The following is a 57,504-nucleotide window of genomic DNA, read 5'->3' on the forward strand; positions in this document are numbered from 1 at the left end:
TCTTGCGGCCAGCCGAGTCCGTCGTGAGGCTGGAGGAAAGCGAGCCAAGCGCGGTTACCTGATCGACGACAGTCTGTGTCAGCGCGCCACTGGCGTTGAGGTCGATCTTGGTCAGCGTGATCGAGCCATCGGCATGTGTCACCGCGTTTTCTGTATGATCGACGGTGCCGTTGTTGTCGGTATCCTTCGACAGCGTGGTGATCAGGCCATCGGCACTGGTTGCGATCGTGCCCCTTGCGTTGACGGCTCCGCTGGCGTTGGTCTCGGTCACTGTCGTAACGACCGAGCCGTCGACCTGGATGGTCGACTGCATGACGGTCTCGTAGGCACCGTTGCCATCATAGTCGTATTTGGCGACCTTGACGCGGCCATCTGCCGATGTGGTGGTCTCGATCTTCGCGGCGATCGCCTGGCTCCAATAGACGACGCCCGGCGTCAGGTTGGAGATGTTGCGCGCCGCCGCGTAATTGGTGACCACCGAGACCGAGGAACCGGTGGTATCGACGGTGACGGTATCGACCTGATCGGGTGTACCGTCGCCGTTGATATCCTTCGAGGTCGTCCTCACCCTGCCGTCGGCCGAGGTTTGGATCGTGGTCTTCGCGGCCAACGTCCCGGCCGGAAAGTCTGTGTCGGAGATGACGGTGGTGCTGCTTCCATCGGCATTGGCGGTGAAATTTGTCACCCGCTGGCGATCGTTCGTGCCATTGCCATCGAGATCCCAGGTGGTCGTCGTCATGCGGCCGTCGGCGGAGACGACGATGGTCGACTTGTCCTTGACCGTTGTTCCGTCGGCCTTGAAGTTGGTGGTGACCGATGTCTGAATGCCGGAAGGCGCGGTGACCGTCTCCTGATGCTGGTCGACGATGCCGTCCCCGTTGCCGTCACGGTCAATGGTGACGGTCAACTTGTCGGCGCTGGTCAGGGTGACCACCTTGCCGATCCGGGTTCCGCCGCTGTCCTTCGTCTCGACGGTCTCGCGAATGGCGCCGTCCGCCAGGACCGTGGTCGAGTCGGTGGCGGTCTGGTTGGCAAAGCCCGGACGCTCCTCGCTTGATGCAACGATCAGGCCGTTGGCGCTAATCGTGGCGGTCGTCCTGGAGATCAGCGAACCATCGGCCTTCTTGCTTTCCACCGTCCTCGTCTTGGTGCCATTGGCATTCAAGACGGTGACATCGGTGGCCGTCTGACTGTAGGTGCCGGCACCGGTCGGATCGATCTGGGTGGTGATCGACAGGCCGTTGGCACTGGTGGTGACGAGGTAGCGGCTGGTCAGCGTCGTGCCGGTCAGATTGCTGATCGTCTGCGTCTTCGAGCCGTTGGCATTGAGCACGGTGACGTCGGTCCGGCTCTTGTCGAAGGTCTTGCCGTCACCGGTGCCTGTCGTATCCCACTTGGTGGTCACGGTCAGGCCGTCGCCCGAAACATCGGTCAGGGTGATGCTCTTGGTGACGCCGGCGACGATATCGTCCGTCCTGGTCGTCTTGCTGCCGTTGGCGTTCAGAACCGTCGTGCTGGTGGTCTTCTTGTCGACCGTGGTGTTGCCGTCGCTGTCGTATTCGATGGTCTGCGTCAGGCCGTCGGCAGAGGTCGTGACCGTCTTCGTATCCTTGAGCGCATTGCTGGCGCCGAAGTCGCTGAGGATCTGGACCGTCGAGCCATCGGCCTGCTTTGTGGTGACCGACTTCTTGTCGACAGTATTGTTGCCATCGACATCGGTGGTGACGGTGGTCGAGAGGCCATGAGCCGCAACCGTGGTAACGGTCTTGCTTTCGAGCGTCGTTCCATCCGGCTTGAAGTAGGACAGCGTCTCCGTCTTGCCGCCATCGGCGTTGAGTACGGTGACGTCGCTCATAGAGCGGACCACGTTGCCGCTGGCATCGGCCCAGCTCGTCGTCTTGCTCAAACCGCTGGCACTGACATTGGTCGTCGTGCGGGAAATCAGCACATCGCCGATGCCCTTCTTCGAGATCGTCTCCGTGCGGCTACCGTCGGCATTCAATACGGTGTTATCGGTGGTCACGAGTTCGAAATTGTTGTTCCCATCGAGGTCGGAACTAGACGTCTTCAACAGCCCGTCATCCGAGATGGTGACGACCAACTGGCTTTCGAGAGTGCCAGCAGCATTGTACTGCTTGATCTCGTCCTTCTGCGTTCCTGTGACGTCGATCGTTATCGTTTCCAGGCGATCGACAACGGCGTCGCTGTCGATCTTGGAGCTGATCGTCGTGGTTTTCTGGTCGGCGCTGACCGTGGTGATCTTCTGCGAGATCAGCGTGGCATCGGCGTCGGTCGCCTTGATCGTCTCCGTCGTGGTGACTGATCCGAGCGGATCGAGCGGCGTTTTCTTCCAGGACAAAGTCCTGTTGACCGTACCGTCGCCATCCAGATCATAATCCGTCGACCCATCGAGGCCGTTGAGATTGGTCGTGACTTTGGTTGTGCCGAGGAGCGTCGTGCCCCGGTAATTCGAGACGGTCTGGAATTGCTTGCCGTAGGTATCGAATGTCGTGACATCGGTCGTCTTGGCGTCGACCACCTCGTCGCCGTTGATGTACTCGCTGGTGGTGATCGACTTGCCGTTGCCGGTGGTGAGGATGGTCTTCTTGTTGAGACGCGTGGTATCGCTGCTCGTCAGAGAGATGGTCTCTGTCTTGCTTCCATCGACACTCAGCACGGTCTGGTCGCTGGTCATCCGATCAGCGACACTATCGCGGTTCAGATCGACGGACGTTGTCGTCGTCAAGCCGTTGCCGCTGACGGTGACCGTGCTCCTGGTCGTGCCGGTGACGGTATCATTCGGCGTGTAGGCCGTCTCCGTTGTCGTGGTCGAGCCGTCGGCTGCGATGAGCTTGACCTGGCGCGTATCGATCTTGCCGTCGCCATCGGCATCCGTCCAGATGGTGGTCGTCCGGCGATCGGCGCTGACTTCGGTGATGGTCTGCGTATTCAGCGTTCCGTCGGCGCTCGTGCTCCTTACCGTTTCCGTGCGCTTGCCCGCACCATCCAGAACGATGACATCGCTCGTCGTCTCCTCGAAGACACCGTCGCCGTTGGCATCGGTCTTGACGGTCTGGGTCAGGCTATCGGCCGTTGTGTTAGTGATCGTCGTGGCGATCGTTGCGCCATTGGCGTTCTTTGTCGTCACGGTTTCCGTGCGGCTGCCATTGGTCCCATTGGTGATAACGTCCTCAACCACGAGGTCGTAAACACCATCGCCGTTCGCATCAGTGCTCGTCTTCTTCGACAAGCCGTCGGCCGTTGTGATCGCTTCGATCTTGTTGACCATTGAGTCGTCGGAGTTCAGCGTGCTGACGGTATTGGTCGTCTGCCCATCGGCGCCGACGACGATCTTGGTGAATTTATCGTTCTTCCCGTCGCCATTGGCATCCTCGGCGATGGTGATCGACTTGCCGTCGAGGCTGGTCGTTGTGACCGTCCGTGACAGGAGCGTTCCGGCCGTGCCGGTCTTGGTGCGACGCTGGACCGTCTGCGTTCGGTTGTTGGCGTCGATCACCGTCATATCTGTATCGGTGAAGTCGACGATATTATCGGCGTTCACATCGATCGCAACGGTCTTCTTCAATCCGTCGGCTGTGGTGATCGTCGTCGTCTTCGAGCGTTTAATGAAGGATGCGTTGGTGTTGTAGACGATCGTGTCCAGCGTCACATCGCCTGATGTCGCGACCGTCGATGTGGTATCGGTGCGGGTTTCGGATGGGCCGTTGCCGTCCGAATCGACATAGGTCGAAATCGTGCGGCCATCGGCGCTGGTCGTCGCACTGGAGGCGGAGAGGGTTTTGCCGTTGGCGCTTGTCTCCTTGGTCGTTTTCTTGCGCGTGCCGTCCGCTGCGATCGTCGTGGTCTCGGTGACGATATCGTCGTAAGTGCCGTTGCCGTCGCGATCGAGGCTGGTCGTCTTGGTTAGGCCGTCGACGGACGAAGAGACCATCGTCTTCGTCAGGAGCGTGCCGTTAACGCTGAGCTGTTCCGTGGTCGTCGCGGTCGAACCATCGGCGTTTCGGACATAGATCTGGCGCTGATTGATGATGCCGTCGCCATCCTGGTCGAGCGTCGTCGTCACGGTCAAATGATCGGCGCTGGTGACCGTCGTGGTGCGATCCTTCAGCGATCCATCGGCATTGAAATTGGAAACGGTCTTCGTCTGGACGCCTGATGCATCAACGGTCAGCACGTTGGTCTGCGAGCGGTCGAACGTGCCGTTGCCGTCGTCGTCGAACTGGGTCTGAATGTTCCGGCCATCGGCACTTGTGGTGACGATGTTGCGGAAGGCAAGGCTGCCGTCGGCATTATAGGCAAGGATCGTCTTCTCGACCGAACTGTCAGCCTTCGTGACGCTGGTCGTCTTGATGATGTATGAGTCATCGTCATTTGCCAGCTTGGCGTCACCAACCGTTCCAGTCGTGCCGTCGGCGCGGGTGAAGGTGGTAGTTCCGGTGATCGCGGAGCCGTCGTCGTAAGTCTGGCCGCTGCCCTTCGGTGTCAGGTCGATCGAAGTGATGCCGAGGCTGTCGAGCGTCACCAGCTGCCCGTTGACCTCAACCCGGAACTTCGACCATTGGACATCGCCGGCATCCAATTTGCCGTTGCCGTTGGTATCGAAGACATGCTTCAGCGCCTCGAGATCGCTCGTCGCCGAAGAATCCCATTCGGTGAAGGCGAATTCGTTCGACTGGCTGATCTGGCCGTCGCCATTTGCGTCGATGATAAGGACACCAGTGCCGGCTGCTGCCCAGGCAGTGCGATGCTGATAGCCGTCACCATCGAGATCCAGGAATTTGAAGGAGGTTGATAAGGTCTCGACGCTCAAGCCGTTGCCGCTCAAATCTAGAAGAACCGGCCTCGTGGAGGAGCTCCAGTTGCCGCTGGGGCTTGGTCCGTAATCACTGCTACTCCTGCTTCCAAGAGACTTTGAACTGCTGCTGGATGCCGACTTCGAGCTGCTGGAGGAGTCTGAAGAGCCAGCTAACCTAGCTGTGTTTTGGGCGCGATGCTTATCCAGGGCGTGGTAGACTTCTGGGGAATAAGGAGAAAGTCCGGCCATAGCCGAATACGCTTCCAGAAAACTATAGCCAGCCGCAAAAGCGCGATCGGCGACATGTTCGGGGGAGCCGATTTTCTCGCCGTATCTGGCGGGACCAAGAGATTCGTAGAAGGCTTGCTTGGAAATGTTCCCGTGAGCCGCCTCTACAGTTTGTACATAGTGTACGGCGCTATATCCAAGGTAACGTTCGGTAGCGGGATTATCATACTTCCCGGCCTTCTCCGCGTAGGCCACGCTGAAGATAGCTTGAGCTAGAGCGCTGCTGGCGCCGCTGAAGTTAGCCGTAGCCGCTGCGGTCAGGCCCCAGCCGAGTGCTGTGCCCGCAAATCCCTTCGCGCCACCCAGAGAGTTGTAGTAGTGGTCTAGAGCATCCCCGTTGAGGAGTTGACTTCCGTAGCCTGGCACATTGTTTGCTACGGCGACGCTTCCCCAATCATCGACGCCCTTCCCGTCGTGGGCAATCTGATCAGATATGTTGTGAACTCTGACACCGCCCGCAACATAGGTATGCAGATCTTCAACTTCGAAATTGTATGTCTGCCATCCTTCGATTTCGATAGGCTGAAGTGCTGCGCCGCCGGCGCTCCTCCCGGTAACAATCGCTCGTTCGAACAAGTGCGACGTCTCGACGGAATAGACAATCCTCTCTGCCGTAACTTCGACCAATTGCCCCGATTCTAAAACGACCATTGCTTTACCGGCGTTGATCATTTGCTCGATCGGAGGGAAGGTGCCAAACCGGTCTAGGAAATGGTGACCAGGAGTGCAAACGAGTTCATATGGTTGGCCGTGATCATGCCAGCTTAGCCGAATCCATTCCATTGTGACGTTTCGGAAGATCCGCGTCACTCTCCTAGGGACAAGGTCACTCCGGCCATTCGATTCAGCTTGGTCGAAGGCGAGCACTGTGTCGCCCACACGAATTTCGTCGATTCGCTTGCTCTCCGCCCGGCTGGTTCGAATCTGCGTTGAGCCGGCGAAACACTTAGGGCCTGCTGGAACCATAGTATAGGTGGCGAAAGCACCAAATTGATGGAGCTGAAACGCCCCAGAGACAGGCACGCCCTGGCCAACAAACTCAATTTTGTAAGGCGTGCCCCGCCCAGACAAAATAGAACCGATAGCTCGAAGGGTTTCAAGTATCGGATTCCAAGTATTGTGTGAGAAATCGAACTGCTCGTCGAATGGTCTTATTTCTCCAGCGACGGCTATCCGGCCGTTGCCAAGCACCGTTACATCGCCGCGAAATCCAGCCGATGTATTACCCCAAACAAACGAACGATCGCTTACGAAGCCGGTGTTCGGATAATAGCTATATGTTGCCGTTGCGCTACTCGCTCCCGACGCGGCTCTTATCGTCGCATTCGTTTCGAAATGGACAACCGTTCCTGGCGCCAAACCCTGAGTCGCTCGACCAAACGAAGACGCGAAGCTTTCGATCGAGAAGACCGAGCCTGCACCGCGAGTCATATGGGAATTCATGTCAACGTAGACAGTGCCTCCGTTGCCGATTTCCCACTGCACCTGCGCGTCTTCTCGTCCAAAACTGGTCAGAGGATTTTTTTTCGAACCTGGTCCCATTATTTCTCGCCCCTCGATATATCCATAAATTCAACCTGCCCGCGAGCGCCGAACGCCACTGACAAAGCAATGGGGTCTGCTGAAAGCGGCTTCTTAACCTCGCACCCAATAAAGAAGCTCACATCTGGAAGCCGATCGGTTTCCGACGGCTCAATTTTGGAGCAATTCGCAAACCGCATACGGTCGACTTCTCCGGATTCAGCAAGGTATTTTTTTAATATATCTCTCGCCTGCTCGTCCGGATTTTTATGTGACTGGAGAGTTTCTCCATATATATAGATGACCAGCATACAAAGTACGAAGGACATTACTAGCCAGAGATATTTACTAGACGGAAGCTTCATTCTGCGCCTGTAGATGCAATTTGCGATAGCGTGTATTTTCACAAAACTCTGATTTAATCATCAAATCAACTTGCCTAGAGCCGCCAAGCAACAATAACTCGTCGCCACAAGGAGATCTCATGCCGACCACGGCACGCTGTGGGTCAAAATGACCGCGCACTCACTTACCTTCGTCCAAAAGCAGTAGGATCATTGGTGACACACCGAGAAACGAGTGACCCGCGCCTGACGCGAGAGGCGGCACCCGGCGTAAAGGATTATAACCTTGTTGATGACCCGAACCGCGTTGCGCATCGGATATTATAAGTAAAAAGGAAAATTCTGGAAATAAGAACATCGTCCCTTGATCAAAATTGGAAAATTCTTAGCAATTTAAGCTCTTAAACAATTATTGCCGCCGAACAAGGGGTCAGCATAAAATTTCTACATAGACGTGCAATTTTAACCACGCTGTGGACTTTCAGTCTTCGGTGGCTGTGAGGGGGAGCGCGAGGGGAAGCGTGCGTTTCGTCATCCGGCTTAGCGCATGGGTTGGGGATGCGCATTACGGCCGAAGGCGTCGAAACAGTCGGTCAGGCAACGTGGCTTAGAAAATAAAAATGCGATCGACTGCAAGGACGGCTCTTGGGCGCCCCCATGTCCCGCGATGCAATCGGCAATTTCCTTAGTCACGGCTTTGGTGCAGCGATCGCAGTGTAAGTGGATTTCTGTCTTTGAAGTCCTGGCTATTCGGTAGCGTTTCTGCATCGGACGGATTTCGGGCGGGCGCATGCGAGCATCCGGTTCAGGACGCCGAAGCCAATAGCCACTTCGGTCCGCTGTGCTGCGAACGAGCGTGCCCTCAGCCGGGTGCCGATGATCGATTTGTACCGGCCGATCGCGTTCTCCACCAGCGATCGCTTGCCATAGCTGGTATCGACTTGCCACTTCATCCGGCCATCGGCGTTGATGGCCGCGATATGTTGGTTTCGTTGATCGGTGGGATCGCTGGCTGGCTGTTCCACCGCATTGGCACGTGGCGGAATTACCACCGTAGCGCCGGGGCTGTGCCTGATAACAGCCTCATAGGTGGGATTGCCATCATAAGCGCCATCGGCCGTGAACTGCCCGATCGGCATCTCTATCTGGTCAAGCAGCGGTTCCACCTGAGAAGCGTCGCCGGCATCCTGATCCGTCATGACCTGTGCGATGATCCCGCCGCTGTCGGCATCCAGCGCCAGATGCAGTTTACGCCAGTTGCGACGGGATCTGGCACCGTGCTTTTCCTCCAGCCATTGGCCCGCACCGTAGATCTGCAACCCTGAACTATCGATGAGGACGTGGACGGGCCCCTTGTCGGGGACACGAGAAAACTGCCGCTTGTTCGGCGCTCTTGGTTTGCTTGCCCTTCGGCTCAACGTCGTATGATCGGGAACGGCCAGATCCAGCCCCATCAGCTTGAGCACCGAAGCCATAAAGCCTTCCGTCTGTCGCAGCCTCAGGCCAAACACCAATCCCAGCGTCAAAGCAGTCTCTATCGCCAGATCGGAATAGCGCGGCTGACCGCCGCGTGTTGTTCGCTTCGGCGCCTGCCAGGACGATACTACTTGCGGCGAGATCCAAAGCGTCAGGCTGCCTCGCCGACGAAGACCGGCCTCATATTCCGGCCAGTTCGTCAGCTTGAACTTCATCTTCTCGATGCGATGGCGGCGAGAGGCGTTGTGTTTGAAGGGCATCGTCGGACAGACCAGTTATGAGACTGTAACAGCACCTAACCCGCTGCCATTAACGATCCCTGCACCAACGCCTAATTGAATGAGAAAATGCAACGGATCCAGGTTTCATTGAGGGTCGTCGACACCGGGATGGCGCAAGAGTTCCAATTGAGCAGCAGCGGATACGCGCTGCGCCTCAGTTGGAACCTTTTTTCTCATCCTTGATCCGCCTGAAAGCTGGTTGAAAGCTTGGGCCAGCTATCTTCCCCAAATCGCAGAGGAGCGCGTGGCCGTCGTGGCAACGTAAGTGCGATACGAAAACCCAGGAGGAGATCCAATGCGTTCTACGCGCACGTTATTCAATTCAGCCGCACTGTCCGTCGTCATGCTCGCGTCGATGCTTGCAGCAAATTCTGCTCATGCAGCCGGCAAGATCACGCTGATGGTCGGCGGCTACGAAAAGCAGATCTATCTGCCCGCAAAACTCGCTGAAGGCCTCGGCTATTTCAAGGATGAAGGCCTCGATGTCGAGCTTCTGAACGAACCGGCCGGCGTCGATGCCGAGAACCAGCTTCTGGCCGGCGCGGTCCAGGGCGTTGTCGGCTTCTATGACCATTGCGTCGATCTGCAGGCGAAGGGGAAATTTGTCGAATCGGTCGTCCAGTTCAGCCAAGCTCCAGGCGAAGTCGAACTCGTCTCGGCCAAGCATCCGGAAATCAAGTCGATCGCGGACTTCAAGGGTCATAGCGCTGGGGTCACCGGTCTTGGTTCCTCGACCAACTTTCTGACCCAATACATGGCCAACAAGGCTGGTCTGAAGTCCGGCGACGTCACCTCCGTTCCGGTCGGCGCAGGCGCGACCTTTATCGCCGCCATGCAGCAGGATGCGATCCAGGTGGGCATGACGACAGAACCGACGATCTCCCGTCTGCTGAAGACCAAGGAAGCAACCGTCCTCGTCGACATGCGCACGATGGAAGGCGCACGCCAGGCACTCGGCGGTACTTATCCCGCAGCCTCGCTCTACATGGAAACCTCATGGGTCGATGCCCACAAGGACGATACCCAGAAGCTTGCCAATGCTTTCGTGAAGACGTTGCGCTTCATCAATACGCATTCCGGCGCCGAAATCGCCGACAAGATGCCGAAGGAATATTATGTCGGCGACAAGGAAGGTTACGTCAAAGCGCTCGACGAAGGTAAGGCGATGTTTACCGCCGATGGCGTGATGCCGGAAGATGGTCCGAAGACCGTTCTCTCGGTTCTTTCTTCCTTCTCGAAAAATATGCAGGGCAAGCAGATCGATCTTTCGAAGACCTACACCACGGAATTCGTCAAAAAGGTCATGTAAGCGGCTTTCAGATCCGCCTCCGGCACGTTCGCCGGCGGCGGACATGTCCTCGGCTTCGCGTGCGAGCCTAACCAGCGCGCGTCAGGAAAAACCAATGTCAGACATCAGCATTCGCAAGCCGGCAATCGAGCTTCTCAATGTCAGCAGGCGCTTTGTTTCTCCGACAGGCAAGTCGCTGACGGCATTGCGCGATTTCACCATGTCCGTGGAAGAAGGCGAGTTCGTCGCTGTCGTTGGCCCGACCGGCTGCGGCAAATCCACCACGCTTAACCTGGTAACGGGTCTTGCGCGGCCGAGCGCCGGCGAGGTCAGGCTGATGGGCGGACCCGTCGACGGTATCGATCCGCGCGTCGGCTTCGTCTTCCAGACGGACGCGCTCTTTCCCTGGAGCAATGTCATCGACAACGTTATGGCCGGCCCCCTGTTTCGCGGCAAGGGGAGGAAGGAAGCAGAAGATAGCGCCAAACGTTGGCTTCAGCGCGTCGGCCTTTCAAAGTTTCTGCATCACTATCCGCATCAGCTTTCGGGCGGTATGCGCAAGCGCGTATCGCTGGCCCAGACCTTCATCAACGAGCCGGAAATCCTGCTGATGGATGAACCCTTCTCGGCGCTCGACGTGCAGACCCGCACCGTCATGCACGAGGAATTGCTGAGACTATGGGCGGAACGGAAGGCTTCGGTCGTTTTCGTGACCCATGATCTGGAGGAAGCCGTCGCGCTTGCCGACAAGGTCTATGTGCTCACAGCCGGCCCAGCCACGGTCAAGTCCGTCTACACGATCGATCTTCCACGCCCGCGTATCGTGTCGGAAATTCGCTACGAGCAGCGCTTCATCGACTATTGCAAGAAGATCTGGGAGGATCTCCGCCAGGAGGTCGAGGCCAGCTATCGCCGTTCCAGCGAAGCTGCGTAAGGAGACAAGCATGGCAAACATCATCGCAGACAACGTGCCGGCCGTCGTATTTCGCCCCGGCACATCGGATTCCGAAATCGAGGCCGCAGCGCTCCGCGCGATCAAGAGACGTAAGCAGCAGGTTCTGTCGCTGCAGATCGGGATCTTCGTCGCGGTTGTGGCACTCTGGCAGCTGTCATCCAACCTGCTGTGGATCGACCCGTTTTTCTACTCCAGCCCGAGCGACATTATCTTTCGTCTCTACGATTGGGCGGTCAACGGGACCAGTGAAGGTTCACTTTGGTACAACCTCTGGGTGACGATGGAAGAGGCTCTGATTGGCTTTTTCTGCGGCTCCATCACCGGCGTCATCGTCGGTGTAAGCCTCGGTCGCAACCGTTTTCTGTCGGATGTTCTGTCGGTCTATATCAAGGCGATCAATTCCATTCCGCGTGTGGTTCTGGCACCGATCTTCATCATGATCCTCGGCCTTGGCCTGCCATCGAAAGTGGCGCTTGCCTTCATCATGGTATTCTTTGTCGTGTTCGCCAATGCGTTCCAGGGGGTTCGTGAAGCCGACCGCAACATGATCGCCAATGCGAGGATCCTCGGTGCTTCTGATTGGCAGGTCACGCGGGCCGTGATCGTTCCTTCGGCCATGAGTTGGATTTTTGCGAGCCTTCACGTCTCCTTCGGCTTTGCTATCATCGGCGCTATCGTTGGAGAGTTCGTCGGCGCCCGCTTCGGCATCGGCCAGCTGATTTCAATCGCCAAGGGCACCTTCGACGCTGCAGGCATGTATGCCGCGATCGTCCTTGTGATGATCGTAACGCTGATCGCGGAATTCATCATGACGCAGATCGAAAACCGCTTGGCGAAGTGGCGCCCGCAGCAGAGCCTCGACATTCAATGATCCGCCATGGACGGCACCATAGAACACCGGCGCTCTCCGGCGCCGGTGTTTTTATATTGGCAGGATAAGTTCGATCAGTGTGTGACGGTCGGAATTCTGACCGTCAGCAGTGGCCTTCCGGCGATCTGCGCTGCTCCGCGCTTCATCGACGGTGACATCATCGGCAGTGACCCGCGCCGAAGCCATCAATGTCTGGTCGAAGATAAGGTTGGCGGTCGTATTGGCTGTGAGGAAACTGCGGTAGAGATTGATGCAGATCGCGCCGATGAGGGTCAGAAAGATCCATGCCTACAGCTGGATGCGCAGACTTGCGCCGAGCAGCCGGATGGCTTGCAAGGCGCCTTTCCGAGACTTTTGACCTTTTCACCCAGCATGGCGCAACATGTAGCCAAGGCCGCGGAGAGTTGCAATCTGGGCCGAGCTGCCCTCGAGCTTCTTGCGCACCCGATGGACGTAGATTTCGATCGCGCTTGCGTCCGCTGCGTCGTCGAAGCCGAAGACGCTTTCCGACAATATTGCCTTGCGACCGTCGTACCGACCTTTAGGGCAAGGTGTTCGAGGACCGCATGTTCTCGCGGCGTTAGAACCAGCGTCTCGCCCGCCAGGGTGAACTGGCGCGTGCCGCCGTCGAAAATTAGATCTCCGATGGCTATCTCGGGCGCTGCCCGGTCATGGCCGCGCCGGACAAGCGCACGGATGCGGGCTTCCAGCTCCGCTATTTCGAAAGGTTTGGCAAGATAATCGTCCGCGCCGCCATCCAGTCCGGCGACCCTGCCATCGAGGCTGGCATTGGCCGTGAGGATGATAACCGGGACGTTGTTGCCGGCTTGTCGGAGCCCCTTGAGCAGCGTCATTCCGTCAATTTTCGGAAGCGACAGATCGAGAATGACGACGGCATACACCGCTACGTTCAGGAGATGTCCCGCGTCTTCGCCGTCGTGTGCGATATCGACCGCATAATTCGCCTGCTTGAGCGCCTTGCCAAGCCACGCTGCTAACTCATGATTGTCTTCGACAAGCAGGACTTTCATAGGAGGACACTACTACAAATCATCCGGAAATGTCGCGACGTTAGAGGTGCTACTCCTAGCATAGCGCAACTAAGAAAAGACGGCACTATCGATGACTTCTCGGACAAGGGAATTCATAGAGTCCTTCAAAAATTCATAAGGCCATCACCTGTGCATGAATTTCCGCCTCGCAGCTCGCGCGACGCTCTCGGCCAAGATCAGCAGGCATCCGACGATCGGTATGCCGGCGCCGATTGAACCGCCGAGTAGCCCCCATTTCACCGAAAAGCCGACGGCGATGATCAGGGCTAGAGCCAAAAGGGCAAGTGCGCCGTCGTCTATGAACATGCCGACGAGTTCGTTGGTTGCGATTTTGAGAATGTTCATTGGGCAGGCTCCATGTGCGCGTTGTAGTGCCGGCGAAGCATATGGCCGCTCAGGAAGGAATATGCACTCCAGCCGGAATAGAGCAGCCCATCGGGTCTTGCTCTGTGAAGAGTCACCTTGATGATGGTGTTGAGAGCCGACGCCCCTGCGACAGCAACCAGCCAGAAAACAGCCGTGCGCCACGCACGTTTCCACAGGAGCCATAGCAACACGATAGCCGTGACCGCCATCACACAATGTCCGCATTGCGAGATGAATCAGGGCTCCTTGACCGGAATGAGGAAATGCAGCGCGCGGTGGCGTAAGAGCGAGAAGGCTCGGAGGTTTGCGCCACACTGTATCCATTTCATACGGATTGGTGAAGTTACTGTCACACGAGCGGAATATCGGGGTGCTAGCGTCGGCATCGCTGTTCAAAAGGAGTTACCATGCGCAATCTAGCCCTGTCGCTCGCCCTCGTCATCGGCCTTGCTTCTTCCGTTTTAGCGGAAGATGCCAAGCCATTTTCCGATGCCAAGGAAATCGACCTCGTTTCGCTGTTGCCGACACCGCCCGCCAATAATTCGCCGCAGATGCAGGCCGAACTCGCTGAAATACTAACGATCCAGGTTACCCGCACACCTGAGATGGCCACACGTGCCGTCGCCGATGCGGATGAAGATGTCTGGCGCTTCGCCGATGTGATCGATAATCCCAAGTTCACCAAGGAAAACCTGCCGAAGTTCGCCGCCTTCTTCGACCGCGTCGTCGCCACAGAAGGCGCTGTAGTCGATCCGGCCAAAGATTTCTGGAAGCGTCCGCGGCCTCACCTCTACAGCGACCTGGTCAAGCCGATTGTTCCCCTCTCGAAGTCGGGTGCTTATCCGTCGGGTCACACCACCGTCGGCACGCTGATGGGCATCGTCCTTTCCAACATGGTGCCGGAGAAAAGGACCGAGCTGATGGCACGCGCGTGGGAATATGGTCATAACCGTATTGTCGGCGGCATTCACTATGCTTCGGACGTCGAGGCTGGCCGCATCGCCGGCACCGTCATTGCCGAAACGATCCGCACCCATGACGACTACAAAGCTGAATTTGAAGCCGCCAAGGAGGAACTTCGATCCGTCCTTGGTCTGTCCCACGTCTGAGCCGATTGACCAAACATCCATTTGAACCGCCGGCGAGAAATCCGGCGGTTCTATGCTTTCAGGCATGGTCGCCCTTGGATGACCTCGCGTTAGAGTTTACTGCCTTCAATTAACGTTTCCGGCAATTTATGCCGAACGGCAGCTAGACCCCGCGGAGGTTACCTTTGGTGGCTTCAGCGCAGTCGTCGTTGAGTACATAACGACTTGATACATTTCAGTCGCTGCCGACCATTGTCGCCATCCCTCGCCTTGAAGAGATCTGAACCAACGCCCGCTTTGACGCCGAAGGTCGGCCTTGAAGCGGCCGCGGCGGTTGCGTCATATCCGTGGGTGGTGGGCCCGGGGGATCTTGAAGATCCGTTTGCTCAGCCGGATGCATTCCCGCCAGCCCGGCGTGTATCCATCGGGGGTGAGACATATTGTTATGACAGCGACTTTGCCCTCAGGATGGGATTGACGCGTCTTCAACGCATGAGTGTTTGGAACCGTCATAACGAGCGCCAGTCAGGCCTGACGATCTCTCATGGTACGGGTTGTCCGAAGAGCTTGGCCAATTGCAGGACCAAGGCGGCCGCCCGACTAAGTTGGTCCGTCGTCTTCAGACCTTGTCCTTCGTCAAAGCTGTTGAGAGACAGCTGCTCCAGTTTGAAAAACTCTTTGGTGTACTGGCCCTTTTCGCTGTCTGTCGGATTGAAAAATACAACGAGCTTCTTTTCATCCATCCCAGCGTCGAAACGCGTCAGATGGTCTCCCCATCGGTCATAGTTCGGATGGATGAACCGGTAGTTTTCGCTGGTCTGAAATGCGACTTGGTCAACCTTGCTCACTACGAATCCATCCGCGGCACCTTTGAACTGCATGTTACATCGCTTGCACGCCACGCCGAGATTCCAGATAGCGTAGCTAAATGCCTTGAACTGCGCCTTGCTCTTTGGCAGAACATGTTCTCGGTCGGTCATGAAGGGCCCGGCTGCCTTCAGACCCGTTTTGCAATAGCAACACGTGTGATTATGCCGTTGAAGGTGGAATGCGAGGATCTTGTCCTTCGCACTCTTCAGCGAAGCCTTTTTGACCGGACAAGCGGGTTTCCAGTCCCATGGTTTGCTGGCCTTGAGTGCTTCCGTGACGACCGTTGTTTCATCATCATTTAGAGCAAATGTGGTTAGCTCGGGCAGATAGGGGTCAGGCATTCTCCGCCCCATCAACGCGGCCGGTGATCTTCTCAATCAACTCACCAACGGCATTCAAAAATCCCTGTTGCTGGTCATCGAAGCTTTCAGCACGCATGGTCTGCACGATGTTCAGCGCCGTGTGCCTGCTCACCTGGCCGCTCTCGACTTTCGAAACCAACTCCATCAATTCTGTGCTCACGAAGTGGTTTGCCGGTGTAATGACCTCAAATGCGCGCCAGAGCACCTCCTCGATACTGGAGCCTCCCTCTGACGCTACCGAAAGGCTGAGCGGCTGAGGAAGTGCATTCCTCATCTGAAACACCGAAACGATGTTCTTAAAAGCCGCTAGAGCACCGGTGACGATCAACGGTGCATGCGTCGCGACGACGATGGAGGCGTTTCGATATTCCAGTGCCGTCAGAACACGTGAAATATAGTCTCGCTGCCAGACTGGATGTAGGCTGTTTTCTGGCTCATCGATCAGGACGAGGGGCTTCGGACGGTTACTGGTAATCAGGAACACCAACGACGAGATGAGAGCGAGCTCGCCCGAGCTTGCGTTCTTCAGCTCGATGATTTCACCATCTTTATCTAAGAACACGTCGGTCGGCTTTGATATCATGCGGGTCCGAACAAGTTTTTCCTCGTTGCGCAACACGGCTGTAAATTCCCGGCCGAGCGAGAAATCTAGATGCGATCCGAATTGGTCGATCCAGATTATCTCTCGGCTTGGATACCGTTCGAGGAAGGCCAGAGCGATTTGAAGTTCCGCGGAGTCCGCTGGCAAATCCTCCTCCTGGCCAAGGGGCCTTAGCCACCGAGGATGGACGCGGAATCCGAAACGCGGTGCATAGCCGCAATATTCGAGGATCGAGCCAATCTGGTAGAATAGCGAGCTGCCGTCATCGATCGTCCTCGCAACCGAAGTCTTGATAATCGATTTCGGTGACTGTCCTCCTCTTCCCGCTGACAGCCGATCAATACCACGCATTCCCGCAAACCGGTCATGAGTGGTATTTGATACGACAACGACGTCGCGATACTGCCGCGCTTCGGTCGCTATTGATTTGAGGAGATTGCTCTTTCCAGAGCCGTTAGGCCCAACCAAAATGGCAACTCGCTCCTCGCCATGCGAAAGCCCAAGTTTCTCAAGATCCAAAGCAGTCTCCCTTGCTGCAATGAGTCATGGATTACTGCTCCTCGTAGAACAAGTGCAATATCAACGCGATTGAAAGGATCCGAACCATCGACCCGCGGAGCCCTAAATGCGAGAGGCCGCACCGACCCATAGGCTCACTATAGTTCTGGATGGAAGTAGGCCATTGCTACACAATCGCTTGCCGCAATTTTTCCGTTGGATCCGAAGATTGAAAATAAGAACAAAGAGTAGACAGAAATTCATCTGTATAGGATAGGTAAGCGGCAAGAGAGCGAACCCATGCGTGCACGATTCGGGAGCTAGCCGTGACTTTCGTTACCCATCGCGACCCTATCGACACTCCCGTCCTCCGCAAGGAGAGAGGTGCGTTCTTCACGCCTCCAGCGATTACCCGTTTCATTTCGCACTGGGCCATTCGCGAGCCCGAGGAGCGCGTGCTCGAACCCGCCGCCGGCGACGCTGCATTCCTGGTTTCCGCGGTCGATCGCCTTCGTGAACTCGCTCCCCGCAGGCGATCGTGCCCTATGGTTCATGGCGTGGAGATACACGCCCACAGCGCAGATGTTGCTCGCAAGCGGGTCTCTGATGCCGGGGGCAAGGCCGATATCCTACTGTCCGACTTCTTTGCCGTCACGCCGGATCCCGCCTTCAACGCCGTCATCGGAAATCCTCCCTATATCCGATACCAGGACTTTACCGGGGAAGCCCGTGCACGTGCCCGGGAGGCTGCCATCAGGGGCGGCATTTCGCTGACCGGGCTTGCGTCGAGTTGGGCTGCGTTCACCGTGCACTCGGCGTTGTTCCTTAAGAAAGGCGGCCGCCTGGCCTTCGTCTTGCCCGCCGAACTGCTCTCGGTGAATTATGCCGCGCCCGTCCGCAAGTTCCTGTTCAGTCGATTCCGCGACGTGCAGCTCGTATTGTTCGATGAGCAAGTGTTCCCGGAGGCGGAAGCGGATGTCGTGCTTCTTCTTGCTGACGGCTACCTGGAGGGGCCGGCGGATTTTGCAACGATCCGGCAAACCAAGAACGCTGCAACGCTCGACACTTTGGGCCCGGGACTGAGCTGGACACCGGCCGACCCAGCGGGCAAGTGGACCAGCAGTCTCGTCGATATCGACGCAGTGCATCTTTTGCACGCTCTTTCGACAGCTGGCCTCTACACGAACCTGGAAACCTGGGGCGACACAACGCTCGGAATGGTAACCGGAAACAACAAATACTTCACGCTTTCCCCCCAGCGCGTAGCCGAGCTCGGACTGCGCCCAGACGAGTTGCTCAGCCTTTCGCCACCCGGAAGCTCGCATTTGCGAGGCCTCTCGCTTTCGAGTGCCCAGCTGAAGAAACTTGGTGAAGAGGGCAACGCGATTCACCTGTTCTATCCAAATGACCCGCCTTCCAAGGCTGCCGCGGCCTATATTGCCGACGGCCATAGGACAGGCGTCGACACCGCCTATAAATGCCGGGTCCGCAAGACCTGGTACCGGGTACCACTCGTTTCACCCGCGGACCTTTTGCTGACATGCATGAATGCCGACACCCCCCGGATCACCGAAAACGCGGCCAAGGCCCGTCACCTTAATTCGGTGCATGGGGTTTATCTCGACGACGCGCATAGGGCCCTCGGCCGCGAGCTCCTCCCTGTTGCCAGCTTGAACTCTATAACCTTGTTGCATGCCGAAATGGTCGGCCGCGCCTACGGAGGCGGAATCCTGAAGATCGAGCCAAAGGAGGCCGACGTCTGGGCCATGCCCTCGCCTACCTTTGTTGCCTCTCGTGCCGATGAGCTTCGCAAGATAAAGCGAAACGTTGGAAAGCTCCTAGACAAAGGGCGGCTGCTCGATGCCGTCAAGCTCGTTGACGAGGTACTGCTGGTCGACGGCGAGGTTTCGGCGACGCAAATGGCAGCCGTCCGGAATGCACGCGCGGAACTGGCGAACCGTCGCAATTTGAGGGCAGCAAGTGGCCGCTAGACCAAGTTCGAAAGCAGAAGCCTGGGAAATATTCGATCACATCGTCGAAGCCGCCGCACCTGGCGGGGAACACAGCAATCCATGGGTTCCTGGATCAGACGGCCAGCCGTTCTTCCATCCCGATTACGACACCCTTGCGCTGTTGCTCGGCGTTCCGCTGCACCTGAAAGTGGGGACGCAAACGGGGGTGCCTGCCCTCGCCCTCGATGTGTGGCTCAGCTATGAGCTTCGCAGGGCTGGTTTCGGGACGGACCAGGTTTGGCCGAGGCCTGCTAATCCGCGGGTTCTTCCCGCGCCTGTCTCAGCTTTCGTCAAGTCGCTTCCCACCGCGATACGAGCCAAGGCCCAATCCCATTTGACGTCGAACACGTCCATCCCCGGCGTCACCTCCTCCTCGGCTTCCATCCTAGGCAAGAACTACCTGAAACAGGTGGATGTCATCATCACCGATTGGGTGACCGGTCCGGAATTGTTGATTTCGACGAAGCGAATGGATTCCTCTTACGGGAAGAATGCGCCGAACCGCATCGAGGAATCCTACGGCGATGCCAAAAATCTTCGTTTGCGCCACCCGATTGCGGCTCTCGGGTTCTTGTTCGGCCTACGGTCTGACATCCTGGAAAAGGAACCCAAGACGGCCGAGTGGTTGTTCGACCTCCTGGCCAAGCTTGGCCGAGAGGACGATGCGTATCACTCCACCTGCCTGGTCTTGATGGATTATTCAAGCGATCAAGCACTGCCGGTAGCCGTCGAGGAAGAACCTAGCGAGGGCATACTGGAGCCGGGCCCGCAGCCGATAACGGATCCAGCCGAGGATGAGATCGCCCATCTTGCCGACAGCACGGTCGAGAACATTGTCAAGACCCTGCCCAAGGTATCGATCCTCGAAAACCAAACCCCGGATGACCTTTCGCCGGCCCGTTTTTTAACGTCGTTGGTTACGCGCGTTCTCGCGGCAACGCCCGTCAACATGCATGAGGAGGCGAGAAGGCGCCGCGCTTCTATCTTACCTAGGAAATAGAAGCCCAAGCTGATTTTCAAAGTTGCCTAATCGCATGCAGAAGGACAACAACCTCAAGATAATCGGCACAGCAACGACAGAGAATGTCCCCTCGGCTATTCGCCGGCTCTCAATCCCTTCTCTTGTTGGCGTCTCTCTCATGCAGACTTCACCCCTGTTCATCGCTTACGGTTGCAAGATATGGCGTGCCGCTCGATTGCCCGCCACCGTGATTTGGCCGGAAGTTCAAAAGGACGAAAGACGCCACGGAGTTGCTAACCAGCTATTTGTATAATGAATCCTCTCTCAGTTGCGCCGCAGAAGCAGAAGCCTGCTAGACCTGTGTGCCTATAGAGGCCAATTAAAGAGCGGCTTTTTGGACCTCGAGGGTCTTTATCTCACCGTCGAAGTCACGCGAGCCGAGAGCTTTGACTTCCCTTATTTTGTCAACTAATTCATTAATGCCGGGCGCAAGGTAATTAACCCCAGATCCGCTATAAACTTCGTCATATTCTCGTTCTGCGTTGTCGATCGCATCCACTCGATACACTCCCATGCCAATGTAGTATCCGGCAACAGCACGTATAAAGTCCGTGCGGGCTTGCTGACGAGCAGTAGTTAAATCTGTCTGCTTCAGCCGTTTCAGCTCCTCAATCTGCTCGTCGATGGCGGCAATAGTATCGCGTCGTTTTTGCTCTGCTGTTCGCAGATCGGGGGGGTTCTTGATCGTTTCGAGATCTCCGGCGCAAGCCTGGACAAAGACAGTTTCGATCTCACGCGTGCTTGGAATGGAGACCACTGGCCCGAAGACCGAAAGCTCGGATGTCCCGGTGGCTGCCGATATATTCACCGAAATACCTGGGACCGTCGACACACGGGCAAGCATTCCGAAATGCGCCTTGAGGACTGTTTCGATAGCCGGGCAAATTCGCCGAGCGGACCCTGTAGGTGACATCGTCCCCGTTGTCAGTCCGGTGGCAATTGGTTCGAAAACCTCCTCCAGCCGGCCGATATGTTTACTCCATTGCGCAGCGAGGGGAGACCAGAAGCCGTTGTCTCTCGTGTTTCGGATGCTGGCCTGCAAATTCGCCAATGAATTGACGGATGACATATATCCGTCTCCCTGCTGACTGAATACGCGCTCAACAGCAGCATCGAAGGCCGCACGTCTTACCACATAGTCGGAGCCAGCCTTGGCAAGGATCGCGATAACTGCGACCATAATGACAATTCTCAGCCAGTAGGGAACAGCGTTGATGACATTCTGAACCACGCTGACGCTATTGGCTCGCATGCGACCAACTTGGACCATGGGACCTGAAGTTGCCCCCGAGTGGCCTTTTTGTATATTCCTCTCCACACGAAACGCGCCATCCGTACGAACGGTTTTCGCTTTGAGCAGCAACGCCTGCGTCTCGTTGTCGAGAAATACGATGTCCTTTTTTGCGACAAGTTCTTCGACCTCGACAAGCCAGGTTTTGTCCATCGGCACTCGCTGCTTTATGGAGGCCTCTATCAGTCGTTTGGCAGTGCCAACTACATCTGCGTCATTCAGATTGGCCGCCTCCACCTGGCTCTCAAGTTGTTCTCTCGCTTTAATGTCATGCGGGCGTTCCTCAATCCCAGTGAGATCCAATTTGGCGAATTCTGCGATCTCTGATTTCAACGCCTGATATAAATCGGAGACGATATCGCCTCCCACCTTTGTTAGTCCGGCAGTAGCACCGGCGATAATGGCAGCGACGATGACTGACATGGATCCCTCCTTCCACGCGCAACTGCGGGTCAATTCAATGAGCGAAATAAAGTCTTTCCCTTGCAAGCCGAGCCAGTACGACCCTGGTTTGGCCTGGCTCCTCAGGATCGCAGCGGCTCTGCCGAACCTCGACCGAGACTAAACGCTCCCTTAAATTCAAGCCTGCTTTCAAATGCGGCTCAGAAGGTTTTGTTAACTGTCATTGGCCCGAGTTTGGGGTGCAACCACAGCTTCCGCCGTGGCCGACGTCGGAAGTCCATTGATCATTCCAATTGGACGCGTAGGAACCACAGACTGCGGGGCAGAACTCATTTGCGGAACTTTCATTGATGACAAGCGGTGTTGGTGCCTGGAAGCTATCGGGAATATGGATCAGGACGACGGCAGACCCCGTCGCAGGCGCTTCCACGGGTTCGCCTGACGGTGTCGCATAGCCGCTATCGCCGCAATACACGGATGGAAGGAAGCGACCGTAGTGCCGTTCTCCTGTCGCGTTGGCGCCTACGACGAAGGCCGATTTCAGATAGCTAGCGGCCTCGGACGCGTAGCCGGTCGCATTGAAATCTTTCGCACCACATTGATTTTGCGCAGCGGCTGTGATGCCCCAAGGCACTATTACCAAATCGGGCGAAAGATTCTTCAGTTGCTGAAGCGCTACCGCTGGCGGATATGTATACGCATCCGCGCAGACGAGGATCGCGGTCCGGCCAAACGGGGTTTTGGTGATTTTGATATCTTCTTTCTCGCCGGGAGAGTATGAGCATTGCGGCTGGTTCAGAATGGATTGGCACGCCGCGGGATCGAATGCGTTTTGCACAACATTGAACTGTCTATGATGGATGACAATTTGGCCTTTTGGATCGATGAGAATGCCCGCATCATAAGCCTCAAACGAGTTCGCTTGTGAACCCGGCCCAGCTTTGGGCCCGCGCTCTGTAAGTCCTGCAGCTACCCACACACCAAGCTCAGAAGCAATGGCGGCGAACGCAGTGCTATAACGACCGGGTATCGGTTCGGCCTCTGTAAATGCTGACGGATTGAGCCAACCCAAATCCGACGCTTCCGGATAAACTACCAGGCTTGCTCCTTGCTTTTTTGCCTCGACTGCCAGCGCCTTCATTACCTGGAAATTGCCTGCATCAGCAGTTCGCAATTGCACGAGGCCTACTGTCAACTCCGCCGCTTGCGACGTCGGCGATGCCAAAACGGCAAAAGCCGCGACAAGTAATGTTGAAATACCCGACCAGCCGATGAACAAGAGCCCCCCAATGACAGCAAATGCTCGTCTCAACAGACCCGCTAAGCTGGCCGAAGCTTATGCTTATCGACCATCGGAGTCCCCTCTACCATCCTGATCTTAAATTCACCGGAAAGCAACCATGGCTTGCACATGATTTTGCTTCACCAATCTTTGCCGTATCGAAAGCTAACGATAGTTCCAAAGATCGGGAGCCGGCGCCCTTGCCTGTTTCGCGATCGGGTGAAAATGCCCATTTTCGAAATATCTATGACGAGATACCACGCCGGCAGGCCGTCGTAGGCGTCTGAAAAAAGGATCTGAAGTCGAAGCTCTCTTCCAAATCGCCATCCGGGTCTCGATAGTGGTCCGGGATCGTCCCGAAATGGAACCTAAACCCCGAGGAGGAGATGTCGAAAAACCGATTATTGCCCACCCTTGCCGAACTCTGGCAGATCAGTTTTCCAGGGCCGGAAAATATTCTCAAGGAGCCGTCCTTCCTGCGGCTGCAGGAACTCTGTAGCAGTGGATACGATGCGGGCTCGCCGGGTTTCTCACTATCCAACGCGCTTGGCGCACCGTTTGCCCTTCCCGAAAAGGCGGCCCGCTTTTCACTTCCCGTCGATTGCGCGGCAGAGCGTCTTGATCCGGCGCTCCGATCGGCACAGCCCGAAATGCGTCACCTCGTTCCGCTCGACATGGCTGATGATCTTCCCGAATTGCGCTTCGGCAACTGCGAAGTTCGGCGGTTCACCGAGACCGAACTCGCGGAGATTTTCGATGCGCCGAGAATTGCCCGTACGACGCGCGGACACCAGATCGATTTGGCGGGGTTCAGCGATTTTCAAAGGCTCTTGATAAGGGAAGCCGTTGATTTGAAGGACGAACCGGAAAAACGCGCCATGCCTTGGATGTACGGCAGCCTCGACAGGGACTTCGGCCAGATCGACCCGCACAAGCCCACGTTTCCCGGCCGCGGTCGAAACCGCCCTCGCCTTCCCCATGACCGCGCCCTGGGAGGAATGGGTGGGCATGCCCGAAGTCGATCTATTCGCGTTCCGGGTGCCGTGGGTGCATACGGTCAGCGATGACCTTTTTGTTCGCATTGAGGCGCCGCCGCTTTCATCGACGCTCTCCTTCACGCAGGATTACTACGCCCATCATGACGGATCGACGGAGGAATATACCCGCCGGCTGACGCTGCCGATCGACGACCAAGCCACTCTCAAACTGAACGATTGGCAGAACTCCCGCTGGGCCGCATTTGAAAGGGCACGCCTCTCGGTGCTTTTTGAAACGCCGATCGAGCATTTTCTCGTCCGCGGCTTCGCAACCGAAGGAATTGATTCCTTTCTCGCCCATATGACTGCAGAGGCGGCCCTTGGCATGCGTGGCGATTTCCGTGGCCAAGGAGCGCCGTCGGTACCTCCCAAGAAATCCGCCGGGCGAAATGCAGGCGCTCATCGCCTCGCTTGTCGGTCCCGCCGAATCGAAGGATTTTGACCATCTCTACAATCTGCGCAGCTTTTTCCTGCACGGCCGGAAAATGCAAGCAATCTCCACGTCCGAACAGATCAAGGCCCGCAGCCTTGCGCGTCTTATCGTCGAGGCACTGATCGATGCTGCAAACCGACAGGCGATTTCCGATCGCAGTGCCTTTCTCGACAACCACACGCTGGCCGGCCTTTCGCTAATTCCGCTCTGACCGTCGAGACCGCCGGTCTATCGAGTTCCGCGGGGGGGCAGGGTGATTGCTAGCACGCCCCATGCCCGAAACCTCCCCCTCAGGTCATCTCCCTCAGGCCGAGCTTCAAAATGATCCCGCCGCGCCGCCTGCGGCGTGACGTCGAGCGTCTTGAGATCAATTTCAAGAAATCGTCAAGCGCCACGCAATATTGCTGATGACAATCGTAGGTTTAGCGTTAGTCTAAAAATCGATTGCGAGGGGGCCGCGTGAGTTCGCCGGGAAAACCACTGGAAAAAAAGCCGGGCCTGCTAGCGTGGCTTAGCAGTGTGCATCCCCTTTGGTATCTTGCGATCTACTTTTTCCTAATTCCCAGCTTTGCTGGCCTGTATTTTCTGATCTCTCCAGATGGATTTTATGCACCATACGCTTCGAAGGAGTCCAGTTGGGTGGACCGACAAGACGAAGCTACTCTTATTTTGGGCAAAGCTATATTTCTTCGTGTTCGCGCGAATCTCTGCGATCCTCCCGGTCTATTCGTGAAGATCGGTACCACCTGGAAACTTCACCAAGCTCTCGGTTCCAAGCGGTTCTGGGCTTTACCTACCCGTTCGCTCTTCTCGAGATACTACGCCAACTGCGAATCGTTGGCGCTAAGCCGGTCGATTACCGACGGGCAGACGATACACGTCACCCTTGGAATTGAAGTGAAAGAATACCAGCGGGCGAGATTGTCTTACAATAAGAGGGACGCCCCACTCAGCTATTTTCGTTTCGACGCCGAATGCACCTACACGGAGCGCACTCATCCGCATAGGGGAATCTTAGATTGTGGGCTTATCGGTGAGAAAGGTGCTGACCTTTCAAAACCTGAATTTCGGAGCGCAAGCCAAGCCCGTAAGTGGGTCGCTGCCGCGGTTTCCGGAAAATTTATAGTATGGGGCGATGAAGTATCAACACTAACGGACTTCCAAAACGAGTTTGTGGGGATTTCCACGGCTATTGGAAAAGACATTGGTCGCATGCTTTATCTGAGCGTCGTGATCCTGACGACGCTCGGTCTCGGCGACATCGTTCCCGTAGCGAATGCCTCGCGTCTTTTAGTCGGCCTAGAGGCCACCTCGGGAATATTTATTGCGGGCCTGTTTCTCAATGCACTGGCTTGGCGAGCGTCCCAAAAAGCCGACCAGGACAAGGGCTCCAAGCGCCCTCATGTCGCGAACCCACAACCGCAACCAGCTGAAGGCCAGCCTCAACCGGCTTTGAAGCCCCCTGAAGATGAAGGTCGGAAATGAAAGCCTTGCGCGTCACGCGGCGACGTCGCCCGGACGCGTTCAATGGAGAGCGCACTCAAGGCCGTGGCTCCTGTCACCGCGGCATTCGCCGCAGTCTGAGGCACATCCGAAATCAAAAACTCCACCTTGATCGTCCGGCCTTGAGCCATCGTTCAGCAGCTGTGAACCGTCGCGATCAATCCCTCCGGAGGCCATCGCCGACCATCTCGACAGCCACCGTGCATGGTTGATCGGACACACGAAGGCGGGCCGGATTATTGCCTCTGGACCGATGAATCCAGCCACTGGCGGAATCGTTCTGGCGAGCTGCGCCGATAAAGGGGAGCCGGATGCCATGCTTCATGCTGACTCCGTCTATGACAAACTCGTAGACCGAGATACAGGAGTTCAATCCCGCCTTCGCGCGGATCTCTTCCCTGTCCGCTGGGCGCCGGAAGCCAAAGGAGTGCCCGTCGCCAGCGAGTAACTTCGCGGCGGATCAGCTCGGCCGATGCAAAGATCACCGCCTCGACCCGCAGCATCCATTCCCGCCAGCGCAGTTCAGGCGGCAGCTCTTCGTTGCAATGGGCTACGATGCTTGCAGGGGCATCGACTCGGACTTTGTGTCCAGTTCACTGAGATCTCGATCAGGGCCATACGTCGCCCAACAGCACGATGGCCGGCGCGACCGCTTCTGCAGTCAATCCCACCAAAACGTCAGCACTTCGAGCGGGCTCCTCCTCCGCCGTGTGGCTGTTAGGTCAAAGTTGGCTGCCGGATTTTCAGCTTAGCGCTTCAATTGAAATCGAGAACTGAAAGCCACACCCGGCGCCGAAAATCGGCCGAAGCGGGCCAGCTTGAGCAGCCTGGCGAGATCATAACGCATTGAAATCATGGTAAATGCGCCATTAACAAGAAGCGATATGGATGCTAGCTTCCGTCATCGCTCGGGACTTCCTGCGACATTTTAACCATCGATAAGTAGCGTTTATCGATGGTTATATGGTCAACCAGTTGGCCTATGCCAGAACTGCTACTATTTTAACGATTGAACCCTCTGGAAGGCGCACCCCGATGACGACGACGGTAAAATTTCGGAGGCCAAAACCACCTGTCCGAGCTGCTGGCCCGCGTTGAAGCCGGCGGGGACCGGGGTAATGATCCGGTGGCGCATTATTTTTAGGCAGTTCGCGAAAATCTGTTTCCGGCCAGGACTGGGAGTAATTGCCTTGGCTGCATGAACCGCGCCGCGATATTCTCCGGCAGCGAGATTTCCGTGGCGTCATCCCCCACTCCGTGGGGCGCGGGACAATTGTCGCGATGGAGTCCATCGCTGGCTTTGGGCAGATTCAGCTATTGGTCGCCGAGCTGCAGATTAAATTTCATTAATTGCGAGCGCGTCGATGCTGCTGCAGAGCACGTTGGAGTCGGTAAGAGCCCGCGGATCTAATAGCGACGGCGCCAGCTGGAGCCAATCGGGTTGCGCTGGCAACTGGATACCGTTTACGTCGCCGCGAAGGCGCCCAGCAACTCATCGACGGTTTTCCGCATGCCAGTAGTGAGTTGGCGCCCTCGTTGCCAGAACACCACGTAGTGATAGACAGCGCCAGGTTCGAACGGCCTGAACTCCAGCCCGAATTGCCGATATTCGCGTGCAATTAGGCTATTGATAATCGAAATCCCGACGCCGGCCGCGACGAAGCCTACGTCGTGGCCGTTCGCGTCGTATTCAACGGCGAGGTCCGGTTCTACGCCCCTGTACCGCAAGGCATTGATATTCATCTGATGAGCCGCAAACTGGGGTTCTATATCCACCAATGCCTCATCGATTATGTCCTCTGGCGTGATCACGTCTTTGACGGCCAGCCGATGCCCCGTCTGAAACAGGCAGACGTTCCTGGCCGTGGCGGCCGGCGCCCACTCGAAGGAACGCTCATCGAGCGGCAGCCGCGAAACTCCCAGATCGGCCCGGCCGTTTAGAACGTGCTCTGCAATCTGCTGGTAGCTGCCCGATCTGATTTGAAACGACAGGTGATTGTTCTTACGGACAGCTTGGATGGCCCGGGGAATGGCGTTCAGACAGAAAACGCCCGGAGCAGCCAAGCTCAATGAGTCTGCCTCTTCGTTGCGAATGGCAGCAATCGACTTTTCGATACGGTCGACGCTCTGTAGGGCGCCGTCGACGCTGCGCAACAGATCCCAGGCACGATCCGTCGGTACCAGCCGGTTGTTCTCCCGCGCAAACAACGCGAGATCAACCTCCAGCTCAAGCTGCCTGATCTGCTGACTGACGGCCGGCTGGGTGATCTTGAGGATCTTTGCGGCATGCCGTTCCGATCCTGCGCGCAAGACCTCGCGAAAAATCTGGAGCTGCCGGATCGTCACGCCTGTCGTGGTTTTGCCGACCATGTTTTCGGTCCTCTGGTTTTGACCGGCCCGAGCGTCATCGCCAGAGGGTTCTCCGAGGCTGGCGGGGAGACGGCATATAAGCTGAGCTTATCCTAATTAAGAACAGCTTATAAATTGACGGCAAATTGTCAAAGTATAAATCTCAGGTGAATGCGAATATTACTTGAGATTACAGGTATAAATAATGCCATCTCCGGTAGTATGAAGCGCTTTTTGATGAGAAACCGTACATAAGGCGACCTTATTCCGGGATATCCGGATAAGGCGGAGAGGACCTACGTGCTGAGCTTTGCACTTCAATTCTTCAATGGTCTCCAGATCACAGTTTTACTGGCGATCGTAAGCGGCGCGCTGGGATCACTTCTTGGTCTGCTTGTCGCCATGGTCAAACTGTCAAAGCTGGGTGTCTCAGCCCTCCTTGGTCAGGCATACACGACGATCGTGCGCGGCCTGCCCGAACTGCTCGTCATTCTCGTCGTCTATTTCGGGGGAACTGCGGCCATCACGGCGCTGACGGGCCGGTATGTCGAAATCAATGCCTTTGCCGCCGGTATAGCCGCGTTGATGATCGTCTTTGGTGCCTATTGTGCGGAGATTTTCCGCGGTGCGATCATGAGTGTTCCGCGAGGACAGGCGGAGGCCGCGCGCAGTCTGGGCCTGAAACCATGGCAGACCTGGTTGTTCGTTATCCTGCCGCAGATGATGCGTGTCGCCCTACCCGCTTACGGTAATCTCTGGGCTTCCCTCGTGAAAGATACTTCCCTCGTGTCGGTCATCGGGCTGACCGATATCATGCGTGTGGCCTTTATCGGTGCGGGATCGATGAGGGCGCCGCTCACGTTCTATCTGGTGGCCTCGGCACTTTATCTAGCCCTCACCAGCATGTCGCTCGCGTCGTTCCGCGCGCTCGAGCGGCGCATCGAGATTCCCGGCCACTAAGGGACCACGGCCATGGACATCAACCTGATCGTCGAAAGCATTTCCGTGCTGGCGCACGGTATTTTCCTAACCCTTTCCGTGACACTTCTATCGCTGGTGGTCAGCTTCATACTGTCGGTGCCCCTCAGCCTTCTCAGAGCATCCCCGAACAGAGCCCTCTCGGGATCGGTACTGGCGTATACCTACGTGTTTCGCGGCACACCATTACTCGTGCAGCTGTTCCTGGTCTATTACGGTCTCAGCCAGCTGACGGTCGTCCGTCAGAGCATCTTCTGGCCGTTGCTGCGTGAACCGTTCTGGTGTGCCCTCGCCGCATTCTCTTTGAACAGCACCGCTTATACGACCGAAGTATTCAGGGCAGGCATACTGGCCGTCCCACGCGGCATCACCGAAGCAGCGCAGGCACTCGGCCTGTCGAGACTGATGCAGATCCGGCTGATCATATTCCCTTTGGCGTTCAGGATGGTACTTCCCTCCTATGCGAACGAAGTCATTGGCATGGTCAAGGCGAGCTCGCTGGCAAGCACCGTCACGCTCCTTGAGATCACGGGGCTTGCCCGCCGGATGGTCTCGGAGACATTCGCTCCCTACGAGGTCTTCCTGGCGGCAGGTCTTCTTTACCTGCTTTTGAACTTCATCGTTTCGGCATTCTTTCGAACGCTAGAGATGCATCTCGCGCACTCGTCCACCAGCAATTCAAGGAACATCAAAGAGGGCCCAAAGTCTTCGAAGCTCTGGCCTCTTAGACAGGCCATAGACAAGCGAGCCCACACAAAACCGGGCGATCAACCATCCATCCGTTCATTATAAAAAGGGAAACAGCAAATGCTCAAGTCCATACTCCTAGTATCGCTCATCGCTCTCACGGGCCAGACTGCCGCCCAGGCCATGGATCGCAAAGTGCTTATGATTGCGACTGAAGGCGCCTCTCCGCCCTGGGACATGATCGATACGGAAGGAAAGCTGGTCGGCTACGACATAGATGTCGGCACAGAATTATGCCGACGCATCGCAGTCGAATGCAAGTTCGTCGCTCAGGACTGGGATGGGATCATCCCGGCGCTGACCGTCGGCAAGTTCGACGCGATCATGTCCGGCATGGCGATCACGGAAAAGCGCAGGAGATCTATTGCCTTTTCGCGACCCTATGCCGGCGGCTTCAACCAGCTGGTGATGCGAAAGGACCTTCAGCTCCCGGCAACGGACACGAAGGCCAAAATCAACCTCACAAACGTTGGCGCAGAGCAACAGGCAATCCTCGGGCAGCTCCAATCAGCACTTTCCGGCAAGACTTTGGGCGTTCTCAGGTCCTCCAATTCCGAAGCCGTCCTCAACGAGCTCTTCGGCAAAGTTGCAACGATCCGGAGCTACGACACCCAGGACAATCTCCATCTGGATCTCGCCGCAGGCCGCATCGATGGCGGCCTTGCCGACTATTTCACATGGAAGACGTTTCTTGATGGTAAGGATGGCGAGACAGCGGCCTTCTACGGTCCGGAACTGTCAGGCGGACTGTGGGGGCCAGGCGTTGGGGTCGGCATCCGCAAAGAAGATACCGATCTGGTCGCGGCCTTCGACAAGGCTATCGATGACGGCGTCAGAGACGGAACACTGAGAGCGCTTAGTCTGAAATGGTTCGGAATCGATATCTCCCCATCCGCGACGCCGTGAACCGGCGCGACGCTTGACCGGATGGAGAGATTTGTCGGGCGCCAACCACTGGAACCGGCATCAGGACTGCCGGTTTGAATCCCAATTGAACATCGCAGGTAAACCGATGCCTTCCACTTTTACCGTGGCCATGACGGGCCAGTCGCTAATCCATCACGATGTCAGAACTTGCCGGGATCCCGGCTTTCTGCAAATCGTGGACGTCCTGAAAAAGGCCGATGTCGCCTTCACCAACTTCGAAGGCACCATCCTGGGGCGGCACGGTGGCTCTCCCATGAAAGGTTCATATTTCGGGTATTCCGACCCCTTTGTCCTGGATGCCCTGAAGCAAATGGGCTTCAACGCCCTGGCGCTCTCCAACAACCATGCTTTCGATCTTGGCCCACCAGGTATTATGTCTACGCTCGAGGAGGTTCGTGTCCACGGATTTCTCCATGCCGGTATTGGTATTGACCGCGATCATGCCGCGGCGCCAGGTGCGGCCACGTTCGGCAGCCGACATATAGCCTTGCTGGCAATGGATGCCGGCCCTGGACCTCGAAACATGTATGCAGAGAACGCGCGCAACCGCCGTCCGTCCAGACCCGGTGTGAACCAATTGGACGTGACCAGGATCTTCGAGGCGGATCAAGCCATATTCGACATGCTGGAAACCATTCAGGCGACGTTTCAAAGCTCCAAGCTGGAACGGGCAAACTATGCCCAGCCCGATGATCCTCCAATCCTAGACAATGACAAGGAAGTCGACTTTTACGGTACCATTTTCCGGCGCTCCGACGCCAACCGGCGTGTTATCGCGATTGATCCTGAAAGTGCTTCAAACCAGCTGGCGGCAATTGCAAAGGCCAGCTCTCGCGGGCAATTCGTTATCGCCTATCTGCACCATCATCACTGGGAGCCGAACTGGCGCGACGTGCCGGACTGGGTCAGGGCATTCGCCCATGCCTGTATTGATGCCGGTGCCCACGCCTTCGTCAGCCACGGGACACCGGTCCTGCAGCCAATCGAGATCTACAACCGCACCCCAGTCTTCTACGGTCTTGGGAACTTCTTCTTCCACACCGAAAAGGGTGAAACCGAATGGAGTTCGCCAGACGTCTGGAAGAGCGTGGTCGCCACATGCATCTTCGACGCGGCAGGATCCTTGAAGATCGACCTTCTGCCCATCGTACTCGGCGGAGAACAGATCGACCGGCTAGACTTCCATCAGCGTCATGTACCGATTGCAGCGTTCGGCAAGACAGGAGAGCAGATCATCGATGATCTCGCCAAGCGCTCGGCCGAATTTGGCACGCTCATCGAGCGCAACGGTCCCTTAGGCAGAATTCATGTTGCCTGAAGGCAGACACGGAAACATGAGGCCGCCTGCTTAAAATCTGCGGGCATCACCGGGCGATCAATCTTCGTCGGCTTTATCCTCATCTCCGGCAATTGCCCTAATTACCGCCAGCGTGCGAGTCCTGAGTTTGGGCGGAAGACGAAGTATCTCCTCGACAAAGCGGCGTCCTTCCGCGGTGGCGAGATAAGCGATCCGCTCATCTGCCTCGGGAGCGATCGTCACCCCCTCCCCTGATCCTGGTTGCGGCAGCCCATCGAAGAAGCAGCCCACCGGCACATTCAAACGCCTGGCGATCTCATAGAGCATCGACGCACTGATGCGGTTCTTCCCATTCTCATATTTCTGGACCTGCTGGTAGCTCAGGCCAACTTTTTGGCCGAGTTCGGTTTGCGACAGGTTGGAATGAACCCGCCTAATGCGAAGCTGTTGGCCCACATGGATATCGACCGGATGCGTCGCTCGATTGCTCTCCTCTTCAGCCCGAAACACGTTGCGCGGAGAGTTGATCGCTAACCGCTTTGCCACCCGATCATGCATTGCTGTGTATCTCCAAGTCAGAGAGGCTCGTGCTTTCCAGTGCCGACCGCCCCCGGTGAGAGAGGCCAATCTTCGGCAAATTTCGCGCCTGGCTAGAATTAATTAGGGACTATCAGTCCGTCGATTGTCAAGCCGCCAATATGCATTTGTTACACGATGGACGTGCGGCGGACCATCGGCTGGAATCTAAGGCGACTGCGAGTGGATAGAGGCCTCTCCCAAGAGCGTTTGGCATTGGAGGCCGAAATTGACCGTTCTTACGTTGGGCGGGTCGAAAGAGGCAGAGAAAACGTTACCGTTGCGACATTGGAAGCCTTCGCAAAAGTCTTATCAGTAAGTGTTTCTGAGCTGTTTGCGGAGATCGACCCAAAAGACGCGCGGCCGCAATCACTTCGTTCTGGGCGGAAGCGAAAGGTTTCCTGATCTACCGGCGACACTATTCCGCGAGGTGGCAGATAAGCGATACGCTCATCTGCCTCGGGCGCGATAGTAGTCCCAAACCCGGTTGCGGCAACCCATCGAAGAAGCAGCCCACTGGCACATTCAAACCGCTGTCAATCTCATAGAGCATCGACGCACTGATGCGGTTCTTGCAACTTTCGTATTTCTGGACCTGCTGGTACCTCAGGCCAACTTTCTGGCCGAGTTCGGCTTGCGGCAGGTTGGAATGAACCCGCCTGATCCGAAGCTGCTGGCCTAAATGGACATCGAGCGCGTGCGTCGCCTGATTGCTCTCCTCTTTAGCCCGGAATACGCTGCCCTCAGAGCTGCTCGCGAACCGCTTTGCCACCCGATCATGCATTGCGCTTCCCTTCCTCTGAGAGACGCCCCTTGCCTAATATCTTTCATAGCGTTAATCCATGGAATATATTCGACATATTGGCTTTTTGAGTTCCAAAAACGCTTCATTTGGCACCTTCGCTTCTCGTTAATACGCCCATTGTGCATGGACAATCGTGCACGCGTCGCGTGGAATTTGCGACATCACAGGTCGGCGCAGAAGATTACGCAGGAAGCGCGTGTCGATAGGACCGTGATCAGTGATTTGGAGAGAGGAAAATATAACGTCTCTATTGATTTGCTGGACCGCCTCGCGGACGCCCTTTCAATAGATATCTCACATTTTTTTGGAACCGTTGCCCGGAGAGAGACCGCGCCCGATCAAGGCCGGAAGAAAGCCGAAGGTCTGATGTCAGAGGCAGGAAATAGCTTGCATCAAAAACGGACGTTTGTCGCCAAATTGGTGCCTACGAATATGCCCACTCGGGATCGCTCACGCTCACTAGCCCTTCATTTTGGCGGGTCTTGAAACAGGCCCATAAGGGATCGCCCACGAAACTGTCGAGGGCACCGCAGGCATCCTCCAGTGACAGACTTCCATATTTCCTGAGCACTGCCTGAATATTGCCCGGCCCCAGCGTATCGAGCTCCGAGAAGGGTTCGGCGTCCTCCAGCAGCACGCGATGTCCCCATATGCCCGGTTTTCGGTCGGCGGCGATCGTGGTGCGCAACTCGTAATCTCCGCTCATAGCGAGCGCACGACAAAAGACATAGCGCATGAGGGGGTAGTACACAGTATGCCGACTGCCGCCGAGGACACGTACGCCGGGTAATATCGCCATGACGATGAACATCAAGTACAGGTTCGGGATAATCTTGCGGGACTGCAGCGCCTCGATCACGGCATCCGCAGCGAATTCGAGCGAGAAATCCTCCCCTCCTTTTGCCTCAAGCCGGGAATCCGCCAGCCGCAACGGAAAGAGGTGGCCGCGATCGCTGCCCCAAAACAGGTCCGTCGTGTTCTTGAACCAGCCCTGCCAATGACTGTCGGCAAGAGCCTCGGTGGAGGATAGCAGACACTGCACAAACCCACTCATCCCAAAAAAATTTCGGGCGAGCCAGGATGATTCATCTTGAAGATGCTCGACCACGAGGTCGGCCACATCTTCATCATCGATTTGCAGGAAATCGATGCCCGGATCGAAATATCGGTTCCACAGGGATGCATTAGCCTGCTTGATCGCCAGCGCAGCCGACGGAAACTCGCCTTGCGGCAGTTCGGAGCGCAGCCGCGCAACCAGATCTCCGTCCTGGGCGCGCTCGACGTTTTTGAGGGCGAAGCGATAAGGGCCATTTTGCGCGAGAACGCTGTAGGGGATCATCTGGCTCCGGCTTAGCCCGAAAACGTTGATCGCATCGCCACCGAGTTTTAGCCAACCGGGCCCCTTCCGACCCCTCTCGACGAATTTGACTGTCGATACCGCATAAGAGACATAGGCCGAACGGCGATGCGCGCTCACTCCCATCAGACTGAAGAGATGCGTGTAATAGGCGTCCGGCTCGATTACCAAATGCAGGTGCGGGCCGGCTTGCATGACGGGAGCATTGGCGAACTCCGCCGCAATGTAACTGGCCCGGTGGTCCGCGAACCCCGCATTCCTGGCCGCCCCGCGGATACATCGCTGAAGGAGAGACAGCGCGTGGCGCCGGGTATCACAGCTGCTTGCAGGCGGCTCGGCGTGGAACGCGGCTCGAGCATAATCCGCCAGGCTCCGTCGCCGGATATCGGCAATCCACGGAAACAGGGAACTGATCAATTCCAACACGTCATGCTTCGAAACCGCTGGAACGTCAGCATCTGTGGGCCCGGTCATATCGGCATGCTCCGATGTGAGGAGGCTCTATTTTTCACCAGGTGAAATCCATAGCCGGCAACAATGACGGCGATCATTCCGCTTCCAAAAGCAAGAAACACCGCCGACGAAGTTAGTGCGTCTCCGGAAACAGAGAGGCCCGCATAGACAAGCAGGCTGAAGCCCATACAGGCGACGTGTACCCAACCTTTCGCTCGTCCGAGCTTCGTGCTTGATACGAGCCTCTGTATCTCGACATCGATCAGTACCCGTGACAAGTTGTAACCAGCGCCAAGGAGCGCCATCAAGGCGCTGGCGATGTCCAGATTCCGCGTTGGATAGAATGCTGTCATGGCGACGCCCGCCAAAAGGACGATGATCGGAATGACCCGGCCATCGACCTTGCTGAACCGCCTGAAGGTGAGGATCAGCATGCTGATGATCGCGCCGGCTGCCCAATAAAATTCCAGCATGCCGAACTCCAGAGAGGTCCCCTGAAGATCCTCGAGCACAAATTTTGATATGAGCGCGCTGATCAGCATACCCATCACGTAGATCAACACGTAGTTGAGAACAAGACACGACGGCACGCGGCTCGTCTCCTCGCCTTCGGACGTTTTGCGCGGAACTTGCGCCGGGCGGCAACGGTCGACCGGCAGGATTCGATAGCGGAGAGCGGTCCCGAACATACTGAGCACGGAAATCGCGAATGGGCCGGCGGCAAAGAGGAAGCATGCCGTTCCGGGCTTGGCGCTTAGCAGCCATCCGGTAGCTACCGCCGCCAGCATGTTGCCCGACTGCATAGCGACATAAGCCAGTGAATTGAAGGCCACCAGGCTCTCAGATCGCGCAATCGACGGCACCATTGCCGAGGAGGCCGTAAGATACAGCCGGTCGGCCACCGCAAAGAAAATCACTGAGCCATAAAGGACGGCGTCCGGCTCTTGTAGGACGAGCGCAGCAGATGTCATCAGCAAGATTGCGATCCTGACACAGTCGCCTACCATGCAAAGGCGCTGGCGATCGACGCGATCGACGAGATATCCAGCCGGCGCACTCGCCAGAAACTCCGAGGTGCTGCCAAGAGCCAGAAACAAAGCAATGGAGCCAGCATTGTTGCCCGACGCCGCTAGCATCCAAACGGCACCTATGTAGTAGGCGTTGCGACCGGCTGCAGCAAACAAGGCGCTTATCAGAAAGAAGCGTCGCACCGAAAGCAATCCGGCGCGATCCGGAGCGAGGTTCGGTGCAATACTGGCATCTTGATTCATCTTGCTGCCGCCGAAATAGAGACGCAGAGCTTGCGTGGCGGTGAGCCTAAAGGATGAAGCGACATCGCACTTTCAAAATCCAGCTCTATTCAGCTCGGACGCCTTAACGGGCTTATGTCTTCCAGTCTGCTCTATATTGCCTTGGCGTGACGCCGATCACACGATGGAAAGCTGCCGCAAGATGGCTGGGGCTTGAGAAGCCACATGCATAGGCGATCTCCGTTATTGGGCGACTGGAATACCGGAGCATTTCGCTCGCCCGCTCAACTCTTCTTCGAATGATGAATGCGTGTGGCGGAAAACCCGTGGAAAGCCGAAACGCCTTCGACAGGTAATGCTCGCTCAAACCCGCCTCGTCTGCAAGTTCAGCCAGGCTCAAAGACCCATCCAGTGAGGCTTCTATCCTTCCGATCAAGCGTTTCAGGACCGCGGGTGACAGCCCGCCTTTGACATAATGTCGCCTCTGGCCCGAACTACGGAACAGCCGCCCGAAGATCGTCCGCGCATGGTTCTCGACGATCATACAACTCAAGGCATCCCGCTGGCCGATTTCGGAGCGGATGCTGCGGGCAGCATATTGGATTAACGTGTCCTCAAAACCGATTTTCGGCATGAGCCGATCAAGGTCCGCTCCGGGTACATTCTCAAACTGATCCAGGATGAATTTCTTGCCAATGGTGATGAACAGGTAGGACACCGTCGGATCGCCATCGTCCCAGCCGCTCCAATTGTGGTCTGCCGGAATGAATGAGAGCGATCCGGCCGGCCTCTGCGTAAATGCGACCCTGCGGCCATCCACATAATCTTCGCCCGCTTTTGCAGCGCCAAGCATGTTCAAGAGGATCGCGTGGTTCTCCGCGGTAAGGTTTGTTTCCTGCCGCCCTACACCGCTCCTGCGCACGACGTCCGCGCGAACGGATCGCCAGCACTCATACTCACGAGCAACTGCGGTATGTTCTGCGCGTCTGATATCCGGGTCAAACGCTGCAGGACCGACCATTCATAACTCCTCAATCTTAAGACTCGCAAACCCCCGTTCACCGGCGGCATTCTTTTCTACGAACTGTGGCGGGATTTCCGTCTGGCTGCTGCAACGCAGAATTTTATGACAGTTTTTTGAAAGAATAGCCGGATTGTGACGGCTGCAGGATCAACCGCCTGCAATTGTGCCCCGGCACGATGCTTGTTCTCCCATCGAACGGCAGACATCCGTCTTGGCAACGGGAGCATCGATGCGTGTCGAATCAATGGAGCACGACATGCGGGACTTCTCCTCATTTTTTGAAGAATGCGAACGGGCTCCGCGGTTGAACGAGCTCGCCGGCTTCTTTGGAGCAACGGCCGCCGGCCGGTCGGGAAATCCCATCAAGCAACCACATGTGGACCGGAGACTGTTAGGCGGCGATAGGCTTCTCGACCGTTTCATCCTCCTTCACGAACGGCGCCGCGGACCTTTCGACCAACATTACCATGCAAGCATCCCCTACCGGCTGGAGGAAGAATGCCGTCTTGGACACGCAATCCTCCGATATGGTCAGGGCATGTCCGCACCGCTCACTCTTTATTCGCTGGGCACAGCGGAAGGGACTATGGCGCGGACGATCTCTGAGTTGGCCGAAGGTCGTGTCGAAAGCCTGTCATGCAGTCCCAACGTGGAAAACTATCAAAGCTTCATGGCCTACGGCGATCCTCCGCATGCGACGTTCTTTCTCGGCCCCTTCCATCACCTGCGGAAAGATCTTCTGCGGACGCGACGGGAGTTCACCAAATTCGCTTCGGGCTTCGACATCGTTTTTGAGGATACGACGTTCCAGATGTATTCCCCGAACCGGCCCGATCAGATCGAATTCGTCTCGCAGCATCTGAAAGATGATGGTCTGTTCTTCTTCGTCGAAAAGTTCAAAAACCGTGACATCGATGAATATCAGCGACGCGAATTGCAGAAGGATCACGGCTTCAAGGCACGCTTCTTCGGCCCAACCGATATCATCGAAAAAAAGGTGGCAGTGCTGACCGTGATGAATCGGAACGAGGTTACGCTTGCGGAGATGTCGGATGCCGTCAAGCGCCGTTTTCAGCACTGCTTCGTGACCTGGAACAGCGGGAATTTTTGCACACTCGTCGCGAGCAACAGCCTATCAAACATCGAACGCTTCATGTCGGGCCTGATCGCCCCGGCCATTCCAGGGGAATACGTCTATGCCGACATCCCCAATCGTCTTCATTCTCAGACTACGTGAAGGCCACTATCAAGGGCAATCAGGTAATTCAAACCACCGCAGAGCGATTTGGTTCAACTATCATGATTATACGATCTTATCCCGCCTCGTGTAGCGAGCAGGGAATACTATTCCCCGTCCGGCCGGAGTTTGCTCATGGCCTCCACAAGCGCCAAGAGCGACTCAACTGCATCCGAGGGAAGGGACTCGACCACGTTGATGAGCTTCCGACGCTTGTCGGCCTCGGCCGGCGTCTTTCCGAACCGATAAGGAGCAGCTTTCATGATAAAATCGATCGGTGAGAAATCCAGTACCTCGCTCAAATGGATGAGCCGGGTGACGTGCATTTTCGTCTCATTGCGCTCATAGCGGCCGTAGACTTGCTCGTGCAGGCCGAGAAACGGCGCCACCTCCGCCCTAGTCAACCCAGTATTGTCGCGCGCGTCCCGGAGCGCCTCGGAAATACGGCGATCGAGTTCGCCGAGCTTGGGTGAGCCTTCAAAGCCGGGACAACGGTAAATGGGTTTGTCGATCTCCGGGTCGGCTGTCTCAACGAGACCTTTATCCTCAACGTATTTATCAAACTTTGTCGTCATAAAAGGCAGCCCGCCATTGTCCCCACCCCTCTTACATCACCCGCACCGCGTCTGGCTACCATGCACAGATCTCACCCACATACCGGCCGAGCAAATCCGAAATTAGTGCCCGGGCCGAGAGATGGCAGACGATAATCGACCTCAGCTTGCCAACCTAATTTCCCGCCATCATTCGATGGTCGTTCTGCTCGCGCCGTCGATACGCGAGGAACCGCTGCGAAAGAACAATCTTGCGGGCGGGGGTGAGCTCAGCAATGAGGAGCGCCGGCTGCGGGCCGATATCATTGCGTGGCCACCGAAGAGCACTTCGGAGGCCCGCGAGAAGCTCGAATATTTGGCACGTTTTGTCGTGGCCACAGGGGTAAGCTTTGACGCCGAAACGCACAGGGTAATTCTCGAATCGGTTGCGCCCTTCTTTGGCTGAATGATGCGCGACAGAGCCTCAATGCCTCAAGTCGAAATAATGCCGCTCCGTGCCGCCCTGTTCGCTTTTGATGTCGAAATAATAAGGCTGCGCCCGCAACGGCCGCGCGACATATTCACGATACTCGCAACTGTTTCGCCCTAAAAGCTCCCGGGTGATGCCATCACGGGTGTCTTCCTTTCGGTCACTATCGGCATTCTGCGGCGTGCGCCCGTTACAAACTCTGACGGTCCGGCTGCAGCGCGACAACTCCCCAGATCGCCCATGATCGTAGTCCTGATCGCCAGCGACTGGCTGCCAGCCCGCCCGGCAATCTGCATACTGATCGTAGCCGGGCTTTCCGGCACCACCCTCGGGGCATGTCGGCCAGGAGAAGCCTGGGCGTTTCATTGCCGTGATCAATCGTTCCATCGGCGGATGGCAGGACTCGACGCCGTGCCATGAGGGGTTATCCGAGGCCGCACATAGCAGAACCTCACAGCCCCATTCGCTGGCTTGGGCGGCTTGAAGTGGAAGGCCGAAGACGGAGAGAGCAAGAAGGATTGCCCGGAACTGTCTCATCAATATCTCCTTGTCAGCGGTCTGTCCTGCGCGGCCTGTTACGCCAATCCCCAAACGGCGGCGTAAACTCGCTCTTACGCCCGGCGAGAAGATTCAAGTCGGCGATTGGGAGACGTGCGATCGTTTGGTCGATGGCGTTTTTCCGCCATTCTCCCATGTCGAGCACGTAGGTCCCCCACAGCCCATAACGCGCCGACCGGGCATACCGCTCGGCCGCGAGGTATGCGGGATCCTGCTGCCCGACGGTGCGCGCCCATCCGACGCGAAGCATTTCGAGACCGAGATCGCGTCCCCTCGCAAAACATCGGGCCGAGGGCTCGCCGGCCACAAAATAATGCGAAGGGGTACAGTGGACGACAGAGTTGTCGACCACCCGCTTCAACCAAGCCTGCGCCAGAGCGCCGCATGGAACCGGCGCCGGACTCGTCAGCTCCTTCGAAGCTGTGGGATCAAAGGCCCATTGAGGTAGCAGGCAGGCTTCGATGCCGTCGAGCCGCACCCTTATCCCCATTTGCGGAAACCAAAGGGTGTCTCCGCTAACAACTGCTGCCCTTCCCTTGATCAGCGGAAGGTATTGCGGACCGGCAGGGGCTGTGTTTGCCTGCAAATTCTCCACGAGATCGGCACTTTGACCCGGGTTCGTGATGGAGATCAGCACAACTACGGCAACAGCGATAGAACGCCTCATTTTGGCCTCACCTGATCGCTCTCGGCGGCACGACTGAGCAGGACGGCCGGATGCTTTACGTCCGAAAACTGCCAAAGGCCCGCCTTGCGACCCCTCGCCTGCTGCTCGGCGACCGAATAGGCCGCGTTGATGGGAAGCCCCTTGGCGTCGAGCGCAGCAAACGCGTAACCCTCTGAAATCAACACCGTCCCAAGGTCCAGTCGCTGCCTGGCAACCGTCGCAAAGCACACGACATAGGTGATCGAGGACGCCTTGGCGATGGGAGCACAAGAAGGGTCCGTGTCCCTGACAAAAGCGACGAGGACAGCGAGTGACGCTTCACCGCAGTCCTGCCTCACGCCGGCCGTGTTGGTGAATGTCGTGCCGCGGAGGCAGGACTGAACGCCATAGAGACGATATCGTTGCCCTCCAAGCGACCAGGTATCGCCGCTTTCAAACACGGCGCTTTCGCTCAGCGCGAAATAGCCGGCCGACGTCGCATGCGCTTGCGTGACTGCGAAGCAGACGACGCCGATGAGGACTGAGAGCCCACCCCTCATTGCCCTTGCACCCGCGGATCCGCCCACATCCCGAACCCGCTTCGGCCGATTTTTTCAGCCTCGGCAAGATCGGGCCGCATCGGTAATCCGTCCGGCTTTTTCGCAAGCCTCAGCGCGCCGAGCGAAACGAGCTGTTCTTCAAGGTTCTCGACAGTCTCGAGCGTGCCCGGAAAATTGTAGTAGCCGAAGCAGGTGGCATCCTGTGTGGGCGCATGCTCCTCCGAGACAAAGGCACGGCAGAACAGGACCTTTGGGTTCCTTAAGAGAATCTCGAGCTGAGTTTGCGCGAAGTCATCGCAGCGTCCGGCAAAATTCTCTTTGCGATTCACCATTTCGCCGGCACACGGTTCGACGCCATAGAGATGAAGCCTAACCTTGTCGTCAACGCGGATGTCGGTCGGGGACGCGGCTTTAAACCCGGTCGCTGACGCAAATCCCTGTCGGCCGACGACCTTCCTGTTGCCGTCGTAATACTCGATGACCAGCACCGTCTTCCCCGCTGCGGCAAGCGATTTCACATAAGGCTCGTCGACCACGCCCGCGGCCAAGGTGGGCGATGATGACATTGCTGTCGCCGCGATCAGCGCCATGCTGCAAGTCCAACCGCGTAGCTTCACTAAATTCGTCATATTTGAAACTCTCGCTCAAAAGTTTCTTTTCGGGCTTCCACAATCCACATTTTCGATGTAGCACTTAACGCATATAGTAATGCTTTGTGATTAGCGTAGCGGGTTTTCCAGGAAACGACAACCGCTTTTATCGAGCCCAATACTCGATGAAGGGAGTGCAATGAAGATCATCATTTCCCCGGTAGCGATCATAGCGCTAGCCAGCACAATGACCCAGAATGTCGATGCAAATGAGGTTAGATCGTTTGATTTTACTCGTTTTTCAGACCTGGAACAGACCGGCAGCGTCACGCCAAACCGAGTTTCGTCAGGTTCGGAAGAAGGCGCGGAACAAGAGTTTACGATCGGCGGCGGCGGTATTCTCACCACAGAAAATCGCGTGATAGAGTATTACTATTCACGTATAGCTAATTTGGACGTCCCCATGAGTTCATGGCGCGGTTCTGCTCCGCAGGCAGACGGATATGTCGGCGAACTTCATAGCGACAAAAGTCATGCTCAGGTATCCACTGATCGCTGCGGACCGTCGCCGCTTGGCCCGGCAGCAATCCGCGATCTGGTCGTCGCCGCTGCAGACAAGCACGGTGTTGACCGGAGCCTTGCAACGGCGGTCGCCTGGACCGAGAGCCGGTTCGATCGGGTCCGCAACAGCCCGAAAGGTGCACGCGGCGCCATGCAACTGATGCCGGCGACGGCCCAACGTTACGGGGTGCGCGATGTCTGCGATCCCACTTCCAACATCGACGGCGGTGTCCGCTACCTCCGCTCGCTCATCGACGAATTCGGCAACCCACTGCTTGCCGCAGCCGCCTACAATGCCGGCGAACAGTCGATTTACGCATACCACGGTGTGCCGCCCTTCCGCGAAACCGTCGCCTATGTCGCGGCCATCCTGAACTACCAGCTTGGCCTCCCGACCCCCGGCGAAAGCGGCGGCGCATCGCGTCAAGGCGACGGTGACCGATCACCAACTCAAAGCAACAGCGTCATCGGCGCAACCACCGCCGCCACGTTCGTCGGCGGCGTGATGCAATTCTAACCGCATGAGGAGAAGGATATGAAGATCGCAGATACTTTCCGGCAATCCCGGGCACTCCGCATCGTGACAATCTGCTCACTCGTCGCGGCAGCACAGCTGTTCTGCGCCGATATTGCGATGGCGCAGCAAACGAGCCAGGCTTTCGCGCCACTTCAGGCTGTCATGCAAGCGATCGTCGACTTCATCACCGGTCCATTTGGACGGCTCTGCGCGATCATTGCAGTCATTTCAATGGGCTTCCTCGCTTTTGCAGGCCGTCTCAGCTGGTTCCTCGTGGGTGGCGTCGCACTCGGCATAGGCCTTGTCTTTGGCGGGCCGGGCATCGTCGATGCGCTCATATCCGTCGTCGGGCATTGAACCATGAGCGAACCCAACGTGACAAAGCCGACCCTCACGCCGTTGATCATAGGATTGACGCGCTCCCCGACCTTGTGGGGGGTGCCTTACATGGCTGCCATCATCGTCATGGGTCTGACGATCATCGCCTGGCTTGCCACCAACAGGCTATGGGCATTGCTCACCGCCCCCGTCGGCTATCTGACCCTGTTCACTCTCTGCAGCTGGGACGCTCGTATCCTCGATGTCCTTCAGATCTCAACGCGATCGACGCCGCGGACGCCGAACAAGGTCTTCTGGGGCGCGAACTCCTATGGACCCTGAAGCATGCTGAAGGTCGTGCGCGAAGAGCTCGGTTTTGGAGCCATCGGCAACCGCGAGCTGCCGATGGCGAAACACATCCCTTATCTCAGGCATGTGGCGGACACCGTCGTCAACCTCGCCGACGGTGCGCTGATCAGCATCATCAAGCTCGATGGTCTGTTCTTTCAGACCGAGGATCAGGCTGAGCTCAATATGCGCTCGGCCGTTCAGAACACAATGATCCGGGCCCTCGGATCAAGCCGCTTTTCGATCTGGTCGACGGTGATCCGCCGTCAGGTCGACGCCGGTCAGGACGGTGCATTCGAAGACCCGTTCTGTGCTGCGCTCGACCGCCGCTACATGGCAGCTCTTGCGCAAAAACGGATGTTCACCAACGAGCTCTATCTCACCATCGTGAGATCGGGCATGCGCGGCCCGCTTGCGATCGGCGATAGACTCCGGCGCCTGCTGGATCGCACGGCCGGCCGCGATTTGCGTGACCAGCAGCTGCGCGAAGCCATCGGCGAACTTGAGGAGCTGACGGGCAACATCGTGCGCGATCTTAGCAAATACGGAGCCTGCACACTTGGCGTCATCCATCGCGGCGGCGAACCCTATTCGGAGCCGGCGGAGTTCCTGAACACCATTCTGACCTGCGGCATCCCGCGGAAGATGCGCCTGCCGCGGATGGGTATCGCCAACTACGTCGGAACCTCAAGGCTGCACTTCTCGAGGCGAACATTGCAGGCTCAGGGCGCCACGCCGGACGAGAACCGCTATGGCGCAATGCTCTCGATCAAGGAATATCCTCCCTTTACCGGCCCTGGTATGCTCGACGGGTTACTCCAGGTCAACCACGAGTTCATCCTCACCCAGTCCTTCACGATCGCCGACAAGCCGGTCGCCCAGGAGCGCATCACCCGCCTCCAGCGGCAGATCGCCGCCTCCGACGAGGCCGGCAGCGATGTCGAAAACGATATCGATTTTGCGCTGAACAGCCTGCTCAACCAGGAGGCCGTCTTCGGTTTCCACCATCTCTCCCTGCTATGCCTCTCGCGTGACCTCCATGGCATCAACAAGGCGGTGTCCGAACTCGGCGCCTGCCTGACCGACATGAATATCAACTGGCTGCGCGAAGATCTGAATACCGAGGCCACGTTCTGGGCTCAGCTTCCCGGCAACCACGCCTACATCGCGCGCAAGGCGATGTTATCGAGCGCCAATTTCTCCGGCCTGTCGTCGATGCACAATTTCGCATCCGGGCAAAGCGATGGTCTGCATTGGGGAAGTCCGGTCACCATCCTGGAGACGACCAGCCAGACCCCCTACCGGTTCAACTTCCATCAGCGCGATATCGGCCATTTCCTGGTGACCGGCCCGACCGGCTCAGGCAAGACCGTGGCGCTGACCTTTCTGCTCGCCCAAGCGTTCCGTGTGCGGCCGACGCCGAAGGCTGTGTTCTTCGACAAGGACCGCGGTGCTGAGATTTTCATCCGGGCGATTAACGGCACCTATGAGGTGCTCACCCCGGGAACGCCGACCGGTTTTAATCCCCTGCAGCTCGAAAACACCGGCGAGAACCGTGAATTCCTCCTGCGCCTCCTCAAAACGATGCTGCGCCGTGGCGACGGTGGCGATTTCGATCAACAAGAAGAGGATGTGCTCGAGCGTGCCATCGTTCGGCTGATGCAGGAACCGGCCGCCGAGCGCAATCTGGCAAACCTCTCCGGTCTCTTGACCGGCCGGTCTCGTGCCGATCCCAACGACATCCATGCGCGTCTCAGGCCGTGGATCGATGGCGAGAAGGCTTGGCTGTTCAACGCCCGCCATGACGTTCTGTCCTTCTCCGGTCGAACCACCTTCGGCTTCGACATGACCAGCATTCTCGACAATGGCGAGGTTCGCACGCCAGCGTTGATGTACATCTACCACCGCCTCGACGAGCTCTTCGATGGTACGCCGGTGATGATCTTCATGGATGAAGGCTGGCGGCTCCTGAAGGATAAGACCTTTAGCGATTTCATCGTCGATAAGATGAAAACGATCCGAAAGCTGAATGGAATTGTCGGATTTGGAACGCAGTCGGCCGCCGACATCGTCCGCTCGCCGGCGGCCCACACCCTGATCGAACAATCGGCGACCAATATCCACTTCCCCAATCCGCGGGCTGATGAGGAAAGCTACATCGGCCGGTTCGGGCTGACGGTGAAGGAATTCAACTTCATCCGCAACACGCCGCCGGAGAAGCGGGCTTTCCTGATCAAGCATGGCAATGACAGCGTGATCGCCAGGCTCGATCTGAGCTCGATGCCAGATCTGATCAAGGTCCTGTCGGGACGGACGGAGACGATCGAGGAATGCGCGCGTCTGCGTGAGATCCACGGCGATGATGCGGCTGCATGGCTCCCCGCCTTTTGTAATTGGGAGAGCGACGCATGAACCAAGGCTCCCTGCCCGTCCTCGCCCTCGCGTTGGTTCTGACCGGTTTCAATTCCTGCGTTGCAAAGGCCGACGTGCCGGTGATCGATGACATCAATCTCGGCGAACACAAGAAGCGCGACAAGACAACTGACAACATCGAGGATACAGATCACGATCGCCATACAATCCACACCTCGGTGACATGCTCGGTCTATCGGGCGGGCCGCGACAACGATCCGGTCGGTGCAGCGAATGCCAACCCGGAGATCTCCGGTCTGGTGCGACGCGTCGCCCGCGAGGAGGGCGTGGACGAAAACCAGTTCCTCGCCCTCGTCTACCAGGAAAGCCGCTTCAACCCCTGCGCCAAGTCGAGCGCCGGCGCCACCGGCTTGACACAACTCATGCCGGGGACGGCGAACCAGCTCGGGGTGAACGAGAACAACATCGAGGAAAACCTGCGCGGTGGTGCGCGCTATTACAAGCAGCAGCTTCTCCGTTACGACGGCAATGTCTCGCTGGCGCTTGCTGCCTATAACGCCGGGCCGGGCAATGTGAACAAATTTGGCGGCATTCCGCCGTTCAAGGAAACGCAGGGCTACGTCCGCAGCATCACACAGAATTGGCTGCCGGCATTCGGGGGCTCCGACAAGTCGGGAATACCCCTCAATTTCGGGGGTGGCGAGACGGCCTATACCGGCATGCGTTCCTCGACATTAAACGCGATGGGAACGACCGCGGCGACCGGCGACAGCCTAGCCAATGTGTCGAGCTGGTATCAACAGCTCGGTCAAGTCAAGACCGGCACTATCCAGGATAGCTGGGACCATAATTCCACGGTCCGCAATGCCAATCTCGAGATGATGAACAACGTCATCAAGCTGGCTACCGCCATGGCCGATCTTGTCAACGCTCGCAATGCCCTGTCCTCGGCCAATCTTTCCGGCTCGTCGCGAAGCACGGCCGATGACGAGGGGAGTGAAAAACCTCGGGACGTCGCCGGTCTCTGCGACCCGCGCCAGAACCTTATCTGGGGCGATGAGAAGAGGGCCTGCATCGAGAAACGGGGAAACGAGGATCAGGTTGAACTGATGCTACAGCCGCAATGATAGGAGAACCGATATGAGAGCCACCGTTCCGAGCGGCATTGCGTTGCTCGTTGTGCCTGCGATCGCATTGGCCGACGTGCCGGTGATCGACAGGACCAATTATGAGGTCGCTAAAAAGACCGCGGAGACCACCAACCAGATCCTGGACACGAACAAGAATATCCTGACGACTGTCGAGGACACGCTAAAAGCGGTCACCGGCGATCGCGGCAGCACTGCATCGCCTTTGAAGGACCTAGCCGTCGGGAGCGGCTTCAGCGTCTCGGCAATGCCGTCCTTCGACAGCATCCTGAAAGAGGGTGTTCCGAACTTCGGCAATATGGGCGGCGATATCGCCAGGACCGCGAAAACGTTCATCAACGGATTGCAGCTGGTCAAATCGCTGTCGGGCAAGGAAGACAGCACCTTCTCGGGCGACAAATCCTACGAGCAGCTGGTGAACACGGTGCTGGGGGTATCGGCCCTCGTCAACGGGTCGCAGCAGGCGATTGAAACCCGGCGCAGCGCTTTCGAGAAGGCGGGAGCCCAGATCGGTACGGCGCAGGACATCAAGGGCTCGATCGACCAGAACACGCAGCTGCAGGTTCAATCCGGCCTGACGCTCAACGAAATGATCGGCGTCATGAACGGCGCCGTCACATCGCTGCAGGCGGAAAACCAGCGGCGTCTCACCGATATCTCGAACACCAAGAAGGCCCTGGCCTTCGGGAACTGACATGGCAAAATTTGAAAGCTTCGCGGCCATCCTTCTGGTCGCGGCAACTGTGGTCGGCTGCGGCACCGTCAAGGAAAAGACGGCCCCATGCAAGCGGCCGGCCAATCTCACCTCCTTTGCGGACGATCCGCGTCAGGAGTGCGGACCGATGCGCCGCGTGAACGATCCGGCTGCAGCCTTCGCCGCAGCCGGCGTGATGGATCAGGATCACCAATAGGAACGCGCCAATGCAAGACTTCCTCGGCGATCTGCTCGACCGCATCGAGAATTCCGGGACCAGCTTCTCGGAGAAAGCCTATACGATCGTCGGCAACGAGATCATGCCGCTGCTGCAGACGCTGTTCGTCGTGTATGTCGCCTGGTACGGAGTGCAGCTTGTCACGGGCACAGCCCGTCTCAGCGTCGGCGAAATTGTCGGGCGCATCGTGCGTATGATGATCATTCTCGCGCTGGTCAGCTCCTGGGGCAACTTCAACAACCTGTTCTATCACTGGATCAACGACACACCCGAGGACGTCGGCCGCGCGATCCTGGCAGCCTCCGGCACCGGGATTACCGAGCCAACCAATGGCATGTCGATGATCTGGCGCACCGCCAGCCAGGCTGCCTCGGCCTTTGCCGAACAGTCCGGCTATTTCACCATCCTGCCCAGCATGATCGGCATCCTCATCATGGTCGGCGCCGGCGTCTTCATTGCGATTGCGCTCGCCATTCTTATCCTCGCGAAGGTGATGCTCTGGGCGCTGATCGGGACCTCGCCGATTTTCATCAGCTGCATGCTGTTTGAGAGAACACGCCGCTATGGCGTCGGCTGGTTCAACCAGTTGCTCACCTACGCCCTGATCCCGCTGTTCATCTACGTCATCGCCGCCTTCCTGATCGCTGCGATGAATCCCGAACTGACTAAGATCGACGCCGCCAGTGGTTCGAGAACGCTGACGCTTGCGGACATTGCCGGCTTCCTGCTGCTCTGCGCCGCAGGCGGCTTCGTGATGTTCTACATCCAGTCTCTCGGCCAGGGCATTGCCGGCGGGATAGCCACGGGCATCGGCAGCGCCGCAACCAACGGCGCCCATTTTGCCGGCGTGCGATTGCCGCGAGCAACCGGCAATGCCGCGCGCAGCAGTGGGCGTGCCGCCTTCCGGGCGGGTCGCGGCCTGCGCGATCGCTTTCGAAACGGTGATGACGATGCCTCGGGCACACGCGCCGCCATGCAATCACGCATCACCCAAAATAGCACGCCAACCTAAACGGAACCGTTTCCGAAAAGTCATTTGCCATGGCCAATTCCAAAGACATTAATTTGCGGACCTATTATCAGAGCGGCGATATCTGGGAGCAGGAGATCGTCAAAAAGGCGAAGCGCTCGCGCATGATTGCGTGGTTCGTCACAACGATCTTCGGAAGCATCACACTGCTGAGCCTGCTCGCCCTCGTCATGCTGGTGCCGCTCAAGAGCTTCGAGCCCTATATCGTCGAAGTCGACAAAAGCACAGGCTATATCGAGGTAAAGAGCGGGCTGACGCGGCCTTCGAACCTCACGGAACAGCAGGCGATCACTCAGGCCAATATCGTCCGGTATATCAGGGCTCGCGAGGGCTACGATCCCTTTGCCATCGAGCAGAATTTCGGGATCGCGGCACTGCTGTCGACCGGCAATGCGGGCCGCGAGTTGGCTGACCTCTACAGCGCCACCAATCCGAAGAACCCGGCCAAGCTCTACGGCAAGAACAAGCGCATCACCACGGAAATTGCTTCGGTCACCTTCCCGAACAACTCTACCGGCATCGTCCGTTTTTCGACCACGGAGCTCTCTGACACCGATTCCATCACCAGCCACTGGATCGCGGTGGTTCGTTACCGCTACACCGAGACGCCGGCGACCAACGAATGGCGGTTCGAGAACCCGCTAGGCTTCCAGGTCTACGACTATCGTCGCGACCAGGAAACGGTGACGGGGAGCGGCCAGTGATCAAACCGTTTCTCATTGCCATCGCTGTCTTAGCTATGATTGGCACCAACAGCGCCGGAGCTGCCGAGACACCTTTGGCAGGACGTCTCGATGCTCGCGTCACCAGCGTCGTCTATCAGCCGAACAATGTCGTGCGCGTCTTTGCTACCTACGGCGTCTCGACGATGATTATCTTCGACGAAGAGGAGAAATTCGAAACGATCGCCGTCGGCGATACCGACAGCTGGGACGTGGTGCCGACCGACAAGGGCAATATCCTCTTCGTCAAGCCGAAGGCGAAGAACGTCGCGACCAACATGAATGTCGTGACGACGAAGCGCATTTATTATCTCGAGCTCAACGACTACTCGCCCGAGGACAACAAAAAGGTTTTCGGCATTCGCTTCATCTACCCCGACAAGGACCTGAACGCCTCGCTTCAAAAGGAGGCGGAGGCCCGCGCCGGCTACCCGAATATTTCGGGCATCGACAAGGCCAACGTTAACATCGACTACTCCTTTTCCGGCGATGGCCGGCTGAAGCCGCTCATGGTCTTCGACGATGGCAAGAAGACCTTCTTCAAATTCAGCCAGCGAGTGCCCGCGATCTTTGCTGTCAACGCGGACTTCACCGAGACGCTGCGCAATTTCCGACGCGAAGGCGACTACATCGTCGTCGACGGAACCGCGACGCAATACACGCTGCGGGACGGCAGTGAGTGGACCTGCATCTTCAATCTCAGAAAGCCCGACTTCGGCGCCCCGGATCCAGCGATCATGGGCCCCGCGCCCGACGACAAGGCAAAATTAAGAAGAAAGAGCGGCAACGGATGAAACGATCGCCCGAACTCGAAGCAATGTTGGCTGCGGACGAGACTGAAGTGCGCGATCGGGGCGCCCGACGCAAGCAGCTCGTCGGGGGCGCTGCACTGTTGCTCGGCGGGGCAGCACTTGCCTACGTGATCGTCTTCGCACCGCAAAAGCGTCCGCTGGATGTTCTCCAGGGTGACGAGGAATTTTCCACGACGACTTTCCGCCCGCCGTCTTTTCTCCGCGACGAGCGCAAGCCCGAAGAGAAGCCGGCAGAGAACATCATCCAGCTTCCCGAGCCAGAGGAAAAGAAGGACGACCATTCGGATACGACGGAATTCGATGTGCCGCCGCCGCCCGTTACCGTCGAAACCGGCGAACAGAAGCAACAGCCGCCAGCCGAGGAATTCCCGAAGCGATTTCTCTCAAAGCAGATCGTGGCCGACTCGGCCAAAGCCGACAGCGGCAACGGATCGCTGGCTGGTGGCGCTACCGAGGGGGCACCCACCGTGGCGGGCGAGGACCGCAACAGCAAGTTCCTCGCCACAGCCTCGGCGATTGATGACCGCTCGGCCAAGGCACGCCAGATCGGCCGGCTGGATGCGATGATCCCGGAGGGTACGCTCATCCCCGGCATTCTCGAAACCGCCATCAACAGCGACTTGCCCGGCCAGATTCGCGCCATCACCTCGCAGGACGTCTATTCCTTTGATGGCCGTCGGGTCCTCATTCCGACGGGAACGCGGCTGATCGGCGAATATCAGTCGGACATCACCCGGGGACAGAAGCGCATTTTCGTCATCTGGACCCGGTTGCTGCGCGACGACGGCGTCTCGGTTCGGCTGAACAGCATCGGCACGGACAACCTCGGCCGATCGGGCCTCACCGGGATCGTCGACAACAAATGGCGCGAGCGTTTCGGCTCGGCCATCCTGCTCTCGATCGTCGGCGCCGGCTCGTCCTACCTCACAGGCTATGGCAGCGGCCAATACAGCGCCAGAAGCAACAGCAATGGAGGGTCCAATTCCGATCGCGCCGCCGATCTGGCCCGGGAGACGATTGCCCAAACCTTCTCCGATATGGCCAACCAGGCGCTCGAAGAGAACCTCAAAATTCCCCCGACGATCAGCATCCACCAGGGTGAGCGCATCTTCGTCTATGTCCGCCAGGATCTTGACTTCTCCGCCATGTATCCGGATCCGGTCGAGGAAGCCTTGAAGGAGATCAAGCATGAGCGAGGGCTTGGCACGGGTCGTGGCGTCAGACAATGATCCGCATTATTTCCTGAAGCGGGCACTGTCCCCGCTGGCAGAGTTTCTCGCCGACCCAAAAGTCGTCGAGGTTTCCGTCAATCGGCCGGGTGAGGTGTTCGTCGAGCGTCTCGGCTCACAGCATATGACGTTTCATGAAATCCCGGCCCTGACGGCGACCGAGATCGAACATATCGCTGAGCGGGTGGCAGCCGCCAGCAGCCAGTTCATCAGCCGCATCAATCCGCTGCTGAGTGCCACGCTGCCGAGCGGCGAGCGCGTTCAGGTCATTCTTCCACCGGCAGCGGCCGACGGCGGCGCCATCTCGATCCGCAAGCAGGTGATCAGTGATTTCACGCTGACGCAGTATCGTGACACCGGTGCGCTCGATAAGGTGTCGGTCACCGTCGGCGGATTGAGCGGGATCGAGCAAAGGCTCGCCGCGCTCCTTGAGGCAGACCGCATCCATGACTTCATCGAGACGGCGGTTCGTGAACGTGTGTCGATCTTGATCAGCGGCGGCACGTCAACCGGCAAGACGACCTTTCTCAATGCTTGCCTGAAGAGCATCGACGCACATGAACGTATTCTGACGCTCGAAGACACACGCGAGCTCGTTCCGCCGCATCGCAACAGCGTCCATCTCGTCGCATCTCGTGGCGATCAAGGGACGGCGCATGTGACGATCCAATCGCTGCTGGAAGCATCGCTACGAATGCGGCCGGATCGGCTATTCGTTGGCGAGATCCGCGGCGCCGAGGCCTTCGCGTTCCTGCGTGCCATCAATACCGGCCATCCCGGCAGCATGTCCACCGTGCATGCCGACACGCCGATGGGCGCCTATGAGCAGCTCGCTATGATGATGATGCAGGCGGGATTGTCGTCGAGCTATTCAAAGCAGGACCTGATGTCCTACATCCGGATGGTGATACCGGTGGTGATCCAGCTGCGTCGTGACGGTGGCCGGCGTGGTGTATCGGAGATCTACTACGCCCGGCGCGCAACATGAGCCGATCGTATTTCGCAATCTATTTGCTGTTCTGCCTGCTGATCGCCATAGCCGTCTGGATGATGAGCTACAGTCTGATCCTCCAGCTTGTCTGGAAGGATGGCCGAATTCTGCATTTGATGACGACCACCAATCCCTTCGCGCCGCTGCAGCAGTTCTTGGTCTATTCAAACAGTCGGCCGTTGCGGCTGGCGGCAATCGGATCCTTGGTCCCGGCGATCGCTATCGCAGCTGCTGCGGCTGCATTTGGACTGCGCCGGCCCGCTAACCCGCTGGGAGACGCCGCATTTCAGGACACGGCGTCGCTCCGGCGCGGCGGCTGGTTCCGCAAGGATGGACATATTTTCGGCCGCGCCGGACGCAACACTCTTCGCCGCAAGGACGATCGCCACCATCTGGTGATCGGCCCGACACGCTCCGGCAAGGGCGTCGGTTATGTCATTCCGAACGCCCTGATGCACAGGGGCTCTTTGATCATCACGGATTTGAAGGGCGAGATCTTCGAACACACCGCCGGATACCGGGCAAGCAAGGGCAGTGGCGTCTATTTGTTTTCGCCAGGATCGGCGAAAACGCACCGCTGGAACCCGCTGGATTTCGTGCGGACCGATCGCGGCAGCCGCACGCTCGACTTGCAGAACATCGCGAGTATTCTCATTCCTGAGACATCGGGTTCGGAGAACGCCGTCTGGCAGGGTATCGCCCAGCAGGTGATTGCCGGGGTCATCAGCTATGTGCTCGAAAGCCCGCAATACAAAAACCGGCGCGACCTCGGCGAGGTCAACAGCTTCTTCAACGCAGGCGTCGATCTGCAGGTCCTGATGAAGCTGATCAAGGAGAAGGAGCCCGACCTCTCCCGGTTCACGTCCGAGAGTTTCAACGCCTATATTGCTCTTAACGAAAGAGCAGCGCGCTCTGCCCTTCTCGATATTCAGAAAGCGCTGGCGCCTTTCCGCAATGAGCGCGTCATTGCCGCCACCAACGTGACCGACATCGATCTGGCATCGCTTCAACGTCGGCCGGTCACTATTTATCTGGCGCCGAATATCACTGACATGACGATCCTGAGGCCCTTGCTGACGCTCTTCGTGCAGCAGACAATGGATCTGCTGACACGTGAGCATAACGAAAATGCTCTCCCGGTCTATTTCCTGCTCGACGAATTCCGCCAGCTGAAGAAGATGGACGAGATCATGAACAAGCTGCCCTATGTGGCCGGCTACAATATCAAGATGGCCTTCGTCATTCAGGACCTCAAAAACCTCGATGAGATCTACGGAGAAACGGCGCGACACTCGCTTCTCGGCAATTGCGGCTTGCAGCTCATCCTCGGCGCCAACGACCAAGCGACCGCGGACTATGCGTCACGGGCACTCGGCAAGCGAACCATCCGCTACCAGTCGGAGTCGCGTACGCTTGAGCTGATGGGACTGCCGCGCCGGACCAGGGTTGAGCAAATTCGCGAGCGCGACCTGATGATGCCGCAGGAGATCAGGCAGATGCCGGAGGATCGTTTCATCCTGTTGGTCGAGGGTCAGCGTCCGATCTTCCAAACAAAGCTTCGCTACCATCTCAGCGAACCGTTCAAGAGTGCGGCAAAATATGCGGCGGAACATCCGGTTGACGTTCCGGAAACGGAGTTTGTTGTCACACTCCCAGTTCCGGTCCTTTCTACGGGTGATAATCAGGCATCAAATCTCGACCCCGAGACAGACGAAGCGCCCGCACCGCCGGACATGCAGATGACCACTGAAAACGCTGGGACAGGCGCGAAGAAGGTGGCACGCAGCATTCGGAGAAGACCAGGACCCAACGCAGTTGAGAAGGCAAAATCGACGCTGACTTCCTCTGAAAGCGCACCGGCCGGTAATCGGAGGGCCCAAATCGAACGAAAATTGGTGCCGACAGGGACTCGTTTGAAGACTGCGATTACCGCGTCGCTTGCCGCTGCGCCGGATATGCCGTTTTCACGGCGGAAGAACATCCAGGAGATTTTGGCGCAAACCATTCCTGATCCGGCCGAAATCGGGTTGGAATAAGCCATATTTATGAAGGCGCGGTCATTACTGACAAAGCTCTGTGTGCACCCAATCTCGACGGTGCTAATTATGACCAAATAGGCGTAGCATGTCCAATTTTCGAAACTTTCACGTATTTCATATACGCGATAGTTTCGTTTTATGTTGCTGCTGCAAACTAATCAATGTAACTTTCCCGTATCTGAAATACGCGAAAGTTACATCTATGCCTCTCCATCTCGTCGGCGAAAACATTGACAAAATGCGTGGTCATCGCCAGGCGGAGGCCGGCAAGCTCGTGCAGTTGATGCGCGGTATCTATGTAGATGCAGACGACGACATAGACCAGACGGTGCGGACTCATGCTGTCCGCATCGCAAAGTATCTTTATCCGAACGCCTACCTGTCGGGCGCCAGCGCCGTCCTACTCGGTCCGATGCGCGATGGCCGCCTGTTCCTGACCGGCCGCCGCGCGCAGCGGCAGCGTATCAGGGCGCTCGAAATCATTCAGAACAAAGCGCCGGCCCACCCTTCCGTCTCTCAGGCGGTGGTTGGCGACGCCATGGGCGAACTGCGTGTGGACGTGTCTTCGCTGCGCCAGCGTTTTCTGGAGGCCTTTCGCATCCGTAGTGAACACGCGGCCTCGTTCGACGAAGCGATGAAAGAAGGAATCGCCGCGCGCTTGATCGGAGAATACGGAACTCCGGAAAGCGCCGCCGATGCGGTGTTCAAGCTTGCCCGCGACAATGACTGGCTTGATGAAGGGAGTGCCGCCGAACGCTTCCTCAAACGGAATCCGGCGGCCGCTGTCGCCGTCACCAACAAAGCCGCGCTCGATCTGATCGTGGCATGGCATGGGGCGCCGATCGGCAACCTGGCGCATGATGGATTCGAATGGCGATGGCAGGCGTCCGCCCCCGACGGTCCGCCGCTCGTGCGCCAGACTACGCCCGGCCGGTTGCCCCCTTTCATTGAATCATTGTTGCCTGAAGGCTGGCTGAACCGGGTGCTAAACAACCCGGACGAGCGCGCCGAGCTGCGGACCGGCAAGCGCTATATGTCGAACATCACTATTGTAAAGCGGCGAAGCGAGCTGGCGGACTTTCCAGCTGATATTCTGCTGACGAGGCTGAATAGTTTCACGGCAGAACACCTGTTCACAGGGACCTATGCCGGCCCGGGCCGTGGCAATATCCAGGATACGTTTGACCAGAACCTTGCAAAGATCTTCGCGACGGGCGCGACACCGCGCCTCTCTGGCGTGCAAATTAAGGCGCCGATGTTCCTCGATGCGGACGGCACCCTCATCCCCAGTACGAACAGGCCGTTCACGCATATTCTAAAACCGGCCGGAATGTCGGGTTTCGAGGCGCTGCCCGCGATCGAATGGCAATCTATGGAGCTTGGCCGGGCGGCAGGATTCGTCGTGCCCGCCACCGCGCTCGTCGCTATGCCAGACGGCATGCCGCATGCGCTCGCGGTTGAGCGGTTCGATATCCGTACCAGCCTGGATGACATGCGCCGTCTGGCGCTTGAGGACATGACATCCGTTCTGGGCGTCCGTGCGGAAGATAAATATACAGGCACCATGGAGCGGATCGCGGCCGCCCTACGCCCGCTTTCTACTGACCCGGATGCTGACCTGCTATTGATCTTGCGGCGGGCACTGTTTGCCTGGTTCATCGCCGATGGCGATATGCACCTGAAGAACATGGCCGTCCTCAAAATCGCGGAGCCACGGCGGAGAGATTTTAGCTCCGTCCGGATGGCGCCGCTCTACGATGCAGTGACGACGCGGGTGTTTTCAAACCTGCAGAGTGACCGCATGGCGCTCAAAATCAGCGGCAAGGACGAACAGTTGAAGAGAGCGGATTTCAAGCGTTTTGCTGCCACGGCGGGTATTCCGGCCGCGGCCGCGGATGGCGCCATGGATGAACTCGTAGCGGCGCTTGAGCGCGGTCTAGCTAATCTAACTCTGCCGTACCCGCTGACAGACGGCTCAGCGGGCGCTGAACGCGCGGCGCAGATGCGGGAGATTGTCCGCGAGCGCCTGACCACTTTTGAGTAGCCCCTATGTTCCGGCACGTCTACGATGCGGCCACAGCGGTTTCTCAGCGCTGCAACGAACCGGACTTATGCCGCGGGACTGTCCGCGTAGATGCAGTCACCGATCTTAAATACCCTGCGCTTCGGCAGGAGCGAGCACGACATTCATTACTGCGGTATTTCCCATCGAGGCGATCAGGCACCGTTGCCGCAGGGAGACCCTCATCACCCTCGACACCCTTGCGAATATCTTCCCGCAGCGCCGCCACGGTTGACAGCCCCCATTTCCAGGCGACCGTCAGGGTGTGATCAACAATGCCAATTGCCATCACCGCCCAGAAAATGATGCCGAAGACCTTCGCGAGGCCTTCTTCGGCCTCTCTTGAGCCCTCCGGATTGATGATGATGGGTCGTTCGTTTCGCATAA

At 57.5% G+C, this 57,504-nt stretch carries 52 protein-coding genes and 4 pseudogenes (1 of these 56 running past the window's edge); 34 read left to right on the plus strand and 22 right to left on the minus strand.

All coding sequences use genetic code 11. The annotated features are described in order from the left end of the window. Both EFD55_RS18350 and EFD55_RS18355 read right to left on the minus strand, forming a co-directional pair. Nucleotides 1-4,846, minus strand: the 5' portion of a protein-coding gene (locus EFD55_RS18350; RefSeq protein WP_125846471.1) for a beta strand repeat-containing protein. Its footprint begins 1,586 nt before the window's first position; the window shows 4,846 of its 6,432 coding nt (coding positions 1-4,846); it begins with the start codon at nt 4,844-4,846; the stop codon falls past the left edge of the window. Between the two features lie 1,799 nt (nt 4,847-6,645). After that, nucleotides 6,646-6,936 (minus strand): hypothetical protein, encoded by a 291-nt coding sequence (locus EFD55_RS18355; protein ID WP_125846472.1) that lies wholly within the window; start codon nt 6,934-6,936, stop codon nt 6,646-6,648. A 573-nt stretch (nt 6,937-7,509) separates the two neighbouring features. On the opposite strand from EFD55_RS18355, the pseudogene EFD55_RS33800 reads away from it, so the two are divergent. Further along, nucleotides 7,510-7,689 (plus strand): annotated as a pseudogene (locus EFD55_RS33800) (EAL domain-containing protein); the annotation flags it as partial. A 26-nt stretch (nt 7,690-7,715) separates the two neighbouring features. Here EFD55_RS33800 and EFD55_RS18365 read toward each other — a convergent pair. After that, the gene (locus EFD55_RS18365; protein ID WP_125846473.1) at nt 7,716-8,705 is read right to left on the minus strand and encodes an IS5 family transposase; all 990 of its coding nucleotides are present in this window, start codon (nt 8,703-8,705) and stop codon (nt 7,716-7,718) included. Nucleotides 8,706-9,021: 316 nt separating this feature from the next. Between EFD55_RS18365 and EFD55_RS18370 the strand changes: the two genes are divergently transcribed. The 3 genes from EFD55_RS18370 to EFD55_RS18380 all read left to right on the plus strand — a co-directional run bounded on the left by EFD55_RS18370 (nt 9,022) and on the right by EFD55_RS18380 (nt 11,840). Continuing rightward, on the plus strand, nt 9,022-10,035 hold the full coding sequence (locus EFD55_RS18370; RefSeq protein ID WP_125846474.1) for an ABC transporter substrate-binding protein: 1,014 nt from the start codon (nt 9,022-9,024) through the stop codon (nt 10,033-10,035). Nucleotides 10,036-10,129: 94 nt separating this feature from the next. Next, complete coding sequence (locus tag EFD55_RS18375; RefSeq protein WP_125846475.1) at nt 10,130-10,948, plus strand: ABC transporter ATP-binding protein; 819 nt, start codon at nt 10,130-10,132, stop codon at nt 10,946-10,948. 10 nt (nt 10,949-10,958) lie between these two features. Continuing rightward, nucleotides 10,959-11,840, plus strand: a complete 882-nt coding sequence (locus tag EFD55_RS18380) for an ABC transporter permease (protein ID WP_125846476.1) — start codon at nt 10,959-10,961, stop codon at nt 11,838-11,840. A 363-nt stretch (nt 11,841-12,203) separates the two neighbouring features. Here the strand turns inward: EFD55_RS18380 and EFD55_RS18390 are convergent. After that, nucleotides 12,204-12,871, minus strand: a pseudogene (locus EFD55_RS18390) (response regulator). Between the two features lie 144 nt (nt 12,872-13,015). Next, the gene (locus EFD55_RS18395; RefSeq protein WP_125846477.1) at nt 13,016-13,237 is read right to left on the minus strand and encodes a hypothetical protein; all 222 of its coding nucleotides are present in this window, start codon (nt 13,235-13,237) and stop codon (nt 13,016-13,018) included. A gap of 428 nt (nt 13,238-13,665) precedes the next feature. On the opposite strand from EFD55_RS18395, the gene EFD55_RS18405 reads away from it, so the two are divergent. Then, nucleotides 13,666-14,367 carry an acid phosphatase gene (locus EFD55_RS18405; RefSeq protein WP_125846478.1) on the plus strand — a complete coding sequence of 234 codons (702 nt, stop codon included), beginning with the start codon at nt 13,666-13,668 and terminating at the stop codon, nt 14,365-14,367. Between the two features lie 521 nt (nt 14,368-14,888). On the opposite strand, the gene EFD55_RS18410 is transcribed toward EFD55_RS18405, so the two are convergent. Both EFD55_RS18410 and EFD55_RS18415 read right to left on the minus strand, forming a co-directional pair. Beyond that, on the minus strand, nt 14,889-15,557 hold the full coding sequence (locus EFD55_RS18410) for an HNH endonuclease (RefSeq protein WP_205909785.1): 669 nt from the start codon (nt 15,555-15,557) through the stop codon (nt 14,889-14,891). Further along, nucleotides 15,550-16,698, minus strand: a complete 1,149-nt coding sequence (locus EFD55_RS18415) for an AAA family ATPase (RefSeq protein WP_125846479.1) — start codon at nt 16,696-16,698, stop codon at nt 15,550-15,552. The genes EFD55_RS18410 and EFD55_RS18415 overlap by 8 nt, the downstream gene beginning before the upstream one ends. Nucleotides 16,699-17,003: 305 nt before the next feature. Between EFD55_RS18415 and EFD55_RS18420 the strand changes: the two genes are divergently transcribed. Further along, nucleotides 17,004-18,668 carry an HsdM family class I SAM-dependent methyltransferase gene (locus EFD55_RS18420; RefSeq protein WP_125846480.1) on the plus strand — a complete coding sequence of 555 codons (1,665 nt, stop codon included), beginning with the start codon at nt 17,004-17,006 and terminating at the stop codon, nt 18,666-18,668. Next, nucleotides 18,658-19,689 carry a hypothetical protein gene (locus tag EFD55_RS18425; RefSeq protein WP_125846481.1) on the plus strand — a complete coding sequence of 344 codons (1,032 nt, stop codon included), beginning with the start codon at nt 18,658-18,660 and terminating at the stop codon, nt 19,687-19,689. The genes EFD55_RS18420 and EFD55_RS18425 overlap by 11 nt, the downstream gene beginning before the upstream one ends. Before the next feature lie 340 nt (nt 19,690-20,029). On the opposite strand, the gene EFD55_RS18430 is transcribed toward EFD55_RS18425, so the two are convergent. Further along, the gene (locus tag EFD55_RS18430) at nt 20,030-21,424 is read right to left on the minus strand and encodes a hypothetical protein (protein WP_125846482.1); all 1,395 of its coding nucleotides are present in this window, start codon (nt 21,422-21,424) and stop codon (nt 20,030-20,032) included. Between the two features lie 199 nt (nt 21,425-21,623). Further along, nucleotides 21,624-22,682, minus strand: a complete 1,059-nt coding sequence (locus tag EFD55_RS18435; RefSeq protein ID WP_165504833.1) for a nitrilase-related carbon-nitrogen hydrolase — start codon at nt 22,680-22,682, stop codon at nt 21,624-21,626. Nucleotides 22,683-23,071: 389 nt separating this feature from the next. On the opposite strand from EFD55_RS18435, the gene EFD55_RS18440 reads away from it, so the two are divergent. From EFD55_RS18440 to EFD55_RS33215, 3 genes are read left to right on the plus strand one after another with little or no spacing between them, the layout of a single operon-like run. Further along, nucleotides 23,072-23,752 carry a hypothetical protein gene (locus tag EFD55_RS18440; RefSeq protein WP_125846484.1) on the plus strand — a complete coding sequence of 227 codons (681 nt, stop codon included), beginning with the start codon at nt 23,072-23,074 and terminating at the stop codon, nt 23,750-23,752. Then, entirely contained in the window at nt 23,694-24,164 is a 471-nt protein-coding gene (locus EFD55_RS18445; protein WP_125846485.1) for a hypothetical protein, read from the plus strand. The genes EFD55_RS18440 and EFD55_RS18445 overlap by 59 nt, the downstream gene beginning before the upstream one ends. A gap of 43 nt (nt 24,165-24,207) precedes the next feature. Next, a complete protein-coding gene (locus tag EFD55_RS33215) occupies nt 24,208-24,366 on the plus strand; it encodes a hypothetical protein (RefSeq protein ID WP_165504834.1) in 159 nt (52 codons plus the stop codon). Nucleotides 24,367-24,383: 17 nt separating this feature from the next. Here the strand turns inward: EFD55_RS33215 and EFD55_RS34125 are convergent. Beyond that, nucleotides 24,384-24,518, minus strand: a pseudogene (locus tag EFD55_RS34125) (helix-turn-helix domain-containing protein); the annotation flags it as partial. 96 nt (nt 24,519-24,614) lie between these two features. On the opposite strand from EFD55_RS34125, the gene EFD55_RS18450 reads away from it, so the two are divergent. Together EFD55_RS18450 and EFD55_RS34215 are read left to right on the plus strand one after the other, a co-directional pair. Beyond that, complete coding sequence (locus EFD55_RS18450; RefSeq protein ID WP_125846486.1) at nt 24,615-25,640, plus strand: potassium channel family protein; 1,026 nt, start codon at nt 24,615-24,617, stop codon at nt 25,638-25,640. Between the two features lie 193 nt (nt 25,641-25,833). Beyond that, nucleotides 25,834-26,106, plus strand: coding sequence for a YciI family protein (locus tag EFD55_RS34215; protein ID WP_342635129.1), 273 nt, complete (start codon nt 25,834-25,836; stop codon nt 26,104-26,106). A 1,016-nt stretch (nt 26,107-27,122) separates the two neighbouring features. On the opposite strand, the gene EFD55_RS18460 is transcribed toward EFD55_RS34215, so the two are convergent. Beyond that, nucleotides 27,123-28,028 carry a LysR family transcriptional regulator gene (locus EFD55_RS18460; protein WP_125846487.1) on the minus strand — a complete coding sequence of 302 codons (906 nt, stop codon included), beginning with the start codon at nt 28,026-28,028 and terminating at the stop codon, nt 27,123-27,125. A 279-nt stretch (nt 28,029-28,307) separates the two neighbouring features. On the opposite strand from EFD55_RS18460, the gene EFD55_RS18465 reads away from it, so the two are divergent. From EFD55_RS18465 to EFD55_RS18480, 4 genes are all read left to right on the plus strand, one after another. Beyond that, on the plus strand, nt 28,308-28,967 hold the full coding sequence (locus tag EFD55_RS18465) for an ABC transporter permease (RefSeq protein WP_125846488.1): 660 nt from the start codon (nt 28,308-28,310) through the stop codon (nt 28,965-28,967). 12 nt (nt 28,968-28,979) lie between these two features. Beyond that, nucleotides 28,980-29,777 (plus strand): ABC transporter permease, encoded by a 798-nt coding sequence (locus EFD55_RS18470; RefSeq protein ID WP_125846489.1) that lies wholly within the window; start codon nt 28,980-28,982, stop codon nt 29,775-29,777. Between the two features lie 15 nt (nt 29,778-29,792). Next, entirely contained in the window at nt 29,793-30,638 is an 846-nt protein-coding gene (locus tag EFD55_RS18475) for a transporter substrate-binding domain-containing protein (protein ID WP_125846490.1), read from the plus strand. Nucleotides 30,639-30,744: 106 nt separating this feature from the next. Further along, the gene (locus EFD55_RS18480) at nt 30,745-31,977 is read left to right on the plus strand and encodes a CapA family protein (protein WP_125846581.1); all 1,233 of its coding nucleotides are present in this window, start codon (nt 30,745-30,747) and stop codon (nt 31,975-31,977) included. Between the two features lie 57 nt (nt 31,978-32,034). On the opposite strand, the gene EFD55_RS18485 is transcribed toward EFD55_RS18480, so the two are convergent. Then, on the minus strand, nt 32,035-32,514 hold the full coding sequence (locus EFD55_RS18485) for a helix-turn-helix domain-containing protein (protein ID WP_125846491.1): 480 nt from the start codon (nt 32,512-32,514) through the stop codon (nt 32,035-32,037). Nucleotides 32,515-32,670: 156 nt separating this feature from the next. Here EFD55_RS18485 and EFD55_RS18490 point away from each other — a divergent pair, with 156 nt between their 5' ends. Next, nucleotides 32,671-32,937, plus strand: coding sequence for a helix-turn-helix domain-containing protein (locus EFD55_RS18490; RefSeq protein ID WP_125846492.1), 267 nt, complete (start codon nt 32,671-32,673; stop codon nt 32,935-32,937). A 13-nt stretch (nt 32,938-32,950) separates the two neighbouring features. Here the strand turns inward: EFD55_RS18490 and EFD55_RS18495 are convergent, their stop codons facing one another. Beyond that, nucleotides 32,951-33,316: a helix-turn-helix domain-containing protein gene (locus EFD55_RS18495; RefSeq protein WP_376774100.1), complete on the minus strand. Its 366-nt coding sequence runs from the start codon at nt 33,314-33,316 to the stop codon at nt 32,951-32,953. A gap of 144 nt (nt 33,317-33,460) precedes the next feature. Here EFD55_RS18495 and EFD55_RS18500 point away from each other — a divergent pair. Further along, nucleotides 33,461-33,704 (plus strand): annotated as a pseudogene (locus EFD55_RS18500) (helix-turn-helix domain-containing protein). A gap of 57 nt (nt 33,705-33,761) precedes the next feature. Here EFD55_RS18500 and EFD55_RS18505 read toward each other — a convergent pair. The 3 genes from EFD55_RS18505 to EFD55_RS18515 form a co-directional block, all read right to left on the minus strand. Next, nucleotides 33,762-35,168: a hypothetical protein gene (locus EFD55_RS18505; RefSeq protein ID WP_125846493.1), complete on the minus strand. Its 1,407-nt coding sequence runs from the start codon at nt 35,166-35,168 to the stop codon at nt 33,762-33,764. Further along, the gene (locus EFD55_RS18510) at nt 35,165-36,418 is read right to left on the minus strand and encodes an MFS transporter (protein WP_125846494.1); all 1,254 of its coding nucleotides are present in this window, start codon (nt 36,416-36,418) and stop codon (nt 35,165-35,167) included. Before EFD55_RS18510 ends, EFD55_RS18505 begins: the two co-directional genes overlap by 4 nt. A 112-nt stretch (nt 36,419-36,530) precedes the next feature. Further along, nucleotides 36,531-37,418: a helix-turn-helix domain-containing protein gene (locus EFD55_RS18515; protein ID WP_125846495.1), complete on the minus strand. Its 888-nt coding sequence runs from the start codon at nt 37,416-37,418 to the stop codon at nt 36,531-36,533. Between the two features lie 259 nt (nt 37,419-37,677). Between EFD55_RS18515 and EFD55_RS18520 the strand changes: the two genes are divergently transcribed. After that, nucleotides 37,678-38,658, plus strand: coding sequence for a class I SAM-dependent methyltransferase (locus EFD55_RS18520; RefSeq protein WP_125846582.1), 981 nt, complete (start codon nt 37,678-37,680; stop codon nt 38,656-38,658). Between the two features lie 107 nt (nt 38,659-38,765). On the opposite strand, the gene EFD55_RS18525 is transcribed toward EFD55_RS18520, so the two are convergent. Beyond that, a complete protein-coding gene (locus EFD55_RS18525) occupies nt 38,766-39,233 on the minus strand; it encodes a helix-turn-helix domain-containing protein (RefSeq protein ID WP_125846496.1) in 468 nt (155 codons plus the stop codon). A 121-nt stretch (nt 39,234-39,354) separates the two neighbouring features. Here EFD55_RS18525 and EFD55_RS18530 point away from each other — a divergent pair, with 121 nt between their 5' ends. Next, nucleotides 39,355-39,657 carry a hypothetical protein gene (locus EFD55_RS18530; RefSeq protein WP_125846497.1) on the plus strand — a complete coding sequence of 101 codons (303 nt, stop codon included), beginning with the start codon at nt 39,355-39,357 and terminating at the stop codon, nt 39,655-39,657. Between the two features lie 18 nt (nt 39,658-39,675). Here EFD55_RS18530 and EFD55_RS18535 read toward each other — a convergent pair whose 3' ends face one another. From EFD55_RS18535 to EFD55_RS18550, 4 genes are read right to left on the minus strand one after another with little or no spacing between them, the layout of a single operon-like run. Continuing rightward, nucleotides 39,676-40,218, minus strand: coding sequence for a hypothetical protein (locus EFD55_RS18535; protein WP_125846498.1), 543 nt, complete (start codon nt 40,216-40,218; stop codon nt 39,676-39,678). 13 nt (nt 40,219-40,231) lie between these two features. Further along, on the minus strand, nt 40,232-40,906 hold the full coding sequence (locus EFD55_RS18540) for a thermonuclease family protein (protein ID WP_125846499.1): 675 nt from the start codon (nt 40,904-40,906) through the stop codon (nt 40,232-40,234). Beyond that, a complete protein-coding gene (locus EFD55_RS18545; RefSeq protein WP_125846500.1) occupies nt 40,903-41,445 on the minus strand; it encodes a thermonuclease family protein in 543 nt (180 codons plus the stop codon). Before EFD55_RS18545 ends, EFD55_RS18540 begins: the two co-directional genes overlap by 4 nt. Continuing rightward, nucleotides 41,442-42,011 carry a hypothetical protein gene (locus EFD55_RS18550; RefSeq protein WP_376774101.1) on the minus strand — a complete coding sequence of 190 codons (570 nt, stop codon included), beginning with the start codon at nt 42,009-42,011 and terminating at the stop codon, nt 41,442-41,444. The genes EFD55_RS18545 and EFD55_RS18550 overlap by 4 nt, the downstream gene beginning before the upstream one ends. A gap of 223 nt (nt 42,012-42,234) precedes the next feature. Here EFD55_RS18550 and EFD55_RS18555 point away from each other — a divergent pair, with 223 nt between their 5' ends. The 14 genes from EFD55_RS18555 (at nt 42,235) to EFD55_RS18620 (ending at nt 57,099) form a co-directional block, all read left to right on the plus strand. Then, the gene (locus tag EFD55_RS18555; RefSeq protein WP_165504835.1) at nt 42,235-43,113 is read left to right on the plus strand and encodes a lytic transglycosylase domain-containing protein; all 879 of its coding nucleotides are present in this window, start codon (nt 42,235-42,237) and stop codon (nt 43,111-43,113) included. A gap of 18 nt (nt 43,114-43,131) precedes the next feature. Continuing rightward, entirely contained in the window at nt 43,132-43,470 is a 339-nt protein-coding gene (locus EFD55_RS18560) for a TrbC/VirB2 family type IV secretion system protein (protein WP_125846502.1), read from the plus strand. Nucleotides 43,471-43,473: 3 nt separating this feature from the next. Continuing rightward, nucleotides 43,474-43,773 (plus strand): VirB3 family type IV secretion system protein, encoded by a 300-nt coding sequence (locus tag EFD55_RS18565; protein WP_125846503.1) that lies wholly within the window; start codon nt 43,474-43,476, stop codon nt 43,771-43,773. Between the two features lie 3 nt (nt 43,774-43,776). Then, complete coding sequence (locus EFD55_RS18570) at nt 43,777-46,191, plus strand: VirB4 family type IV secretion/conjugal transfer ATPase (protein WP_125846504.1); 2,415 nt, start codon at nt 43,777-43,779, stop codon at nt 46,189-46,191. Beyond that, nucleotides 46,188-47,279, plus strand: coding sequence for a lytic transglycosylase domain-containing protein (locus EFD55_RS18575; RefSeq protein ID WP_125846505.1), 1,092 nt, complete (start codon nt 46,188-46,190; stop codon nt 47,277-47,279). The genes EFD55_RS18570 and EFD55_RS18575 overlap by 4 nt, the downstream gene beginning before the upstream one ends. 13 nt (nt 47,280-47,292) lie before the next feature. After that, entirely contained in the window at nt 47,293-47,994 is a 702-nt protein-coding gene (locus EFD55_RS18580; protein ID WP_125846506.1) for a type IV secretion system protein, read from the plus strand. A 1-nt stretch (nt 47,995) separates the two neighbouring features. Beyond that, the gene (locus tag EFD55_RS18585) at nt 47,996-48,211 is read left to right on the plus strand and encodes a hypothetical protein (protein WP_125846507.1); all 216 of its coding nucleotides are present in this window, start codon (nt 47,996-47,998) and stop codon (nt 48,209-48,211) included. Nucleotides 48,212-48,221: 10 nt separating this feature from the next. Continuing rightward, nucleotides 48,222-49,244, plus strand: coding sequence for a TrbL/VirB6 family protein (locus tag EFD55_RS18590; RefSeq protein ID WP_125846508.1), 1,023 nt, complete (start codon nt 48,222-48,224; stop codon nt 49,242-49,244). A 29-nt stretch (nt 49,245-49,273) separates the two neighbouring features. Next, entirely contained in the window at nt 49,274-49,966 is a 693-nt protein-coding gene (locus tag EFD55_RS18595; protein ID WP_125846509.1) for a VirB8 family type IV secretion system protein, read from the plus strand. Between the two features lie 35 nt (nt 49,967-50,001). Beyond that, complete coding sequence (locus EFD55_RS18600; RefSeq protein ID WP_246780307.1) at nt 50,002-50,778, plus strand: TrbG/VirB9 family P-type conjugative transfer protein; 777 nt, start codon at nt 50,002-50,004, stop codon at nt 50,776-50,778. Then, a complete protein-coding gene (gene virB10 / locus EFD55_RS18605) occupies nt 50,775-52,025 on the plus strand; it encodes a type IV secretion system protein VirB10 (RefSeq protein WP_125846511.1) in 1,251 nt (416 codons plus the stop codon). The genes EFD55_RS18600 and virB10 overlap by 4 nt, the downstream gene beginning before the upstream one ends. Then, nucleotides 51,985-53,013 (plus strand): P-type DNA transfer ATPase VirB11, encoded by a 1,029-nt coding sequence (virB11, locus tag EFD55_RS18610; protein WP_125846512.1) that lies wholly within the window; start codon nt 51,985-51,987, stop codon nt 53,011-53,013. Before virB10 ends, virB11 begins: the two co-directional genes overlap by 41 nt. Next, complete coding sequence (locus tag EFD55_RS18615) at nt 53,010-55,052, plus strand: type IV secretory system conjugative DNA transfer family protein (protein ID WP_125846513.1); 2,043 nt, start codon at nt 53,010-53,012, stop codon at nt 55,050-55,052. The genes virB11 and EFD55_RS18615 overlap by 4 nt, the downstream gene beginning before the upstream one ends. Nucleotides 55,053-55,257: 205 nt before the next feature. Further along, nucleotides 55,258-57,099: a type II toxin-antitoxin system HipA family toxin gene (locus EFD55_RS18620; protein WP_125846514.1), complete on the plus strand. Its 1,842-nt coding sequence runs from the start codon at nt 55,258-55,260 to the stop codon at nt 57,097-57,099. Between the two features lie 43 nt (nt 57,100-57,142). On the opposite strand, the gene EFD55_RS18625 is transcribed toward EFD55_RS18620, so the two are convergent. Next, on the minus strand, nt 57,143-57,502 hold the full coding sequence (locus EFD55_RS18625) for a hypothetical protein (RefSeq protein WP_125846515.1): 360 nt from the start codon (nt 57,500-57,502) through the stop codon (nt 57,143-57,145). Between the last annotated feature and the right edge of the window lie 2 nt (nt 57,503-57,504).

The organism is Rhizobium pisi (assembly GCF_003938655.1).
Classification (GTDB): domain Bacteria; phylum Pseudomonadota; class Alphaproteobacteria; order Rhizobiales; family Rhizobiaceae; genus Rhizobium; species Rhizobium pisi.

Coding starts and splice junctions, on each gene's coding strand:
- EFD55_RS18355 (WP_125846472.1), bottom strand. CDS start 6,936: ATGCTGGTCATCTATATATATGGAGAAACTCTCCAGTCACATAAAAAT.
- EFD55_RS18365 (WP_125846473.1), bottom strand. CDS start 8,705: ATGCCCTTCAAACACAACGCCTCTCGCCGCCATCGCATCGAGAAGATG.
- EFD55_RS18370 (WP_125846474.1), top strand. CDS start 9,022: ATGCGTTCTACGCGCACGTTATTCAATTCAGCCGCACTGTCCGTCGTC.
- EFD55_RS18375 (WP_125846475.1), top strand. CDS start 10,130: ATGTCAGACATCAGCATTCGCAAGCCGGCAATCGAGCTTCTCAATGTC.
- EFD55_RS18380 (WP_125846476.1), top strand. CDS start 10,959: ATGGCAAACATCATCGCAGACAACGTGCCGGCCGTCGTATTTCGCCCC.
- EFD55_RS18395 (WP_125846477.1), bottom strand. CDS start 13,237: ATGAACATTCTCAAAATCGCAACCAACGAACTCGTCGGCATGTTCATA.
- EFD55_RS18405 (WP_125846478.1), top strand. CDS start 13,666: ATGCGCAATCTAGCCCTGTCGCTCGCCCTCGTCATCGGCCTTGCTTCT.
- EFD55_RS18410 (WP_205909785.1), bottom strand. CDS start 15,557: ATGCCTGACCCCTATCTGCCCGAGCTAACCACATTTGCTCTAAATGAT.
- EFD55_RS18430 (WP_125846482.1), bottom strand. CDS start 21,424: ATGTCAGTCATCGTCGCTGCCATTATCGCCGGTGCTACTGCCGGACTA.
- EFD55_RS18440 (WP_125846484.1), top strand. CDS start 23,072: ATGTCGAAAAACCGATTATTGCCCACCCTTGCCGAACTCTGGCAGATC.
- EFD55_RS18445 (WP_125846485.1), top strand. CDS start 23,694: ATGCCCGAAGTCGATCTATTCGCGTTCCGGGTGCCGTGGGTGCATACG.
- EFD55_RS33215 (WP_165504834.1), top strand. CDS start 24,208: ATGCAAGCAATCTCCACGTCCGAACAGATCAAGGCCCGCAGCCTTGCG.
- EFD55_RS18460 (WP_125846487.1), bottom strand. CDS start 28,028: ATGGTCGGCAAAACCACGACAGGCGTGACGATCCGGCAGCTCCAGATT.
- EFD55_RS18470 (WP_125846489.1), top strand. CDS start 28,980: ATGGACATCAACCTGATCGTCGAAAGCATTTCCGTGCTGGCGCACGGT.
- EFD55_RS18475 (WP_125846490.1), top strand. CDS start 29,793: ATGCTCAAGTCCATACTCCTAGTATCGCTCATCGCTCTCACGGGCCAG.
- EFD55_RS18480 (WP_125846581.1), top strand. CDS start 30,745: ATGCCTTCCACTTTTACCGTGGCCATGACGGGCCAGTCGCTAATCCAT.
- EFD55_RS18485 (WP_125846491.1), bottom strand. CDS start 32,514: ATGCATGATCGGGTGGCAAAGCGGTTAGCGATCAACTCTCCGCGCAAC.
- EFD55_RS18490 (WP_125846492.1), top strand. CDS start 32,671: ATGGACGTGCGGCGGACCATCGGCTGGAATCTAAGGCGACTGCGAGTG.
- EFD55_RS18495 (WP_376774100.1), bottom strand. CDS start 33,316: ATGCATGATCGGGTGGCAAAGCGGTTCGCGAGCAGCTCTGAGGGCAGC.
- EFD55_RS18505 (WP_125846493.1), bottom strand. CDS start 35,168: ATGACCGGGCCCACAGATGCTGACGTTCCAGCGGTTTCGAAGCATGAC.
- EFD55_RS18510 (WP_125846494.1), bottom strand. CDS start 36,418: ATGAATCAAGATGCCAGTATTGCACCGAACCTCGCTCCGGATCGCGCC.
- EFD55_RS18515 (WP_125846495.1), bottom strand. CDS start 37,418: ATGGTCGGTCCTGCAGCGTTTGACCCGGATATCAGACGCGCAGAACAT.
- EFD55_RS18520 (WP_125846582.1), top strand. CDS start 37,678: ATGCGGGACTTCTCCTCATTTTTTGAAGAATGCGAACGGGCTCCGCGG.
- EFD55_RS18525 (WP_125846496.1), bottom strand. CDS start 39,233: ATGACGACAAAGTTTGATAAATACGTTGAGGATAAAGGTCTCGTTGAG.
- EFD55_RS18530 (WP_125846497.1), top strand. CDS start 39,355: ATGGCAGACGATAATCGACCTCAGCTTGCCAACCTAATTTCCCGCCAT.
- EFD55_RS18535 (WP_125846498.1), bottom strand. CDS start 40,218: ATGAGACAGTTCCGGGCAATCCTTCTTGCTCTCTCCGTCTTCGGCCTT.
- EFD55_RS18540 (WP_125846499.1), bottom strand. CDS start 40,906: ATGAGGCGTTCTATCGCTGTTGCCGTAGTTGTGCTGATCTCCATCACG.
- EFD55_RS18545 (WP_125846500.1), bottom strand. CDS start 41,445: ATGAGGGGTGGGCTCTCAGTCCTCATCGGCGTCGTCTGCTTCGCAGTC.
- EFD55_RS18550 (WP_376774101.1), bottom strand. CDS start 42,011: ATGTCATCATCGCCCACCTTGGCCGCGGGCGTGGTCGACGAGCCTTAT.
- EFD55_RS18555 (WP_165504835.1), top strand. CDS start 42,235: ATGAAGATCATCATTTCCCCGGTAGCGATCATAGCGCTAGCCAGCACA.
- EFD55_RS18560 (WP_125846502.1), top strand. CDS start 43,132: ATGAAGATCGCAGATACTTTCCGGCAATCCCGGGCACTCCGCATCGTG.
- EFD55_RS18565 (WP_125846503.1), top strand. CDS start 43,474: ATGAGCGAACCCAACGTGACAAAGCCGACCCTCACGCCGTTGATCATA.
- EFD55_RS18570 (WP_125846504.1), top strand. CDS start 43,777: ATGCTGAAGGTCGTGCGCGAAGAGCTCGGTTTTGGAGCCATCGGCAAC.
- EFD55_RS18575 (WP_125846505.1), top strand. CDS start 46,188: ATGAACCAAGGCTCCCTGCCCGTCCTCGCCCTCGCGTTGGTTCTGACC.
- EFD55_RS18580 (WP_125846506.1), top strand. CDS start 47,293: ATGAGAGCCACCGTTCCGAGCGGCATTGCGTTGCTCGTTGTGCCTGCG.
- EFD55_RS18585 (WP_125846507.1), top strand. CDS start 47,996: ATGGCAAAATTTGAAAGCTTCGCGGCCATCCTTCTGGTCGCGGCAACT.
- EFD55_RS18590 (WP_125846508.1), top strand. CDS start 48,222: ATGCAAGACTTCCTCGGCGATCTGCTCGACCGCATCGAGAATTCCGGG.
- EFD55_RS18595 (WP_125846509.1), top strand. CDS start 49,274: ATGGCCAATTCCAAAGACATTAATTTGCGGACCTATTATCAGAGCGGC.
- EFD55_RS18600 (WP_246780307.1), top strand. CDS start 50,002: ATGATTGGCACCAACAGCGCCGGAGCTGCCGAGACACCTTTGGCAGGA.
- virB10 (WP_125846511.1), top strand. CDS start 50,775: ATGAAACGATCGCCCGAACTCGAAGCAATGTTGGCTGCGGACGAGACT.
- virB11 (WP_125846512.1), top strand. CDS start 51,985: ATGAGCGAGGGCTTGGCACGGGTCGTGGCGTCAGACAATGATCCGCAT.
- EFD55_RS18615 (WP_125846513.1), top strand. CDS start 53,010: ATGAGCCGATCGTATTTCGCAATCTATTTGCTGTTCTGCCTGCTGATC.
- EFD55_RS18620 (WP_125846514.1), top strand. CDS start 55,258: ATGCCTCTCCATCTCGTCGGCGAAAACATTGACAAAATGCGTGGTCAT.
- EFD55_RS18625 (WP_125846515.1), bottom strand. CDS start 57,502: ATGCGAAACGAACGACCCATCATCATCAATCCGGAGGGCTCAAGAGAG.